Origin of the sequence: Streptomyces sp. NPDC046900 (assembly GCF_040644975.1) — a bacterium.
Taxonomy (GTDB): Bacteria; Actinomycetota; Actinomycetes; order Streptomycetales; family Streptomycetaceae; genus Streptomyces.
This window is the reverse complement of record NZ_JBEYXD010000044.1, coordinates 1-56,796: the sequence shown is the minus strand read 5'-3', so window position 1 is coordinate 56,796 and position 56,796 is coordinate 1. Positions and strand designations below refer to the sequence as shown.

Annotated in this window: 50 protein-coding genes and 1 pseudogene; 27 read left to right on the top strand and 24 right to left on the bottom strand. The window is 70.1% G+C overall.

Annotated elements, in window-relative coordinates:
- Positions 1 to 86: 86 nt before the first annotated feature.
- Positions 87 to 2,297, top strand: coding sequence for a SpoIIE family protein phosphatase (locus ABZ904_RS32080; protein ID WP_361827177.1), 2,211 nt, complete (start codon positions 87 to 89; stop codon positions 2,295 to 2,297).
- A gap of 314 nt (positions 2,298 to 2,611) precedes the next feature.
- The gene (locus tag ABZ904_RS32075; RefSeq protein ID WP_361827174.1) at positions 2,612 to 3,793 is read left to right on the top strand and encodes a PP2C family protein-serine/threonine phosphatase; all 1,182 of its coding nucleotides are present in this window, start codon (positions 2,612 to 2,614) and stop codon (positions 3,791 to 3,793) included.
- Positions 3,794 to 4,090: 297 nt separating this feature from the next.
- Here the strand turns inward: ABZ904_RS32075 and ABZ904_RS32070 are convergent, their stop codons facing one another.
- Positions 4,091 to 4,591 (bottom strand): DNA starvation/stationary phase protection protein, encoded by a 501-nt coding sequence (locus ABZ904_RS32070; RefSeq protein ID WP_361827171.1) that lies wholly within the window; start codon positions 4,589 to 4,591, stop codon positions 4,091 to 4,093.
- Between the two features lie 172 nt (positions 4,592 to 4,763).
- Between ABZ904_RS32070 and ABZ904_RS32065 the strand changes: the two genes are divergently transcribed.
- On the top strand, positions 4,764 to 4,988 hold the full coding sequence (locus tag ABZ904_RS32065; RefSeq protein WP_359399166.1) for a cold shock domain-containing protein: 225 nt from the start codon (positions 4,764 to 4,766) through the stop codon (positions 4,986 to 4,988).
- Between the two features lie 97 nt (positions 4,989 to 5,085).
- Here ABZ904_RS32065 and ABZ904_RS32060 read toward each other — a convergent pair whose 3' ends face one another.
- Together ABZ904_RS32060 and ABZ904_RS32055 are read right to left on the bottom strand one after the other, a co-directional pair.
- Positions 5,086 to 5,400, bottom strand: a complete 315-nt coding sequence (locus ABZ904_RS32060; protein ID WP_361827167.1) for a hypothetical protein — start codon at positions 5,398 to 5,400, stop codon at positions 5,086 to 5,088.
- Between the two features lie 162 nt (positions 5,401 to 5,562).
- A complete protein-coding gene (locus tag ABZ904_RS32055) occupies positions 5,563 to 5,853 on the bottom strand; it encodes a hypothetical protein (RefSeq protein ID WP_359399170.1) in 291 nt (96 codons plus the stop codon).
- Positions 5,854 to 6,295: 442 nt separating this feature from the next.
- Between ABZ904_RS32055 and ABZ904_RS32050 the strand changes: the two genes are divergently transcribed.
- On the top strand, positions 6,296 to 6,961 hold the full coding sequence (locus ABZ904_RS32050) for a class I SAM-dependent methyltransferase (RefSeq protein ID WP_361827164.1): 666 nt from the start codon (positions 6,296 to 6,298) through the stop codon (positions 6,959 to 6,961).
- A 212-nt stretch (positions 6,962 to 7,173) separates the two neighbouring features.
- Here the strand turns inward: ABZ904_RS32050 and ABZ904_RS32045 are convergent, their stop codons facing one another.
- Positions 7,174 to 7,518 (bottom strand): helix-turn-helix domain-containing protein, encoded by a 345-nt coding sequence (locus ABZ904_RS32045; RefSeq protein WP_359399174.1) that lies wholly within the window; start codon positions 7,516 to 7,518, stop codon positions 7,174 to 7,176.
- A gap of 211 nt (positions 7,519 to 7,729) precedes the next feature.
- On the opposite strand from ABZ904_RS32045, the gene ABZ904_RS32040 reads away from it, so the two are divergent.
- Both ABZ904_RS32040 and ABZ904_RS32035 read left to right on the top strand, forming a co-directional pair.
- Positions 7,730 to 8,041, top strand: a complete 312-nt coding sequence (locus ABZ904_RS32040; protein WP_360999683.1) for an STAS domain-containing protein — start codon at positions 7,730 to 7,732, stop codon at positions 8,039 to 8,041.
- A 113-nt stretch (positions 8,042 to 8,154) separates the two neighbouring features.
- A complete protein-coding gene (locus ABZ904_RS32035; protein WP_361827159.1) occupies positions 8,155 to 9,114 on the top strand; it encodes a D-2-hydroxyacid dehydrogenase family protein in 960 nt (319 codons plus the stop codon).
- A gap of 139 nt (positions 9,115 to 9,253) precedes the next feature.
- Here the strand turns inward: ABZ904_RS32035 and ABZ904_RS32030 are convergent, their stop codons facing one another.
- From ABZ904_RS32030 to ABZ904_RS32005, 6 genes are all read right to left on the bottom strand, one after another.
- Entirely contained in the window at positions 9,254 to 9,751 is a 498-nt protein-coding gene (locus ABZ904_RS32030) for a DUF5949 family protein (RefSeq protein WP_361827156.1), read from the bottom strand.
- A 127-nt stretch (positions 9,752 to 9,878) separates the two neighbouring features.
- Positions 9,879 to 10,190, bottom strand: coding sequence for a hypothetical protein (locus ABZ904_RS32025; RefSeq protein WP_359399182.1), 312 nt, complete (start codon positions 10,188 to 10,190; stop codon positions 9,879 to 9,881).
- A gap of 256 nt (positions 10,191 to 10,446) precedes the next feature.
- On the bottom strand, positions 10,447 to 11,115 hold the full coding sequence (locus tag ABZ904_RS32020) for a hypothetical protein (RefSeq protein WP_361827152.1): 669 nt from the start codon (positions 11,113 to 11,115) through the stop codon (positions 10,447 to 10,449).
- Between the two features lie 246 nt (positions 11,116 to 11,361).
- Entirely contained in the window at positions 11,362 to 11,601 is a 240-nt protein-coding gene (gene chpG, locus ABZ904_RS32015; protein ID WP_359399186.1) for a chaplin ChpG, read from the bottom strand.
- Between the two features lie 314 nt (positions 11,602 to 11,915).
- Positions 11,916 to 12,890, bottom strand: a complete 975-nt coding sequence (locus tag ABZ904_RS32010; protein ID WP_361827148.1) for a helix-turn-helix domain-containing protein — start codon at positions 12,888 to 12,890, stop codon at positions 11,916 to 11,918.
- A 114-nt stretch (positions 12,891 to 13,004) separates the two neighbouring features.
- Positions 13,005 to 13,922: a sugar phosphate isomerase/epimerase gene (locus ABZ904_RS32005; RefSeq protein WP_359399190.1), complete on the bottom strand. Its 918-nt coding sequence runs from the start codon at positions 13,920 to 13,922 to the stop codon at positions 13,005 to 13,007.
- Positions 13,923 to 14,044: 122 nt separating this feature from the next.
- Between ABZ904_RS32005 and iolC the strand changes: the two genes are divergently transcribed.
- From iolC to ABZ904_RS31975, 6 genes are all read left to right on the top strand, one after another.
- A complete protein-coding gene (gene iolC, locus ABZ904_RS32000; RefSeq protein WP_359399192.1) occupies positions 14,045 to 15,061 on the top strand; it encodes a 5-dehydro-2-deoxygluconokinase in 1,017 nt (338 codons plus the stop codon).
- Complete coding sequence (locus tag ABZ904_RS31995) at positions 15,058 to 16,137, top strand: deoxyribose-phosphate aldolase (protein WP_359399194.1); 1,080 nt, start codon at positions 15,058 to 15,060, stop codon at positions 16,135 to 16,137. The genes iolC and ABZ904_RS31995 overlap by 4 nt, the downstream gene beginning before the upstream one ends.
- A gap of 7 nt (positions 16,138 to 16,144) precedes the next feature.
- Positions 16,145 to 16,957, top strand: a complete 813-nt coding sequence (iolB, locus tag ABZ904_RS31990) for a 5-deoxy-glucuronate isomerase (protein WP_359399196.1) — start codon at positions 16,145 to 16,147, stop codon at positions 16,955 to 16,957.
- A complete protein-coding gene (gene iolD, locus ABZ904_RS31985) occupies positions 16,954 to 18,837 on the top strand; it encodes a 3D-(3,5/4)-trihydroxycyclohexane-1,2-dione acylhydrolase (decyclizing) (protein ID WP_361827143.1) in 1,884 nt (627 codons plus the stop codon). Before iolB ends, iolD begins: the two co-directional genes overlap by 4 nt.
- Before the next feature lie 14 nt (positions 18,838 to 18,851).
- Positions 18,852 to 20,354: a CoA-acylating methylmalonate-semialdehyde dehydrogenase gene (mmsA, locus tag ABZ904_RS31980; protein ID WP_359399200.1), complete on the top strand. Its 1,503-nt coding sequence runs from the start codon at positions 18,852 to 18,854 to the stop codon at positions 20,352 to 20,354.
- Between the two features lie 378 nt (positions 20,355 to 20,732).
- Positions 20,733 to 22,133: an APC family permease gene (locus ABZ904_RS31975; RefSeq protein WP_359399202.1), complete on the top strand. Its 1,401-nt coding sequence runs from the start codon at positions 20,733 to 20,735 to the stop codon at positions 22,131 to 22,133.
- Between the two features lie 38 nt (positions 22,134 to 22,171).
- Here ABZ904_RS31975 and ABZ904_RS31970 read toward each other — a convergent pair whose 3' ends face one another.
- The 3 genes from ABZ904_RS31970 to ABZ904_RS31960 all read right to left on the bottom strand — a co-directional run bounded on the left by ABZ904_RS31970 (position 22,172) and on the right by ABZ904_RS31960 (position 25,480).
- The gene (locus ABZ904_RS31970) at positions 22,172 to 23,044 is read right to left on the bottom strand and encodes a tocopherol cyclase family protein (protein WP_361827139.1); all 873 of its coding nucleotides are present in this window, start codon (positions 23,042 to 23,044) and stop codon (positions 22,172 to 22,174) included.
- A gap of 238 nt (positions 23,045 to 23,282) precedes the next feature.
- Positions 23,283 to 24,386, bottom strand: a complete 1,104-nt coding sequence (locus ABZ904_RS31965; protein WP_359399206.1) for a prenyltransferase — start codon at positions 24,384 to 24,386, stop codon at positions 23,283 to 23,285.
- The gene (locus ABZ904_RS31960) at positions 24,383 to 25,480 is read right to left on the bottom strand and encodes a methyltransferase (protein WP_359399208.1); all 1,098 of its coding nucleotides are present in this window, start codon (positions 25,478 to 25,480) and stop codon (positions 24,383 to 24,385) included. The genes ABZ904_RS31965 and ABZ904_RS31960 overlap by 4 nt, the downstream gene beginning before the upstream one ends.
- A 240-nt stretch (positions 25,481 to 25,720) precedes the next feature.
- Here ABZ904_RS31960 and hppD point away from each other — a divergent pair, with 240 nt between their 5' ends.
- The 7 genes from hppD (at position 25,721) to ABZ904_RS31925 (ending at position 36,774) form a co-directional block, all read left to right on the top strand.
- Positions 25,721 to 26,881, top strand: coding sequence for a 4-hydroxyphenylpyruvate dioxygenase (hppD, locus tag ABZ904_RS31955; RefSeq protein ID WP_360999654.1), 1,161 nt, complete (start codon positions 25,721 to 25,723; stop codon positions 26,879 to 26,881).
- 34 nt (positions 26,882 to 26,915) lie between these two features.
- Entirely contained in the window at positions 26,916 to 27,647 is a 732-nt protein-coding gene (locus tag ABZ904_RS31950) for a demethylmenaquinone methyltransferase (RefSeq protein ID WP_360999652.1), read from the top strand.
- Entirely contained in the window at positions 27,644 to 28,927 is a 1,284-nt protein-coding gene (locus ABZ904_RS31945; RefSeq protein ID WP_359399214.1) for a geranylgeranyl reductase family protein, read from the top strand. The genes ABZ904_RS31950 and ABZ904_RS31945 overlap by 4 nt, the downstream gene beginning before the upstream one ends.
- 347 nt (positions 28,928 to 29,274) lie before the next feature.
- Positions 29,275 to 32,220: an alpha/beta fold hydrolase gene (locus tag ABZ904_RS31940; protein WP_361827134.1), complete on the top strand. Its 2,946-nt coding sequence runs from the start codon at positions 29,275 to 29,277 to the stop codon at positions 32,218 to 32,220.
- The gene (locus tag ABZ904_RS31935) at positions 32,217 to 33,080 is read left to right on the top strand and encodes an ABC transporter permease (RefSeq protein ID WP_359399218.1); all 864 of its coding nucleotides are present in this window, start codon (positions 32,217 to 32,219) and stop codon (positions 33,078 to 33,080) included. Before ABZ904_RS31940 ends, ABZ904_RS31935 begins: the two co-directional genes overlap by 4 nt.
- A 144-nt stretch (positions 33,081 to 33,224) precedes the next feature.
- The gene (locus ABZ904_RS31930) at positions 33,225 to 34,724 is read left to right on the top strand and encodes a von Willebrand factor type A domain-containing protein (protein WP_361827130.1); all 1,500 of its coding nucleotides are present in this window, start codon (positions 33,225 to 33,227) and stop codon (positions 34,722 to 34,724) included.
- 130 nt (positions 34,725 to 34,854) lie between these two features.
- The gene (locus tag ABZ904_RS31925; protein ID WP_361827128.1) at positions 34,855 to 36,774 is read left to right on the top strand and encodes an AMP-dependent synthetase/ligase; all 1,920 of its coding nucleotides are present in this window, start codon (positions 34,855 to 34,857) and stop codon (positions 36,772 to 36,774) included.
- A gap of 88 nt (positions 36,775 to 36,862) precedes the next feature.
- Here ABZ904_RS31925 and ABZ904_RS31920 read toward each other — a convergent pair whose 3' ends face one another.
- The gene (locus ABZ904_RS31920; protein WP_360999637.1) at positions 36,863 to 37,270 is read right to left on the bottom strand and encodes a rodlin; all 408 of its coding nucleotides are present in this window, start codon (positions 37,268 to 37,270) and stop codon (positions 36,863 to 36,865) included.
- Between the two features lie 248 nt (positions 37,271 to 37,518).
- On the opposite strand from ABZ904_RS31920, the pseudogene ABZ904_RS31915 reads away from it, so the two are divergent.
- From ABZ904_RS31915 to ABZ904_RS31900, 4 genes and pseudogenes are all read left to right on the top strand, one after another.
- Positions 37,519 to 37,785: pseudogene (locus ABZ904_RS31915) on the top strand (rodlin); the annotation flags it as partial.
- A gap of 352 nt (positions 37,786 to 38,137) precedes the next feature.
- Complete coding sequence (locus tag ABZ904_RS31910; RefSeq protein ID WP_359399255.1) at positions 38,138 to 38,329, top strand: chaplin; 192 nt, start codon at positions 38,138 to 38,140, stop codon at positions 38,327 to 38,329.
- 126 nt (positions 38,330 to 38,455) lie between these two features.
- Positions 38,456 to 39,082 carry a chaplin family protein gene (locus tag ABZ904_RS31905; RefSeq protein ID WP_360999634.1) on the top strand — a complete coding sequence of 209 codons (627 nt, stop codon included), beginning with the start codon at positions 38,456 to 38,458 and terminating at the stop codon, positions 39,080 to 39,082.
- Between the two features lie 378 nt (positions 39,083 to 39,460).
- Positions 39,461 to 39,661 (top strand): MerR family transcriptional regulator, encoded by a 201-nt coding sequence (locus ABZ904_RS31900; protein ID WP_359399228.1) that lies wholly within the window; start codon positions 39,461 to 39,463, stop codon positions 39,659 to 39,661.
- 136 nt (positions 39,662 to 39,797) lie between these two features.
- Here the strand turns inward: ABZ904_RS31900 and ABZ904_RS31895 are convergent, their stop codons facing one another.
- Entirely contained in the window at positions 39,798 to 40,841 is a 1,044-nt protein-coding gene (locus ABZ904_RS31895) for a zinc-dependent alcohol dehydrogenase family protein (RefSeq protein WP_359399230.1), read from the bottom strand.
- A gap of 76 nt (positions 40,842 to 40,917) precedes the next feature.
- Complete coding sequence (locus ABZ904_RS31890; protein WP_361827201.1) at positions 40,918 to 43,140, bottom strand: MMPL family transporter; 2,223 nt, start codon at positions 43,138 to 43,140, stop codon at positions 40,918 to 40,920.
- Between the two features lie 232 nt (positions 43,141 to 43,372).
- On the opposite strand from ABZ904_RS31890, the gene ABZ904_RS31885 reads away from it, so the two are divergent.
- The 3 genes from ABZ904_RS31885 to ABZ904_RS31875 all read left to right on the top strand — a co-directional run bounded on the left by ABZ904_RS31885 (position 43,373) and on the right by ABZ904_RS31875 (position 47,042).
- Positions 43,373 to 44,062, top strand: coding sequence for a TetR family transcriptional regulator (locus tag ABZ904_RS31885; RefSeq protein WP_360999629.1), 690 nt, complete (start codon positions 43,373 to 43,375; stop codon positions 44,060 to 44,062).
- A gap of 334 nt (positions 44,063 to 44,396) precedes the next feature.
- Positions 44,397 to 44,636 carry a heavy-metal-associated domain-containing protein gene (locus ABZ904_RS31880; RefSeq protein ID WP_359399234.1) on the top strand — a complete coding sequence of 80 codons (240 nt, stop codon included), beginning with the start codon at positions 44,397 to 44,399 and terminating at the stop codon, positions 44,634 to 44,636.
- An 87-nt stretch (positions 44,637 to 44,723) separates the two neighbouring features.
- Entirely contained in the window at positions 44,724 to 47,042 is a 2,319-nt protein-coding gene (locus tag ABZ904_RS31875; RefSeq protein ID WP_361827122.1) for a heavy metal translocating P-type ATPase, read from the top strand.
- 589 nt (positions 47,043 to 47,631) lie between these two features.
- Here the strand turns inward: ABZ904_RS31875 and ABZ904_RS31870 are convergent.
- Positions 47,632 to 48,921, bottom strand: coding sequence for a citrate synthase (locus ABZ904_RS31870; protein ID WP_359399238.1), 1,290 nt, complete (start codon positions 48,919 to 48,921; stop codon positions 47,632 to 47,634).
- Between the two features lie 348 nt (positions 48,922 to 49,269).
- Entirely contained in the window at positions 49,270 to 51,546 is a 2,277-nt protein-coding gene (locus tag ABZ904_RS31865) for an ATP-dependent RecD-like DNA helicase (RefSeq protein ID WP_359399240.1), read from the bottom strand.
- Positions 51,547 to 51,639: 93 nt separating this feature from the next.
- On the opposite strand from ABZ904_RS31865, the gene ABZ904_RS31860 reads away from it, so the two are divergent.
- Positions 51,640 to 52,092, top strand: coding sequence for a hydrolase (locus tag ABZ904_RS31860; RefSeq protein ID WP_360999621.1), 453 nt, complete (start codon positions 51,640 to 51,642; stop codon positions 52,090 to 52,092).
- A 151-nt stretch (positions 52,093 to 52,243) separates the two neighbouring features.
- Here ABZ904_RS31860 and ABZ904_RS31855 read toward each other — a convergent pair whose 3' ends face one another.
- From ABZ904_RS31855 to ABZ904_RS31830, 6 genes are all read right to left on the bottom strand, one after another.
- Positions 52,244 to 53,257, bottom strand: a complete 1,014-nt coding sequence (locus tag ABZ904_RS31855; protein ID WP_359399244.1) for a hypothetical protein — start codon at positions 53,255 to 53,257, stop codon at positions 52,244 to 52,246.
- A complete protein-coding gene (locus tag ABZ904_RS31850) occupies positions 53,254 to 53,382 on the bottom strand; it encodes a hypothetical protein (protein ID WP_359399246.1) in 129 nt (42 codons plus the stop codon). The genes ABZ904_RS31855 and ABZ904_RS31850 overlap by 4 nt, the downstream gene beginning before the upstream one ends.
- Before the next feature lie 99 nt (positions 53,383 to 53,481).
- The gene (locus ABZ904_RS31845; RefSeq protein ID WP_359399248.1) at positions 53,482 to 54,267 is read right to left on the bottom strand and encodes a hypothetical protein; all 786 of its coding nucleotides are present in this window, start codon (positions 54,265 to 54,267) and stop codon (positions 53,482 to 53,484) included.
- Positions 54,268 to 54,381: 114 nt separating this feature from the next.
- Positions 54,382 to 54,972 carry a hypothetical protein gene (locus ABZ904_RS31840; RefSeq protein WP_360999616.1) on the bottom strand — a complete coding sequence of 197 codons (591 nt, stop codon included), beginning with the start codon at positions 54,970 to 54,972 and terminating at the stop codon, positions 54,382 to 54,384.
- Between the two features lie 307 nt (positions 54,973 to 55,279).
- Positions 55,280 to 55,648, bottom strand: coding sequence for a hypothetical protein (locus ABZ904_RS31835; protein ID WP_359399251.1), 369 nt, complete (start codon positions 55,646 to 55,648; stop codon positions 55,280 to 55,282).
- Positions 55,649 to 55,653: 5 nt separating this feature from the next.
- Positions 55,654 to 56,433: a YwqJ-related putative deaminase gene (locus tag ABZ904_RS31830; protein WP_359399253.1), complete on the bottom strand. Its 780-nt coding sequence runs from the start codon at positions 56,431 to 56,433 to the stop codon at positions 55,654 to 55,656.
- Positions 56,434 to 56,796: the final 363 nt, after the last annotated feature.

Below are 56,796 nucleotides of genomic sequence, written 5' to 3'. Positions count from 1 at the left end.
CTTCGGCCCTCCCGGCGATGGCTCTCCTGGCGAACATGCCAGGTCCCCCAGGGCGCTCCGGCTGCAGAAGGTGTTCCAGCGTCTTCTTGCCGAACCAGCTGACGCCGAACGACGGGACCAGTGGGATGGGGATTCCGGGCGAAGCATCCGCGGACAGCCGTGGTGCGGATCTGCGCGAGTGGCTGCTGCGGTTCGAAGAGGATCAGGCCATCCTGGACGCACTGTTCATCCAGTCGCCGATGGGCGTGGCCGTGTTCGACACCGAGCTGCGCGTGGTACGGGCGAATCACGCGCTCGAACGCATCCACGGGATTCCCAACGCCCGGCTCCTCGGCCACCGGCTCAGTGAGGTCCTGACCGACATGGACACGGCCGCGATGGAGAGCCGACTCGCCACGGTTCTGGAGACAGGCCTCCCCGTCGTCGGCTCTGTGTACCGCGGCCGCACACCCGCCGATCCCGGCAGAGACCACGTCTGGGAGACGTCCTCGTTCGCGCTGACCGGCCCGGACGGCCAAACCCTGGGCGTCACCGACACAGTCGTCGACATCACCGACCGCCACCGCACCCGCGAGCGCCTGGCCCTGCTCGACGAAGCCGCCGCCCGCATCGGAACGACACTCGATGTCACGCGCACGACCCAGGAACTTGCCGATGTCCTCGTCCCGCGCGTCGCCGACCTCGCGTCGATCGACCTCCTGGACGGCGTGGCGGCGGGCGAGGAGTCCCCGCCCTCAGGCCCAGGACTGGTCACGCTTCGTCTCACGGCGCGCAAGGCCTCCCGTCCGGAAATCACCGAAGGGCTCCGGCAGATCGGACAGGTCCAGGACTTCCCCGTCGGCTCGCCCCACATCCAGAGCCTCGCCGACAGGCAGCCCCTGCTGCTGTCGGCCATCGACCCCGAGGTCGACTGGATCCGCAACTCCCCCGACCCCAGAACCCGGAAACTGCTGATGCACGGGACGCATTCCCTCATGGTGGTGCCCCTGCGCGCCAGGGACACGATCCTGGGAGTGGCGCATCTGTACCGCACAGCGGCCCGCCCGGACTCCTTCGAACCCGACGACCTCGTTCTCGTACAGGAGTTGGTCGCTCGCGCCGCCGTCTGTGTGGACAACGCCCGCCGCTACACCGGCGAGCGCGACGCCGCCGTCACCCTCCAGCAGAGCATGCTCCCGCGCAGCGTGCCGGACCAGAGCGCGGTCCACGTCGCGCACCACTATCGGCCCGCCCGCGCACACGCCGGGGTGAGCGGCTGCTGGTTCGATGTGATACCGCTGTCCGGCGCCCGCGTGGCCCTGACCGTCGGGGACATACCCGGCACGGGCGTCGAGGCCACCGCCTGCATGGGTCAGATCTGCTCCGCCGTACGTACCCTCGCACAACTGGACCTCGCCCCCGACGAGGTGCTGGCCCGGCTCGACGACATGGTTCCGCGTCTGGTCGAACGCGAACACACCGCGGGATCCCCACCCATCATGGAGAAGCTGGTCGGTGCCACGTGCCTGTACGTGGTCTACGACCCGGTCTCCCGCCGGTGCGTCATGGCGAGCGCCGGCCACCCCGCGCCCGTCGTCGCCGATCCGGCCGACCAGGTCCGCTTCGCCGAACTGCCGTCCAACCAGCCGCTGGGCCAAGGTGACCCCGTCTTCGAACCCCACGAAGTAGAGCTTGCCGAGGGAAGCGCCCTGGTGCTGTACACCCAAAGCCTCGTCCACGCTTGTCATGCGGACCGCACGCTGAAGGAGCGGCTCGGCGCGATCATCACGCGGTCCCGCCGTTCACCGGACGAGATCTGTCGAGCAGTTGTCGACGCGGTGACCCCTCACCTGGCGCCCCAGGACGACTTGGCGCTGCTTCTCGCCCGCACCCGTACGCTCGACGCCGCGCAGGTCTTCACATGGGACGTGCCACCTGATCCCACCGCCGTCGCCGACGCCCGTTCGCTCGCCCTGCGCCGGGTCCACGAGTGGGGTCTGGACGACCTGGCCTTCAGCACCGAACTCATCATCAGCGAACTGGTCACCAACGCCATCCGCCACGGCACCCCACCGATCCGCCTCCGGCTCATCCGCGACCGCATGCTGATCATCGAGGTCAGCGACGCCAGCAGCACCTCACCGCACATCCGCCGGGCCGCCACCACCGACGAAGGCGGACGCGGGCTCTTCCTCGTCGCCCAGTGCTCCCACCGCTGGGGAACCCGTTACCACGCCACCGGCAAGACCATCTGGGCAGAACAATCCGTGACCGACAGCCCTCTCGCCGCGTCGCACCGTGGCCCGGAGAAATTCTGAGGGTCCGGACAGCGCGCCTGCCGCCACCGACGACAACGCTGCCACCCGAACAGTCGACAGCGGCAGGGGAGGCATGCGACCAGGCCGAGCACACTGCTCGACAACGTCGACGGACGACGGCGGGCAAGCGCGTACCGACGAATACGTCGGGCGAGAGGCACGGCCCCGCCCGGGAACCGCCGCTACAGGACGGACTCACCGCTCTCGACAAGGGGTTTCCGGCCCGCCCGAGGTCCGCTCGAGGGCGCTCCACGACGACCGGGAAGGGGCCCTTGGAGCCATTGGGTGACGGCCACCGCGTGGCGGGACGAGGCGTGGGCGAGGCGGGTGAGGTGAGAGGGCGGGCAGGCGGGCGGACAGTTAGCCTGACCGGCCAGGAGCCCCCTCGACGTCGGGAGCAGCACGTGGCAAGGCTGGGAGTGTGGAAGTGGGCGGGAGAGCACGGCCGCCTGCTGCCGGCCGTCCTGCTTCTCTTCGCCGTGTCGATGGACCTCGGCACGCCACCCACCGTCAGCGCTTCGGCCCTCTACACGGCTGCGATCCTGGCGGTCGCCCCCCTGCTGTCCCTGCGCGGCACCCTCCTCACCGGGGTGAGTGCGTTATTCCTCGACTGGGCCATGTTCGTCAATTTCGGCTATCGCCAGAGTGCGATCGCCTTCAGCGAGCTGAGCATGGTCGCGACAGTCACCGTGATCGCGGCCTTCCTCAATCGCCTCTTGTACCACCGGGAGATGCGGCTTCGGTCCGTACGCGACATTGCAGCCGCTGTTCAGCGTGCCGTCCTGCCGCACCCGCCGGAGAGAATCGGTCCGCTGCGCTTCGCCGCACGCTACGAGGCTGCTCAAACGGATGCGCAGATCGGCGGGGACCTGTACTCGGTGGTCGACACGCCGTTCGGCGTGCGCTGCGTGATCCGCGATGTACGCGGCAAGGGGATGGGAGCCCTCAGGGCGGTCGCGGTCGGCATCGGGACTTTCCGAGAGGCAGCCCAGCAGGAACCCAGCCTGATCGGCCTCGTGGAACGGCTGGAACGGGCCGTCGCTCTCGAGGCCCGGCAGTCGGGGAGTACGACCGAGCTCGAAGGGTTCATCACAGGCGTGTTGGCGGAATTCCCCCGGTGGGGAAAGGAAGTCCGGTTGGTCAACCGAGGACACCCGGCGCCTTTGCTGTTCCTGGGAGACACAGTGCAGTACGTCGAGCCCGGTCGGCCCAATCTGCCCCTCGGCCTGGCTGCCCTCGGCACCAATCCCGAGTGCGTCGACACGGTGACGTTCCCCGAAGGGGCCAGCCTGCTGCTCTACACCGACGGACTCACCGAAGCCCGGGACGAGACGGGCACCTTCTACGACCCTGTCGGCAGGTTCAAGGGGCATCGGCATCCCGGCCCGGAAGCCCTCCTTGACGCCCTGCTTGCCGACGTGTCCCGGCACACCGGTGGCCAGAGAACTGATGACTTGGCGCTGCTGGCCATCACCCGGACACCCGACAACACTTGACCGACGAGCGCTGGCGGCCAGCACTCCGACGTCTGGCGGCGTCGCCTCTCACCGACGGGGCTGCAACAGCCCGGGTGCTGACGGCCGTACCAACAGCGTCATCACGCGGGCCGGCGCCGCTCGCTGCCTCAACACCACCCCGCTCACCGGCCGTTCAGGCAGGCTCGAGGACCACCGATACCGCAGGGGAACCGAGGCGTGTGACGGCAGTTGTCCGGCTGTCATCGGATCGTGCGCCGACAAGCAGGTGTTCTGCGACTCCCCCGGCTCCCCTTCCAGCGGCAGCGCACTGAACGGTCAGACGATTCGGTTCTCCGCGCTGACCATCCAGGCGTACTTCTCCAGGGAGTCGATGATCGCGTGCAGCAGGTCGGCCGTGGAGGGATCCTCGCTGTCGACCTGGTCATGGTGGGTGCGCAACGTGTCGACGGTCGCGCGCACACGCGTGGTGACAAGATCGACGACCGCGCTCACGCTCAGCTCGCCCTCCGGGAACGGGGGGAGCGTGGTGGTCGTGGCCACGGTGTCGGAACGGCCGTCCGGCCAGGTTCCGAGAGCGCGCATGCGTTCGGCGATGGTGTCGGCCGACTCCCGGGCGTCGTCGACGATCTCGTCCAGTTGAAGATGCAGATCCCGGAAGTTGTGGCCGACCAGGTTCCAGTGGGCCTGTTTCCCCTGGAGATGCAGTTCGACGAGATCCACCACGATCTGCTGCAACGCTCGGGCGAGCTGTGGCGAGGCCGTGAATCCGGTGACGTCGGTCTCCGAGCGTCGGGAACCCCCAGGAGAAGCGGTCATGGCGTGTCTCCTTCAGAAAGCACCACACAGCAGCCCTCCTGGAACAGGAGGCCTGTTCATCTACGCGATCAACCCTACGTAGGCCTCCCCGTGCCGCCACCGCGCCTGATCCGGTCGGGCGGACATCCGAGGGGTACGTGCCGCCGCAGACAGAGCCCGTAGGGTTCCACCCATGGTGACTGCGACTGTCCGCGAGTGGAGCGACGAGGAAGGATGGGGCGTGCTCGACTCACCCGAGACGCCCGGCGGCTGCTTCGGCCACTTCTCCGCCATCCAGATGACCGGCTTCCGCACACTGTCGCCCGGACAGCAGGTGGACCTCACCTGGGAAGCCCCCGGCTTCGAACAGGACGGGTACGACTACCGCGCAGTGAACATCGTGCCTCGGCCTGCCTGACATCCGCATCCGGCTGTGAGGGTGTCGATGGAGCCGCCTGAGGTCTGCCCCTTCATCTGACCAATGCGTGCTGCCCGGTCGACCGACGGCATGCCGATCACTCGGAGGAGATCAGGCAGCAGACGAGGACGAACGCGGCGAACCAGCCGGTGAGCGCAGCGATTGTTCCGATGGTCCAGGGCCATTCGAGCTCCCACCGGGCGACCGCGCGCCACAGCATGTAGACCGAAACGAGGAGTGCCACGACCAGCCCCGGAACGCCGAGGACGAATGCGGCGAAGAGCCAGGTGTCGTGAGGGTTGAGTTCGCAGCCGAAGCCGATCCCCTCGCATCGGCCCCCGGCGACCGACGTGGGGAGCTGCGTCCACCACAGGGTCAGTCCGCCGACGAGCAGGCCGTACCAGGCAGCCATGAATGCCAGACTCCGCCAGACGAGGGTCCGCCTGGCTCCGTGTGGAATCGGGTTCACGATCGTGACGTACCCAGCCGTCCGGTGCGTACCCGTCGGCGTACTCACTCGCGCTGAGCAGGATCCTTGCTCGCGACCCGGGCGTACGCCGTGCGCTCCTCGGTGTCATTCGCCGGACGTGCGGCCGGCCCTCCTCTCCAGGCGCCTCGCGTCTCGGTGGCTTCTCACCGAACTGCGCATCCACACCGCGGCTACGAGGAACACCAGGCCGGACACCACCGCCAGCCCCCAGGACGCGTACGCGATGCCAAGGACGCACCCGGCCAGCCCGATCAGCGCGACGAGCCCGCTTCTCCAGGCCGTCCACAGGACGCCCCGCTGCGCATTGTCGAACACCCTGCCGCCCACGCCGAAGCTGGTGACAGGACCGTTCTCGCTGTCCTCTCGTTTCGGCATCCCGGCAGCGTGCCGCCTCAAGACGTGGGTGTGCGTTGACGCCCGTCCAAGGCCAGCCGTCGATCCGGCGGCGGCTTCGCTCCCGTCTGGCAACGCGCTGGTGAGCGCGGTGGCCGTCAACAGGCTGATGCGCGAGGGGCGGTGAGTTCTCAGGCCGGACTTCATGAGGACGCCTTTCGCGAGCGGAACGGACAGATCGCGGGCACCGCTCCCGGGGGCCTGGGGGGAACGCGCCGTGGCGGCACGGAAGTTGTAGCGGCGAAAGATTGCCGCTCGACAACTGACGGATGTTCTGCGCGTGCCACCTCTACGCGCATGGCCCACGTGTTGTCGGAGCTGCCCCACCCGGGGGTCCCTGCGGGATTCACGGGATTCGGCACTGACGTTCCCCACTTGGATCGCCGCCGGGGCCACTGTCGGTGCCCCCGTCTAGATTCTCCGCGTGACCGAGTCCTCCTACCTCGCTGCGGTCCGGGAGTCGTACGACACCGTGGCCGCCGCATACACCGCTCGTGTGAAGACCCCCGCCGAGCTGGACCCCTTGTCCCGCTCGATGCTGGCCGCGTTCGCCGAACTCGTACGGGCCGATGACCGCGGCCCGGTCGCGGATTTGGGGTGCGGCCCCGGCAAGGTGACGGCACACCTGGCCGGCCTGGGAGTTTCGGCATTCGGGATCGACGTGTCGCCGAAGATGATCGAACTGGCGCGAGAGGCCCATCCGGGCCTGCGGTTCTCTGTCGGTTCGATGACGGCGCTGGAGCTCGACGACGGAGTGCTCGGCGGGATCCTGGCCTACTACTCGACTCACCACACGCCGCCGGAGTTGCTGCCGGTCGTGTTCGCGGAGTTCCATCGCGCCCTGGCGCCCGGTGGGCATCTGCTGCTGGTCGGTCATGTGGGGGACGGCGAGCAGGTGCGTCCCACGCATGCCTATGGCGGCCACCCCGTCTCGTACCGGTCCTATCTGCTACCGGTGGACCGGATCGCCGAACTGCTGGACCAGGCCGGGCTCGCCGTCACCGCACACCTGGTGCAGCGGCTCGACGAAGGGAGGAAGAGGACGATCGCCAGCTTCCTGGTCCGCAGACCGGAGCTTCCCGGGGCTTGAGATCAAGGCCAGGGACGCGCTCAAGCCCTTCCCGGCCGCACCTGCCGAGATCCGGCCGGTCGAGCGAATCCCCCTCGGCGATCCCGCCAAGGGCGTGATCCAGTGGCGACCGGCCCCCTCGGGCCGTCACAGCGGAACCCGTCGATGCGGTGTCCGCGCGGGGGCCCTGCGGACCACGGCGGCCAGGGCCGCCCCGACGCCACCACCCGGCGTTACTGCTGTGCACCCATCTGCATGCTCGACGTCGTACCACGGTCGGCTTCGTCGTGGACCAGCAGGGAGAGCAGGGACGCCACGGTCAGACCGGCCTCGGCCGGATGCCGCAGCACCTTGCCCTGCTCGATGCGGTAGGTGTTCGTGCGTCCCTCGCGCATGTGCGACAGATAGCCGTCCTGCTCAAGATCGGAAATGATCCGCTGAACGGCGCGTTCGGTGAGCCTGCAGTGAGCAGCGATGTCTCGGATGCGGACGTTCGGGTCATCAGCGATGGCCGCCAGCACGCGTGCGTGGTTGGTGACGAACGTCCATCCGCTGTGAGGTTCCGGCACTCCAACCATGGGTGAATCTTAAGGTTCACCCTTGGCTGCAGTCGAATACGTGACATATATTTCGTGCAAGCAATGACGTGTTCGATCGCGGGAAGACCCCGCGACGGAGGATGACCGGGTGTCCTGGGGAGAGACCGTGATACCGGAGCACGCCTCGGGAATGCAGGCATCGCCACAAGGTGAGGGCCAAGCCGCCCCAACGCCGAAGCTGCCGTACGTCATGACCCTCACCACCCGTCCCGAGGGCGACAGGATGGTCGTGGTGCTGCGCGGCGCCATCGACTGGGAGGACGAAGAAGCGCTCAGGCGCGCCCTGCTCGACGCTCTCGGCCGGTCCGTCCGGGGAATCGACCTCGACGTCAAGGGGGTCTCCTTCTGGGACTGCTCCGGCCTCAATGTCCTGCTCGCCGTGCGCCGCGTGGCATTGCTGGACGGCAAGACAGTGGTCCTTCGGGCGACCAGTCCCGTGGTGGATCGCGTACTCGAGTTGACCGACACGCTGGCGCTGTTCACTGACGGCGCCGAGCAGTGATCACTTCGGCGGTGCCGGGGCCCACCAGGCTGACGCGCTCGCCGACCTCTCGGCCCGACCACGCCCCGCAGACGCTCGGGTAAAGTCTCCCCGTTGATCAGAAGGGGGCTCACATGCGACTTCGCTGTGCCGTGCTCGACGACTTCCAGCAGATCGCGACCTCCGTCGCGGACTGGTCGCCGCTGGAGGACCAGGTCGACGTCGTGTCCTTCGCCGTGCACTTCGCCGACGAGGACACCTTGGCCGAGGCACTCGCCGAGTTCGACATCGTCGTCACGCTGCGCGAGCGCGTCGCGTTCCCTGGCTCGCTGCTCGCCCGGCTGCCCCGTCTGAAGCTCCTTGTCGCCTCAGGGATGCGGAACAGTGTCATCGACTACGCCGCCGCCGAGGCGCACGGAGTGACCGTGTGCGGCACGGCGAGTTCCTCCACGCCGCCCGTCGAACTGACCTGGGCCCTGCTGCTCGGGCTCGCACGCGGCATCGTGGAGGAGACCAACGCCGTGCGCGGCGGCGGGCCTTGGCAGAGCACCGTGGGAGCCGATCTGCACGGGCGGCGGCTGGGAGTGCTCGGCCTCGGGAAGATCGGCAGCCGGGTGGCGCAGGTCGGGCTCGCCTTCGGCATGGACGTCGTCGCCTGGAGCCGGAACCTCACCAAGGAGCGCGCGGACGAGGTCGGCGCCGAACTCGCCTCCTCAATGGACGTCTTGCTCGCGAGCAGCGACTTCGTCTCGGTGCACCTCGCGCTCGGCGACCGCACCCGCGGGCTGATCGGCGCTCGCGAACTCGCGCTGCTGAAGCCGACCGCCTATCTGATCAACACCTCCCGCGCCGCCATCGTCGACCAGGACGCGCTGCTGACAGCGCTGCACGAGGGCCGGATCGCGGGCGCCGGCATCGATGTCTTCGACGTGGAACCGCTTCCGGCCGACCACCCGATGCGCACCGCGCCGCGCCTGCTCGCCACCCCGCACCTGGGTTATGTGTCGCGCGCCAACTATGCGACGTACTACGGCCAGGCCGTCGAGGACATCCAGGCGTACCTCGCCGGAGAGCCGCTACGCCGCCTGGGCTGATCCAGCCGGCCCGGTATCCCGGTCCCACCGGCCCCGCGGCGCGTCCGTCGTGGTCGGCCCGCACCGTGCCGTACGCGGTCGGCTGCGGGTTCCGCGCGCCGGGCGACGGCAAGCGCCGGGGCGCCGACCGCGCCCTGGCTCAGCCGCGCGGGTTGCGCGTCGGCAGCAACACGTGCGCTGCGGTGCTCAGCGTTTCCACCGCGCCCGCGAACGCGGCCAGTCGCTCCGGTGCGACGGGCCTGCCGGGTGCCGCCTCGGGCCAGGGGAGGGTGGCGAACATGAAGTAGGCGAAGCCGCGGGTACGGACCGCGGCGAACCACTCCGGAGGCACCGAGCAGTGGGCGTTGAGGTACGGCATGGTGAGGACGGCCTGACCCGCCTCTGCCAGCAGCGTCATGGGCAGGCCGGGGCGCTGTGCGCCGTCCACGACATCCCCGCCAAGGTTCAGCCCGTTGTTGCGCAACAAGGCCGCCACGGCGGCCGCTGAGCCTTCGGGGCCGTTCGCGCCGTCGCCGAGGGAGTAGGCCAGGAGGTAGGGCATGTCCCCGTCGGGGGCTTGCCCGCTCCAGGCCAGAACGACGAGCGTGCCGAGGTCGGCGGCACGGAAGGGGCGCGTGTCGCTGGGAGTTGTGGTCACCGCGGAACCGTATCGACGGGCCACGGCACCGCTGGACGCTTCCTCGCCCGACCGGGGGATTCAGGCGACCGCGACCACACGAACGAGGGATCCGCAGTGACGGTACGGTCGCGGGCAGCGGCCGAGGTCACCGGCCCGCGAGAGGAAGCCCGCCCAGCAGCCGGGCGGGAGTGCCCTGCTGGTTGAGCGTCTTCGTCGTGCTGTTCACGGTGCTGAGCACGGAGTCCTTGTTCTCGGTGTCGAGCCCGTCCGACTGGTGCGCGAGGGGGCGCACGTCCAGTGACTTCTGGCTGGTGATGGCCTTCAGGGCGCCGTTCAGGCTGGTGGGCGTGATGTCGGAGGTGTCCCCGGCGAATGCGGGAGCGGCGAACGCGGGGGCGGCGACACCGGTGGCGGCCAGGGAACCGGCGAGGACGGCGGCGACCTTGAGGGACTTCATGGTGTCCTTTCTTCGGCGACCCATGTCACCGGGGGAAGGGGTGCTTCCTGGCTAACGAGCCCCCTGACCCGCGGAAACCCCGCTCGCGGAAGATTTCTGCGGCCCCTGCGGAAGAAAGGCGCACGTCCCCCGGACGGTAGGACGCCGTACGCGTCCGAGGGACGTGCGGATGCTGCGAGTGTGCGGGTGCGGCGGACAGCCGTCGGGGTTCTTCACGAGCGGACCGGCGGCTGTCCGGCGCGTGGGGTACCCCGACTCACATCATGGGACGGGACGGCGAGGCCGTGGACGGCGCGGTGAGGCTGGGGCTCGGCATGGGCCGCAGGCTGGGCATCGGGGGAAGACTGGGCATGGGCGGCAGGCTGGACATCGCCGGCAGGCCGCCCTCGATCATGTCGGAGACGACGACCTTGACGAGTGCGCCCAGCACTCGCGCGGCAGCCGGCAGCACCCTGGTGGAGTCGCCCGAGGTGGCGGCCGCCATCAGCCTGTCGACCGTCGTCTGCAGGTCGGCGAGTGCGTCGCCGAGCACCGCCGACCGGGTGGGCGAGGTCATCGGCGCGGGCGACGCCGTCCGGGTGGGCGAGGTCATCGGCGCGGGCGACGCCGGACTGCCCATCTTGGCGATGGCGTCCTTGGCGGCCTTGCCGAGCCTGGCCGCATCGCTCGCGGAGAGCTGACCGTTGTCCGCCTTGAGCACGGCGGTGACCAGTTCGGTGACCGGTACCACGGCGCTGTTGATGCTGGACAGCTCCTGGGCCCGCGCCAGCAGCGCGTCGGCGCCGGGCAGGGGTGCCGTCGCCACCTGCGGCCGGCCCCGAGCGGAGTCGTGGCCGGCGGCCACGGCGGCCGGCCCGGTTATTCCGAGGAGGAGTGTGGCGCAGAGGGCGGAGGAGGCGAGGCGGCGGGCGGGCAGAGCACGCATGGGTGTTCCCTTTCGTTGTGAGCCTTGAGCCTTGAACTCACCGTGAAAGGTGACATCCGGGCCTGCAACCGATCGGATGCATTCCGTGCTGTCCGCAACCCCCCGGAACCCGCTTCTTGCCTGGTCAGAGGCTCTTGCATGAGTTGAAACCCGATCCGCCCGTTCGAGTAACGCCCGGACGGGCGCACAACGCCAACCGGCCGTCCCCCGGAGGGGGGACGGCCGGTAGAAGGGTCCGCTGAGGCGTCAGCCGTTGACGCAGCTGTTGCCGAACGCAGGGTTCAGCAGGCCGACCACGTCGACCGTGTTCCCGCACACGTTGACCGGAATGTGCACGGGGACCTGCAGGACGTTGCCCGACAGGACGCCCGGGGAGCTGTCGGCGGCGCCGCTTGCGCCGCTGTCGGCCGCGGCGATGCCGGCGGTGCCGGCCACGGCCGCAGCAGCAACGGAAGTCAGGGCCAGGCCCTTCGCGATACGCGACATGGAGAGGTACTCCTTGGGGATCGTCACAACAGCCGGGGCGGAATGCCCGACGTTGAGTCAACTGCGAGGTGGACGCCGTGGTTGCGCCTCCGATGGGGTGATGTCCCACATCACCGTGGTTTACGTCTCCGGCGCATGTGGCCCACGCTCCCCGGCCCCGGCCCGCGGCCGACGACCGGGACCGCGCCCATCGGGAACAGGTCGGCCCACCTGGAGCGGGCCCGCCCAGGCAAGAGGGCCGGACCCGCTGCGCCGGGCCCGGCCCGCCGGTCCGCGCGTCCCCCGAAGCGACGGCCGGCGCGCCCAGCCTGCCGTCAGATGATCCTTCCGGTCTTGGAAAAAAGCGCAATCCGGTTCGGCGGGAGCACAAGACTGGTCGCCTCACCGCTGATCCGGTCCGGCCCGGGCAACCCGGCCGGAACCGCCACGATCGCCCCGCGCGCCGCCGCGAACTCCCGCGGCGTGCAGCCGGTCAGCGCCCGGAACTCCCCGCTGAGATGCGCCTGGTCGTAGAACCCGCAGATCGCCGCGGTCTCGACGGCCGACCTGCCGGACGCGAGCAGACGCCTCGCGCGTTGCATCCGCAGCACACGTGCGGCGACTTTGGGGGCGAGCCCGATCTGCTCGCGGAACCGGTTCTCCAACTGCCGTACGCTCCAGCCGACCTCGCCCGCGAGCCGCGGCACGGGGATGGCGCCCCCGCTGCGCTGCAGCACCGACCAGGCGCGCACCACCCTGGCCGAACTCGGCGGCCCCGTCCGGAACCAGCGGGTGAGCACGTCGTCGAGCAGGTCGAAGCGTTCCGTCCAGCCGGGCAACGTGGCCAGCGCGGCGGCGAGTTCACCCACGCTCGCCCGTCGCGACGTACCCGGCCGGCCGCGGGCGAGCGCATGGGGCAACGCGTCCGGGTCCACCGCCCGGTTGGTCAGCTCATGCTGCGGCGTGCCGATCAGCGTGAACGCGGCCCACGGCGCGAGCAGAACCTCGATGCCGGCGATCCGTCCCCCGTGATCGCCGACGGCCGGGGTGGTGGTCGGCCCCGAGTAGACCGACACCAGGCTCGTCGTGGGCGCCCCGGCGCGGGAGATGCGTACGGGGCCCTCGAAGCCCAGCAGAAGCGTCGCCGCACCGATCGGGGCCTCCAGACGGCTGCGCGGACCGTTCAGCGCCAGCCGGAGCCCGCGGTAGGCGATCACGCCCGGGCGCAGCCGCGGATGGGGCGGCGACACCACGGTGTCCCAGTCACCGCCGGGCCCGTGTCCGCCCCGCGACGCCATCGCACGCTCCATCGGCCCTCCCCCAGCAGACACCGGGACCCACCATGGTGCACGCCATCGGAGGAGGCCGGAACCCCGCCTGCCGGCAGGTGCCCGTCGGTCCTCGTCCGCGGGTCTTCGTGGCGCCTACGCCCCGCAGGACCTCAGGAACGCCCGGGTCCGCTGTGCGATCGGCAGCGGCTTGTCCGCGTCGCACGGGTACATGTCCTGCTCCACGATCGCGAACAGGTCGACGTCGAGTTTCTGCGCGGCCGCGAGCACCGGTTCCAACGCGGGGACGCCGGAGGGCGGTTCGCACATCACACCCAGCGCCACCGCGGGTCCGAACGGGATCTCGTCCGCCCGGACCTGGGCCAGGATCTCCGGGTCGACCTGCTTGAGGTGGAGGTACCCGATGCGCTCCCCATAGGCCTCGATCAGCTTGACGCTGTCGCCGCCGCAGTACGCGTAGTGCCCGGTGTCCAGGCACAGCGACACGGCCGAGGAGTCCGTGGCGTCGAGGAACCGGGTGACGTTCTCCTCGCTGTCGATGTGTGTGTCGGCATGCGGATGGACGACGATCTCCAGTCCGTACCTCTCGCGCACCTCGCGTCCCAGCCGCTCCGTCTGCGTGGTCAGGTGCCGCCACTGCTCGGCGGTCAGCGTGCTCGGCTCCAGCACCTCGCCCGTCTTGTCGTCCCGCCAGAACGCCGGGATGACCACGAGGTGCGAGGCGCCCATGGCCTGGGTCAGCGCGGCGATCTCCGAGACGTGCGCCCAGGTGGAGTCCCACACCTGAGGCCCGTGGTGCAGCCCGGTGAAGACCGTGCCCGCGGAGACCTTGAGGCCGCGCCGCCCGGTCTCCTCGGCGAGCACCGCGGGATCGGTGGGCAGGTAGCCGTACGGGCCTAGTTCGATCCACTCGTACCCGGACTGGGCGACCTCGTCGAGAAAACGCCGCCAAGGCACCTGCCGGGAGTCGTCCGGGAACCAGACACCCCAGGAGTCGGGGGCCGATCCGATACGGATGCGGGAGAGTGGGCCTTGAGGTGACAACGACGTCATGGGCGTCAGCTTCCGATCCCTCCGAAGCCATGTCAAGCTGTCGTCCGAATGTCTGGACAAAACATTGACACGGCTCCCTCAGCGCGGCTAGACCTGGGGGCAGCCGATGCGAAGGGAACTCGATGGAGGAGTTCAAGGAGCCCGCGCCGCACTCCGCCGAAGGGCCCGACGGCCCGCCCGGCCCCGGCGAGCCGTACGACCTGATCACCATGGGCCGGATCGGCGTGGACCTCTATCCGCTGCAGACGGGCGTGCCGTTGCCGCAGGTGACGTCCTTCGGGAAGTTCCTCGGCGGTTCGGCGACGAACGTCGCGGTCGGCGCCGCACGCCTCGGACGACGTACGGCCGTGATCACACGCACGGGCGACGACCCCTTCGGCACCTACCTCCACGAGGCGCTGCGCGGCTTCGGCGTGGACGACCGCTGGGTCACGCCGGTCGCGGGACTGCCGACCCCGGTGACGTTCTGCGAGGTGTTCCCGCCGGACGACTTCCCGCTCTACTTCTACCGGCAGCCCAAGGCTCCGGACCTGGAGATCGACGCGCACGAACTGGACCTGGACGCGATCCGCGCCGCGCGCGTCTTCTGGATGACGGGCACGGGCCTGAGCGAGGAGCCCAGCCGCACCGCCACCCTGGCCGCGCTCGCCCATCGCGCCAAGGCCGGGATCACGGTCTTCGACCTCGACTGGCGGCCCATGTTCTGGCAGGACCCGGCGGCCGCGCGCCCGTTCTACACCGAGGCCCTTCGCCACACCACCGTCGCCGTGGGCAACCTCGACGAGGTGGAGATCGCCACCGGCGAGCGCGACCCGCACACCGCCGCCCGCGCCCTGCTGGACGCCGGCGTCGAACTCGCGGTCGTCAAGCAGGGCCCCAAGGGCGTCCTGGCCGTCGCCGGCACGGGCGAGTCGGCGGAGATCCCCCCGCTCCCGGTCAAGGTCTTCAACGGCCTGGGCGCCGGTGACGCCTTCGGCGGGTCCCTCTGCCACGGACTGCTCGCCGGCTGGCCGCTGGAGCAGATCATGCGGCACGCGAACGCCGCAGGCGCCATCGTCGCCTCCCGTCTCGAGTGCTCGTCCGCCATGCCCTCGGCCGAGGAGATCGAGGACGCGGTCACAGCGGGAGCGGTGCGATGACGGCCGGGCGCGGCGGCGACGCACGACCCGACGGAGCCGGCACCGCCTACCGGACGGGCCCCGCGGTCGTGCGCGCACGTGTGGAGAACCAGGAGGCCGCTGCCGCACGCGTGGAGGACGAGGAGAACGCGACCGCGAGCCTGGCACAGAGAAGGGCCCCCATCGCGCGCGTGGCACACGAGCAGACTCCCGCCGCGCGCGTGGACATCGCCGATCTCGTCCGCCTCCGTGCCCACCGTCCCGAGGCGATCGCCGAGGCGGCCGCTCGCCGGGCCCGCCGCCCCCTGATCGACGACGCCGGCCGGCTGATGATCGTCGCCGCCGACCACCCCGCCCGCGGCGCCCTCGGTGTCGGCGACCGCAGGATGGCGATGGCCAGCCGTGCCGACCTGCTGGAGCGGCTGTGCCTGGCACTGTCCCGTCCCGGTGTCGACGGGGTCCTCGGCACCGCCGACATCCTGGACGACCTGCTGCTGCTCGGCGCCCTGGACGGCAAGGTCGTCATGGGGTCGATGAACCGCGGCGGCCTTCAGGGCGCCTCCTTCGAACTGGACGACCGGTTCACCGGCCACCGCCCGCAGGACATCGAGCGGCTCGGCTTCGACGCAGGAAAACTGCTGCTCCGCATCGACTACGACGACCCGGGATCGCTCGACACCCTGGAGTCCGCCGCGCGTGTCATCAACGAGATGGCCGAGCGCCGGCTGCCCGTCTTCGTCGAGCCGTTCATCAGCCGCCGCATCGCCGGGGGCGCGCTCCGCAACGACCTGAGCGCGGACGCCGTGACCAGGTCCATCGCCATCGCCAGTGGTCTGGGCGGGAGTTCGGCGTACACCTGGCTGAAGGTCCCCGTCACGGAGAACCCGGACGACATGGCCCGGGTCATGGAGACCTCCACGTTGCCCGCCGTGCTGCTCGGCGGTGACGTCGGAGAGGACCAGGAGGGCGCGTACGAGAAGTGGCGCGGGGCCCTCCAACTGCCCACCGTCAAGGGCCTGGTGGTGGGCCGTTCGCTGCTGTACCCGGCGGACGGCGACGTCATCGCGGCCGTGGACACCGCCGTAGGACTTCTGTGAGGGCCACATGAGCAACGAGCTGTACGTCCCGAGGGGCGCCACCGCGAACGCGCAGTACGCCCTCGACATCGACCCCAAGCGGGCCGGCTGGAGTCACAGCAGCCTTCGGATCGTGGAACTCGCGCCTGGCGGTTCGCACATGTTCACCACCGGTGACAGCGAATGGATCGTGCTTCCCCTCGAGGGTGCCTGTAACGTGCACATTGAGGACAAAAGGTTCGAACTCCTGGGCAGGGACGACGTATTCGCGGGAGCTTCCGACTTCGCGTACGTGCCCCGGGACGCCCGGGTCCAGATCGCCTCCGGCGCGGGAGGCCGCTTCGCCCTGGCAGGAGCGAAGTGCGAGCGCCGACTCCCCGCCCGCTACGGCCCCGCGCCGGAGGTCCCCGTCGAAGAGCGCGGCAGTGGCACCTGCGCCCGCCGGGTGCGCAACTTCGCCTCGGCCGACGCCTTCGAGTGCGACAAGCTCATCGCCGTCGAGGTGATCACGCCCGGCGGCAACTGGTCCTCGTACCCGCCCCACAAGCACGACGAGACGCGGCCGGGCGAGGAGACGGAGCTGGAGGAGATCTACTACTTCGAGATCGAGGGCCCGAACGGTTTCGGGTACCAGCGCGTATTCCCCTCCCGTGAGGGCGGATCCGACGTCCTCGCCGAGGTCCGCAGCGGCGACGCCGTGCTCGTACCCGACGGCTGGCACGGCCCCTCCATCGCCCAGCCCGGACACACCATGTACTACCTGAACGTCATGGCCGGGCCGGGTGGGGAGCGCCAGTGGCGGATCTGCTTCCACCCGGACCATACGGAGGGATACCGATGACCTCGACGACGAGGCTCACGGTCGCGCAGGCGCTCGTACGCTTCCTGGCCGCCCAGTACACCGAGCGCGACGGCGTGCGCCGTCGGCTGATCGGCGCGACATGGGGCATCTTCGGCCACGGCAACGTCGCGGGCATCGGGCAGGCGCTGCTCGAGTACGGCGATGCCATGCCCTACCACCAGGGCCGTAACGAGCAGTCGATGGTGCACGCGGCGGTGGGCTACGCCCGCCAGTCGAACCGGCTGTCCGCACATGCCGTCACGACGTCCATCGGGCCCGGTGCCACCAACCTGGTCACCGGCGCCGCCCTCGCCACGATCAACCACCTCCCGGTCCTGCTGCTCCCCGGCGACGTCTTCGCCACCCGTCCGGCCGACCCGGTGCTCCAGCAACTCGAGGTCCCGCACGCCGGGGACGTGTCCGTCAACGACTGTCTGCGTCCGGTCTCGAAGTACTTCGACCGGATCACCCGCCCCGAGGCACTGATACCGGCCGCACTCGGGGCCATGCGCGTCCTCGCCGACCCGATCGACACCGGCGCGGTCACGCTCGCGCTGCCGCAGGACGTGCAGGCCGAGGGTTACGACTGGCCCGAGGAGTTCTTCGCCGAGCGGACGTGGACGGTGCGCCGTCCGGCCGCCGACCCCGTCGAACTCGCCGAGGCCGTCCAGGCGATCCGCTCCGCCCGGCGGCCGCTCGTGGTGGCCGGCGGCGGCGTCCACCACAGCCGTGCCGAGGACGCCCTCGCCGAGTTCGCCTCGGCGACCCTCATCCCGGTGGCGTCCACGCAGGCCGGCAAGGGCTCGCTGCGCTGGGACCACCCGCAGGACGTGGGCGGCGTCGGGCACACCGGGACGGCGACCGCCGACGAACTGGCCCGCACCGCCGACCTGGTGATCGGCATCGGCACCCGCTTCACCGACTTCACCACGGCCTCCGGAACCCTGTTCAGCGGCGACGGCGTCCGCTTCCTCAACCTCAACATCGCCCCGTTCGACGGCCACAAGCTCTCCGGCCGGCCACTGGTCGCGGACGCGCGCAGCGGTCTCGAGGAACTGACCGAGGCGCTGGAACTGCACGACCACCGCGTGGACGCGGCGTACGTCGCCGAGTACTCGGAGGACAAGCAGCGCTGGGAGCACCGGGTCGAGGCCTGCTTCGAGGCCGACGAACCCGACGTCCGGCCGACTCAGCCGCAGATCATCGGCGCGCTCGACGCCGTCGTCGACGAGTCGGACATCATCGTCAACGCGGCCGGCTCGCTCCCTGGCGACCTGCACAAGCTGTGGCGGTCCCGCTCCCGTGACCAGTACCACCTCGAGTACGGCTACTCGTGCATGGGCTACGAGATCCCGGCGGCCATCGGCGTGAAGATGGCCGCCGCGGACCGGCCCGTGTGGGCGCTGGTCGGCGACGGCACGTATCTGATGATGCCGACGGAGCTCGTCACGGCCGTGCAGGAAGGCGTAGCGATCAAGGTCCTGCTCGTGCAGAACCACGGCTACGCCTCCATCGGCGGCCTGTCGGAGTCGGTGGGCGGCGAGCGCTTCGGCACCGCCTACCGCTTCCGGGCGCAGGACGGCACCTACACGGGGGCGCCGCTGCCGGTGGACCTCGCCGCCAACGCGGCGAGCCTCGGCATGCGCGTGTTGCGTGCGAAGACCGTGCAAGGCCTGCGTGCCGCCCTGGCCGAGGCGCGCGACGCGGACACTCCCACATGTGTCTACGTGGAGAGCGAAACCTCAGACACTGTGTCGGGCGCGCCCCCGGCACAGGCCTGGTGGGATGTACCTGTGGCCGAGACCGCGACAAGGCCGTCGGCGGTCAAGGCGCGCGAGGAGTACGACCGGCACGTCTCGACCCGACGCCGCCATCTGTGAAGGAGTTCCTGGGCATGACGAAGATCGTCAATCACTGGATCGGCGGCAAGACCGTCGAAGGCGCGTCGGGTACGTACGGTCCGGTGACGGACCCGGCGACCGGCGCCGTCACCACGAAGGTCGCCTTCGCGTCCGTCGACGAGGTGGACGCGGCCGTAGCGGCGGCCAAGGACGCCTACCGGACGTGGGGCCAGTCCTCGCTGGCGCAGCGCACGTCCATCCTCTTCAAGTTCCGGGCGCTGCTGGACGCGCACCGCGACGAGATCGCCGAGCTGATCACCGCCGAGCACGGCAAGGTGCACAGCGACGCGCTCGGCGAGGTCGCCCGCGGCCTGGAGATCGTCGACCTGGCGTGCGGTATCAGCGTGCAGCTGAAGGGTGAGCTGTCCACGCAGGTCGCCAGCCGCGTGGACGTGGCCTCGATCCGGCAGCCGCTGGGCGTCGTCGCGGGTATCACGCCGTTCAACTTCCCGGCGATGGTCCCGATGTGGATGTTCCCGATCGCCATCGCGTGCGGCAACACGTTCGTGCTGAAGCCCTCCGAGAAGGACCCGTCGGCGTCCGTCCGCCTCGCCGAGCTGCTGGCGGAGGCCGGACTGCCGGACGGCGTCTTCAACGTCGTCCACGGGGACAAGGTGGCCGTCGACCGGCTGCTGGAGCACCCGGACGTCAAGGCGGTGTCCTTCGTGGGCTCGACCCCGATCGCCCGCTACATCCACACCACGGCCTCCACGAACGGCAAGCGCGTCCAGGCCCTGGGCGGCGCCAAGAACCACATGCTGGTCCTGCCGGACGCCGACCTGGACGCGGCGGCCGACGCGGCGGTCTCGGCGGCGTACGGCTCGGCGGGAGAGCGCTGCATGGCGATCTCCGCCGTGGTGGCCGTCGGCGCCATCGGCGACGAGCTGGTGGAGAAGATCCGCGAGCGCGCCGAGAAGATCAAGATCGGCCCGGGCAACGACCCGACCTCCGAGATGGGCCCGCTGATCACGAAGGTGCACCGCGACAAGGTGGCGTCGTACGTGGCGGGCGCGGCGGCGGAGGGCGCCGAGGTCGTCCTGGACGGCACCGGCTACACCGTCGACGGCTACGAGGACGGCCACTGGATCGGCATCTCGCTGCTGGACAAGGTGCCGACCACGGCGAAGGCCTACCAGGACGAGATCTTCGGCCCGGTGCTGTGCGTGCTGCGCGCCGACACCTACGAGGAGGGCGTCGAGCTCATCAACGCCTCGCCGTTCGGCAACGGCACCGCCATCTTCACCCGGGACGGCGGCGCGGCCCGCCGCTACCAGCTCGAGGTCGAGGCGGGCATGGTCGGCGTCAACGTGCCGATTCCGGTCCCGGTGGGCTACCACTCCTTCGGCGGCTGGAAGGACTCGCTCTTCGGAGACCACCACATCTACGGCAACGACGGCACGCACTTCTACACCCGCGGCAAGGTGGTCACCTCCCGCTGGCCCGACCCGTCGGAGGCCCCCGCGGGCGTCGACCTCGGGTTCCCGCGCAACCACTGAAGCACCGTCGTAAGCCCCGTCAGGCCGTCCGGATACCGGACGGCCTGACATTTTTTTAACGCGTTCGCTGCGGTTCCCGTGCGGGTGTCATCAAACGGGTGATGAAGGCTGGGACCGTGAATCACCTTTGAAAGCAAGGTCCAAGGACGCAAGTTCTTGGGTAATGAGAAAGATGGACGCCGTGCCCTGAGAAAGCGACGTGACGTGGGTCGCTTTACAAGTACGGAATCCGAAGGTAAACGGCCATTGACGCAGCGGTTTTCGTCGGGGTTCCATGCAGCCCACCGGGAGAGGACGAGCAGCAGGACGACCCAGCCTCCGGAGGCGATAGCGCTCCCGCCCGAACCACCGCCGCACGAGTCGATCGGAACCCGCCGCATGACCGATACGCTCCGCCCTGTCGAGACCTCCGTAGCCCCGGCACCGGAGAGCAGTCCCAAGACGCTCAAGCGCTCCATCGGCGTCGTCGGCGGCACCCTGCTCACGCTGTCCTGCGTGACGCCCGCCTCCACGCTCTTCGTGGTCGTACCCGACCTGTTCGGCTCGCTGGGCACCGCGACCGCCGTGACGATCGCGATCGGCTCCCTCCTCTGTATCGCCGTGGCGTTCTGCTACTCGGAGCTGGGCACCCTCATCCCCAGCGCGGGCGGCGAGTACGCGATGGTCTCGACGCTGGCCGGACGGCTGGCGGGCTGGCTGGTCTTCGTGCTGTCCCTGCTGGTCGTCGTGATCGTTCCGCCGGTGATCGCGATCGGCACGGCGGACTACCTCGCACCGGTCGTCCACCTGGACCCGTCGATGACGGGCGCGGGAGTCATGCTGCTCGCCACCCTGGCCGGTCTGCTGGACCTCCGTGCCAACGCCTGGATCACCGGTATCTTCCTGGTCCTGGAAGTGGTGGCCGCGGGCGTCGTCGCGGTCCTGGGCTTCACCCACAGCCAGCGAGGCCTGGGCAGCCTGGTCTCGATGCAGGTGGCCGGCTCACAGGGCCACACGGACACCGTGACGGCCATGCTGGTGGTCTCCGGGCTCGCCATCGCCCTCTTCGTCACCCAGGGCTTCTCGACCGCCGTCTACCTCTCCGAGGAGTTGGAGAACCCGCGCCGCAACGTCGCCCGCACGGTCCTCGCCACCCTCGCCATCTCCACCGTGGTCATCCTGGTGCCGGTCGTGGCCATCACCATGGGCGCCTCCGACCTGAAGGTGCTGACGAGCGGCGACATCAGCAGCATGGTGACCGCCTGGTCCAACTCGGCCGTCGGCACCTTCGTGAGCCTGTGCGTGGCGCTCGCCATCATCAACGCGGGCATCGTCATGGTCATCCAGAACTCCCGCGTGCTGTTCGCCTCGGCCCGCGACAAGGCCTGGCCCGGGCCGGTCAACAACGCCCTGTCCAAGCTCGGCCGGTTCGGTTCCCCGTGGGTCGCCACCCTGGTCGTCGGTGTCCCGGGCGCGCTCCTCTGCTTCGTCAACCTGGACACCCTCTACGGCGTCACCGGCGTCTCGGTGACCGGCATGTACCTGCTGGTGGCCGTCGCCGCCCTGCTCGCCCGGCGCGGCTCGCACCGGCACACGCCCGCGTGGCGGATGCCGCTGTGGCCCGCGATGCCGCTCCTGCTGATCGCGGTCCTCGCGTACGTCCTCAGCCAGCAGGAGGTCGACTACCTGCTGTGGACGGGCGGCATCACGGCGGTCGCCACGCTGTACTGGGCCCTGTACCTGCGCCCGCGCCGCGACACCCGCTGGCTGGTGTCGATCCCGGAGGACGCACAGGTCTGAACCCCCTGGAGAGTCCCGCCGGCGGCTCTCGCAGCGGGTCAGAGGGCCGGAGCCACGCCCGTCTCCAGAGCGGCGAGTACCGAGGAACCCGAGTACACCGGACGGCCGCCGCGCAGGACACGGAGGTGGACGGTGCCCACCGGATGGTGGGTGGAGTGGCCGAGACGGTGCGGGGTGAGGGAGGGCAGGGGCAGCCGCAGAACGGGGCTGCCTGCCGCCTCACCGGTGAGCTCAGCACGGATGCGCGGTCCGGTGGCGGTGAGCCGCCACCGGCCGGCCCGGTGTCCGCCCCGCACGATCGCCGCCGGAGGGAACAGGTGGACGCGCCGGCCGCCCATGCTGATCACCATGCCGCTGACCGGCACGGTGACCGGGCCCCGCCCGAGCAGGCCGCCGGCGAACGCGACACCGATTCCGCCGCCGTCGAAACCCTGGGCCTGCCCCCACCACCACTGGGGAGGGAAGCCACGCCCCCAGGACTTCTCCGCGTACACCTCGCACGCCGAGAGGTCCCAGCAGTGCTCACCCAGCCGTACCGTCCCCTCGACCCGCGCGTCGAAGAGGTGAGGGTGCCAGTAGTGGTTGAGCCCCGGCAGCAGGGAGAAGACGCCCGCGGCCGGAAGGAGGGTCCGCCGTGCCGGCGCGGGCACGACGGTCGCCTCCAGGCACACGTCCGCGAAACGGACGCACAGCGTGTCGCGGGCGAAGTCGAGCGCGGGCGGAACGCGCACCGCGTGGCAGCCGGAGGCGGCCCGGGCCCCGTCCTGAGTGGTCGACCGGACGAGGGAGAGCGGGCTCGCCGCGACCGTCACGCTTCCCCACGTACGGCTCCGGTGATGGTTGACCGCGCACGCGACCACGAGGACCCGGCGCCGCCCGGTGTCCGTGAACCGCCACAGATACCCCTCCATCCGGGCACCGTGGGACCGAAGTGCGTCTCCCCAGGGCGGGGTCGCGCCCGTACGGCGCCACCATGTGGCGGGCACCCTCAGGTCTCCCGCCGGGCGGTGTGCCCCGACGTCGCGGTGCATCGCTCCCGCCGGCAGCGGCGCACGGGCACGGCACCGGGGGCTTGGACACCGAGAGCTTGGAGTGCCGCCGCCGTCCCGCAGATCTGTGTGGCGGCCTCTGGCGCGTGTACCGGACCGCTCATGGCTGAGGTGCCCGGTCCTCGACGGGGCGCGGAGCGGGCGTGGCGCGTCCGGGCCCGGGCCGCCGCCGGTGCGCGGCCACAGCCGTCCCGACCAGCCACCCCACGAACAACGCGGAGGTGCCCACCGCGATGACGACCCACAGCGCGGGTGCCGGTGTGCCGCGCACGGCGAGGTCGACGAGCAGCGCCGTCGTGGTGGCGCAGGTGGTGAGCGGAAGCTGCATGGAGGCCCAGAAGGTGACGCGGTCCGCGCCGTACGGCTCCGCCAGCGCTCCGCGCCGCAGTCCCCGGAAGGCATGGATGCCGGCCGGAGCGCACACGAACAGGGCGGCCGCCACGATCAGCGGCAGCCGACCGGTGGCGGTCAGCGCCAGCACGCCGGTGTAGAGGCCCGCCTGCCCGGCCCCGTATGTCTTGACCACGCGCACCGGGCCGAGGGCGGCGGCGAGGGTGTGCTTGCCGACAAGTCGGTCGCCTTCGATGTCGGCCAGGTTCATGATCAGGCAGCGCAGCACCTGAAGAAGGCAGACGACGGCCGTGCACCACAGCAGGAGCGGGCTGAACCGGCCGGCCTGCAGCAGGGCGGCCAGCAGCGGGCCCATGCCGTAGAGCACGGCCGCGCAGGTCACTTCGCCGAACGCGTGGTAGTTCAGCCGCAAGGGAGGAGCCGTGTAGAACCAGGCCAGTGCCATCAGCGTGACGGCCAGGAATCTCGCGGATCCGCTGGGCATCGCGGCCGTCAGCGCGGTGCCGGTGAACAGGGCGACGAAGGCGGCGGAGAGGCTGACACCGGGCTGGAGGAGCCCGTCGACCAAGGTCCGGCTGCCGCCGGTCCAGGACGTGGGGGACGGGTTGGCCCGGTCCGCGTCGAGGTCGAAGTACTCGTTGCAGAAGTGCGTCATCAGGTGGGTCGACCAGGCGAACCCGAGAGTGAGCAGATACGCCGAGAAGGAGAACTCGCCCGTCGCGTGGACGGCCAGGGTGACCCCGAAGCCGGTCACCATCATGCTCTGGAACAGGAACTTGACCCGGGCCAGTCTGAGGAAGGCGGCCACCGGGCCGGTCCCGGCCGGTGCGGCGGCCGCCCGGGTGGGGCTCATAGGGCCTCTTTGGTCGCCACGATGATGCCGTGCGGAGTCCAGCCGGGCACCGTCATCCGCTCGACGGCGCCGAACCCCGCCTCGCGCAGGCACTGTTCGTGCACGCGCCAGGGATAGATCATCCCGCCCTCGGCGGGCAGGGACGCGAAGTAGACGCTGTCGAGGGCGGCGATCAGCGGTCCGTCCCCCTCGTCGTGGGACATCGAGTTGAAGACGACGGCACGGCCGCCGGGCCGCAGGGCATCGTGGGCCTTCCGCAGGAGGGCCGTGTTCTCCTCGGGGGTCCAGATGACCAGTTGGTGCGCGAAGAGCACACAGTCCATGTCCGCCGGGAACGGGTCGGCGAACATGTCGCACGGGTGTACCGAGACCCGGGAGGCCAGGCCCGCCTCGGCGATCCGTGCCTCGGTCACCTTGGCGGACGCGGGGATCTCCAGCACGGTGACGTCGAGGCCGGGATTGTGCCGGGCCAGGGCGATCGCGTTGACGGCGTCGCCACCGCCGCAGTCGAGCAGACGCCTCGCACCGGTGAGGTCGAGCTTGCGCACGAGGTGTTCGTTGGCCAGTTCGGACCAGGAGCGCATGTAGCGGTAGAAGACGTCTTCGAGGCGCGGGTGGCCGGCGAAGCGGTGGTACAGGTCGGGATCGTCACCCGGAATGCGCCGTAGGCCCACGTTGGTGTTCTGCCGCAGTGAGTCGACGAAGTCCGCCTGTCCTTCGTAGACGATGTGCTGTTCGAAGCCGACCGTGTCCTTGATCTTGGGCCAGGTCCCGTCCTTCTCGAGTGCGACGATGAGGTCGGCTGCCCGGTAGCGCGACCCTTCCTTGACCGTCAGACCGAGGGAGGTGCATCCCAGCAGCAGAATGGCCCCGGCCCGCTCCTTGAGCTCCAGGCGGTCGCGGATCTCCGCCTCCGTCAGCGGGCCTTGCGCGAGGAGCAGTTCGATCAGGCCGAGTTCGCAGGCCGCGTTCAGGTACTGGAAGGCCGCGTGCCCGAACAGGATGAACGACAGGCGGTCCATGGTCAGCCCGTGAGCCGGCTGTCCGGGAGCGGCCTGCGCCCCGGAGGGCTGCGCCGTGGTGGATGACGTCATGAGGAGCCTTCTGGCGGCGTAGGAGGACGGGCGCGCATGCGCGGTGGCCGTGCGTCATGCGGCACTGTGGCGACGACGCATGCTCGCACGCGAGATCAGCCTGGCGAAGGACCCCTGGTCCCTGCGGGTGAATGGGTCACTCACCCGGTCCAGGGGCCGGTGTTTCCCGGCATCGGGCATGCCAGGATGCTGCGTCGGCGGGAATCCTTCCGTTTGTCCTCACGACAAAGGACTCCGGGCATGGAGCTGCACACGACCACACTTTCCCCTCGTTCCCTGGAGCGGGACGCGGGTTCTGACGGAAAAAGGCCTCCGGAACTCCTGGGGATCGATCACATTCGGCTGTGCGTGGGAAACGCGCGGCAGGCAGCGTATTTCTATGTCACGGCTTTCGGCATGGAGCTGACCGCCCATCGCGCCGGTGAGAAGTCCCGCCACGGCACGGTGGAATATCTGCTCTCCTCGGGTGAGGTGCGGCTCCTTGTCACCGGCGGAGTCGAGCCGGACAGCACCGCCGCCCGATGGGCCGCCGATCACGCGGACGGTGTCAGTGACATCGCCCTTGAAGTGGCCGACCTCGACGCGGCCGTGGCCCACGCGGTCGCCGCCGGGGCCACCCTGGTCCAGGAACCCACCACCCACGCCGACGAGTCGGGGCAGATCCGTACCGCCGCCCTCGCCACCTACGGGGAACTGCGCCACACCCTGGTGGAACGCGGCCGGTACCAGGGATTGTTCATGCCCGGCTTCGACCGGCCTTCCGTGGCTCCCGCACCCCGCGGCCCCCGGCTCTTCCATCGCGTCGACCACACCGTGGGATGTGTGGAATACGGCCGCATGGACGAATGGGTCGACTTCTACCGGCGTGTACTGGGCTTCACCACCATGGCGGAGTTCATCGGCGACGACATCGCCACCGAGTACTCCGCCCTCATGAGCAAGGTCGTCGCCGACGGGACAGGAAAGGTGAAACTCCCGCTGAACGAACCGGCTCCCGGGAAGAAGCGGTCCCAGATCGACGAATACCTTCAGTACCACCGCGGGCCCGGCGTCCAGCACATCGCCCTGGAAACGGACGACATCCTCGCCGCGACCGATGCGCTCCGGACGGCGGGCGTCGATTTCCTGACGACCCCCGACGCCTACTACGACGACCCGGGACTCCGCGCCCGTCTCGGGACGGTCCGCGTCGACATCGCCGCACTGCGCGAACGCGGAATTCTGGTCGACCGGGACGACGACGGCTATCTGCTGCAGATCTTCACCCGGCCACTCGTCGACCGCCCCACCTTCTTCATCGAATTGATCGAACGTCACGGCAGCCAGGGCTTCGGAAAAGGGAACTTCAAGGCCTTGTTCGAGGCCGTGGAACGTGAACAGGAACGCCGGGGAAACCTGTAGTCACCTCCGCCTGGACAGATCTGAGGAGCGGTCGGTGAACCGTGCGACTCTCGCCAAGAATCCGGATGACGTCACGCGCATGTTCGACGAAGCGGCACACCGCTACGACCGGACCAACACGCTGCTGTCCGGCGGCCGCGACAGGGTGTGGCGCGCCCGTACCCGGGCGGCGCTGGGCCTCCGCGCGGGCGACCGATGCCTTGACGTCGCCTGCGGGACGGGGGTGTCCACCGAGGAACTGGCCAGGTCAGGAGCCACGGTCATCGGCATCGACCGCTCACCGGGGATGGTCTCCCAGGGCGGTGGCAGGGCCGTGGACATCCGTGTCGGGGACGCTCTGTCGCTGCCCTTCGAGGCACACGCCTTCGACGCCGTGACCATCATGTTCGGCCTGCGCAACGTGGTCGACCCGGTGGCCGCGCTGCGTGAGATGGCACGGGTCACCCGGCCCGGCGGACGGCTTGTCGTCTGCGAGTTCAGCCACCCCGTCTGGCCACCGTTCCGCACCGTCTACCTGCGCTACCTGATGGGCGGCCTGCCGCGGATCGCCCGCAGTGTCTCCAGCAATCCGGCCGCCTACACCTACCTGTCGGACAGCATCCTCGCCTGGCCCGACCAGCCCCGGCTCGCCACGATGATCAAGGAGGCCGGCTGGGGACACGTCGCCTGGCGCAACCTCACCGGAGGCATCGTCGCGCTGCACCGCGCGACCGTTCCGCAGGCGCCCGGCGCGTCGGGGTCCGGACCGGGGGAGCCACGAACGTGAGGGGTCCGGAACGGATCGACTCACAGGTCCTCGTCGTGGGGGCCGGTCCGGCGGGATCGACGGCCGCGTACCACCTGGCGCGGCAGGGTGTGCACGTGGTCATGGTCGAAAAGGCGGTCTTTCCACGGGAGAAGGTCTGCGGGGACGGGCTGACCCCGCGCGCCGTCCGGCACCTCGTGCGCATGGGCATCGACACGTCCGCTCCGGGCTGGAGCCGCAACCGGGGGCTGCGCTTCGTCTCCCGCGGAGTGGTCCTCGAGGTCGACTGGCCCGAAAGCGGCTCCTTCCCCGGCTACGGTCTCACCCGCACCCGGCACGACTTCGACCGGATCCTCGCCGAGCGGGCGGTCGCGGCGGGTGCCGTGCTGCACACGGGGACCAAGGCCGTCGAACCCGTCCAGGACGCGAGCGGGCGGATCACCGGCGTCGTCGCCGTGGGCCCCGAGCGCAGGCCCCTCACGTTCAGCGCGCCGGTGGTGATCGCGGCGGACGGCGTCGCCGGACGACTGGGCCTGGCCATGGGCGTCACCCGACTGGCGAGCCGTCCCGTGGGCACCGCTGTGCGCCGCTACTACCGCAGTCCCGTCAAACACGAGGACCCGTATCTGGAGTCCTGGCTGGACCTGCGCCGCCCGGACGGACGGATCCTCCCCGGCTACAGCTGGATCTTCCCCATGGGCGACGGCCGGGTGAACGTGGGTCTCGGCGTCCTCAACGACTCGCGCACCGGGGCCACCGACGTCCGCAAGATGCTCGCCCCGTGGCTCGACCGGACCCCGCAGGAGTGGGGACTGCACGACGAGAGAAGCGCCGACGGCCCGCTGCGCGGCGCCGCACTGCCCATGGGATTCAACCGCCTGCCGCACTACCACCGCGGTCTCCTGCTGATCGGTGACGCGGGAGGCATGGTCAACCCGTGCAACGGCGAAGGCATCGCGTACGCGATGGAGTCGGCGGAACTCGCCGCCGACCTCGTGGCCCAGGCCGTCAGCCGGCCCTCGGGGGTTTCCCGTGAACAGGTTCTCAGCGGCTACCGCCAGGAGATCTCCACCCGCCTCGGCCGCTACTACCGCCTGGGACGGGGCTTCTCCTCGCTGATGGCCCGTCCGATGTTCACCAGCCTGGTCACCCAGAACGCGGTGAAGTCGCCGCGCGTCATGGGTGCCATGGTGCGGCTGCTGTCGAACCTCTCCGACAGACCAGGGGCGGACGCCGTGGACCACCTGGTCAACTCCATGGTCCGCGTCATCCCCCGGGACCGGCGCCTCACCTTGCGGTAACCGCGGCTGACGGAACCGGCAGGGGTGGCTGCGCCCTCGTCGCGGGCCGGGGAAAGACGGTGGCCGGCCGCGGTCGTCGCTCAAGAACCGCTCGGCCCGTTCGGTACCCACGAGCCGAGCGAAGGGTCCCCCGCGGCGGTCAGGAACCACTCGGCCTGTTCCGCGCGGGCCGGTCGACGAGCTCCCGGTCACGGCGACTTCCGCGGCGGTCGTGGCACGGCCGTTTTCCTCCGGCCTTCACGTACCACGCCTGCGGTAGGCGGCAGCGGAGCCGTACGCCTCCGGGAGGGCAGCGGTTCAGCCCGGCGGCTGCTTCGGTTGTCGGTGCCGGGCCTTACCGTTGACGCATGGATCTTCGACTGCGGGCAGTCCGGGGGCTGCGCCGAAGGACCGTGGCCGCCGTGGCCGCGGTCCTCCTCGTGCTGGCCGGTGCCGGCACGTGGACGGCCGTCGCCTCGGACGACGCGCCCGCCGTACACCGCGCCGACAGACTCATGGACATGGGCGGCGGAGTCCGGATCGACACCTCGTACTTCACCTCGGGATCCGGTGGCCGCCGCCCGGCCGTCCTGCTGGCGCACGGCTTCGGCGGCAGCAAGAAGGACGTCGAGGGCCAGGCCGAGCAGCTCGCGCGCGACGGGTACGCCGTGCTGACCTGGTCGGCACGCGGATTCGGCAGGTCCACCGGGAAGATCGGGCTCAACGACCCCAAGGGCGAGGTGGCCGACGTCTCGAAGCTGATCGACTGGCTGGCGAAGCGGCCCGACGTCCAGCTCGACAAGCCCGGCGACCCGCGCGTGGGCATGGCGGGCGGGTCGTACGGCGGTGCCATCTCGCTGCTGGCCGCGGGGTACGACCACCGGGTGGACGCGATCGCCCCGGCCATCACCTACTGGAACCTGGCGGACGCCCTGTTCCCGAACGGGGTGTTCAAGAAGCTGTGGGCCGGCGTCTTCATGAACTCCGGCGGCGGCTGCGGCAGATTCACCACCGAGCTGTGCCGGATGTACGACCGGGTGGCCGAGTCCGGGATGCCCGACGCGCAGGCGCGGGCTCTGCTGGAGGAGCGGTCCCCGTTCGCGGTCGGCAAGGACATCAAGGTGCCCACGCTCCTGGTGCAGGGCCAGTCGGACTCCCTGTTCCCGCTCGGCCAGGCCGACGCGGCGGCCAGGGCGATCAGGGCCAACGGCGCCCCCGTGGACGTCGACTGGATCGCGGGCGGGCACGACGGCGGCGACCTGGAGACGAGTCGCGTACAGGCGCGCGTCACGGCGTGGTTCGACCGCTATCTGAAGGACGAGACGGGTGTCGACACCGGCCCTGCCTTCCGCATCACCCGCACCGGCGGCTTCAACTCCACGGACGGCACGATCCTGCTCCGGGGCGCGAGCGGGGACCTGTACCCGGGGCTGGAGAGCGGGCGGAGGACGGTCTCGCTCAGCGGCCGGCAGCAGAGTTTCGCGAACCCGGCGAGTGCCAACCCGCCCGCTGTCTCCGCGCTCCCCGGTCTCGGCGGCCAGGGCGGCCTGTCCCAGCTGTCGTCGCTGGGCATCGGGGCGTCGCTGGACTTCCCCGGGCAGTACGCGCACTTCGACTCACAACCCGTACGCGGCGACCTGTGGATCACCGGCTCGCCGACGGTGACCGTCCATGTGACGTCGACGAGTGACGACGCCGTCCTGTTCGGCAAGGTGTACGACGTCGGGCCGGGCAGCATCCAGCCGGTCCTGCCCTCACAACTGGTCGCCCCCGTCAGGGTGACCGGTGCCAAGGCCGGCAAGGACGTCACGCTGACCCTGCCCGCGATCGACCACGAGGTGCAGAAGGGGCACCGGCTGCGGCTGGTCCTCGCCTCGACCGACCTCGGCTATGCCTCCCCGGCGGCGCCCGCCACGTACACGGTCGCCCTGAAGGGCGCTCTGGAGGTGCCGACGACACCGGGTGTGACGGCCGCGGCGGCCCCGCTTCCCTCCTGGGTGTGGTGGTTCCCGCCGGCCGGCGCGCTGATCGCCCTCGCACTGCTCCTGACGGGCCGCAGGCGCCGAACGGCCACCGCGCCCGATCCCGCTCTGGCCTCCGTGCCGCTGCAGATCACGGACCTGAGCAAGCGATACGCCGGCGCGGCGGACCGGTACGCGGTGCGGGACCTCTCGTTCCGCGTGGAGAAGGGCCAGGTGCTGGGCCTGCTCGGGCCGAACGGCGCCGGCAAGACCACGACGCTTCGCATGCTGATGGGTCTGATCAAGCCGGACGCCGGCGAGATCCGGGTTTTCGGCCATGCGATCCGTCCCGGTGCCCCGGTGCTGTCCCGGGTCGGCGCCTTCGTGGAGGGCGCCGGATTCCTGCCGCATCTGTCCGGCCGGGAGAACCTGGAGCTGTACTGGCAGGCGACGGGTCGCCCGCCCGAGGACGCGCATCTGGACGAGGCGCTGGAGATCGCCGGTTTGGGGGACGCGCTGGCGCGCGCGGTGCGCACCTACTCGCAGGGCATGCGTCAGCGCCTCGCGATCGCCCAGGCGATGCTCGGCCTGCCGGACCTGCTGATCCTGGACGAGCCGACCAACGGCCTGGACCCGCCGCAGATCCGCGAGATGCGCACGGTCATGATCCGGTACGCGGCGGCGGGCCGCACGGTGATCGTCTCGAGCCACCTGCTGGCGGAGGTCGAGCAGTCCTGCACCCATCTGGTGGTCATGGACCGTGGGCGCCTCATCCAGGCGGGCCCGGTGGACGAGATCGTGGGCTCCGGCGACACGCTCCTGGTCGGCCTGGCCGCCGATGTCCCCGACCCGCTGGTGGAGAAGGTGGCCGCGCTGCCCGGAGTGGCCTCGGCGGTACGGACGGAAGGCGGACTGCTGGTACGCCTGGCATCCCCCGCCGAGCCGGCCGCCGCACCGGGACGCCACACGGAGCCGACCGCCCCTGCGGAGCCGATGACACCGGTCGGTGTGTCCGGGGCGGCGGTTGCCACCGACGTGCCCGCCGGGCCGATGGTGACCGGGGACGTTTCTGCCGGGCCGGACTCGCCCGCCGGAGTCTCCGTGGTGGCACTCGCGCCCGCTGTGAGCCCTCAGGAGCCGATCGCCTCCGGGACGGTCTCCGACGAGCCGGCCGTGTCCGAGGGCTCCGGCGAGCCGGTCGTGTCCGCCGTGCCTGCCGGGGGCACCGGCGGGTCGGCGGCAGCCGCTCGGCTTCTCGTCGAACTCGTCCGGCTCGACGTGCCGGTGGCCTCGCTGGGTCCCCACCGGCGTCTCGAGGACGCCTTCCTCACTCTGATCGGAGGTTCCGCATGAGTGCGCTCGCCGAGCGGGCGGAGACGGCCGACGGTTACCGGGCGCGGCGGACGCTGCCCCTGCGGGTCGAGCTCGTCCGGCAGTTGAAGCGGCGCCGGACGCTCGTCATGGGCGCGATCCTGGCCCTGCTCCCCTTCGTGCTGGTGATCGCCTTCGCCATCGGCGGTCAACCCGGCGCCCGCAACGGCCAGGTCACGCTGATGGACACGGCGACCGCGTCGGGCGCCAACTTCGTGGCGGTGAACCTCTTCGTGTCCGCCGGGTTCCTGCTGGTCATCCCGGTTGCCCTGTTCTGCGGTGACACGGTCGCCTCCGAGGCGAGCTGGTCCTCGCTGCGCTATCTGCTCGCGGCGCCCGTCCCTCGGTCCCGGCTGCTGTGGTCCAAGCTCGTGGTCGGTCTCGGCCTGAGCCTCGCGGCCATGGTGCTGCTGCCGGTCGTCGCGCTCGCGGTGGGCACGGCGGCCTACGGCTGGGGACCGCTGGACATACCGACCGGCGGCTCCCTCGCCGCGGGCACGGCGGCCGGACGGCTCGCGGTCGTGGTGGCGTACATCTTCGTGTCCCAACTGGTCACCGCCGGGCTCGCGTTCTGGCTGTCGACCAAGACGGACGCGCCACTGGGCGCGGTCGGCGGCGCGGTCGGTCTCACCATCGTGGGGAACGTGCTGGACGCGGTCACCGCTCTCGGCCACTGGCGCGACTTCCTGCCCGCGCACTGGCAGTACGCCTGGGTCGACGCCGTTCAGCCCCGGCCGGAGTGGGCCGGCCTGATCCAGGGCACCGTGGTTTCCATAACGTACGCGCTCGTGCTGTTCGCGCTGGCCTTCCGGGGTTTCGCGCGCAAGGACATCGTGTCCTAGGTCAACGGAGGATCTCCCACCGGTCTCGGCGGCCGCCCGCCGTGGCCGGTTCGAGATCCATCCGCAACGCCCCGTACCGCACATCCGGGCCCCTTCCGCCGTCACAGTCACAGACGTCGACGTCAGCGGAGACAAGGGGGCCCCATGGGGAACTACCGGACACGACGACCGCGCGGCACACTGCTCGCGCTCATGATCGCGGGCGGCCTGCTGATCACCGGCTGCTCGGGCGGCGCCTCGGACCACTCGGGCAAGTCGTACGGCTCGGCCCCGTTCCCCGCACCCGCGTACAGCGCGGGGCGGAGTGACGGCCGGGAGAGTGCGAACCACCTCTCCACGTTCGCACTGGACGTGGACACCGCCTCGTACGGCTACACGCGCCGCACCCTCGCCGAGGGACGTCTGCCGGATCCGGCGACCGTGCGCCCGGAGGAATTCGTCAACAGCTTCCGCCAGGACTACGAACGGCCGCGCGGCAACGGCTTCACCGTCACCGTCGACGGCGCGCGCACCGGCAAGGACGGCTGGTCGCTGGTCCGGGTCGGCCTCGCCACCCGCACCGCGCCGGAGGGCGAACGCCCGCCCGCGGCGCTGACGTTCGTCGTCGACGTCTCCGGTTCCATGGGCGAGCCCGGCCGCCTCGACCTGGTCAGGGACTCCCTCGGCATGCTGACCGACCGGCTGCGGGACGACGACTCGATCGCGCTCGTCACCTTCAGCGACGAGGCCAGGACGGTCCTGCCGATGACCCGCGTCGGCGGCCACCGCGCCCGCGTCCACGACGCGATCGACGAACTGCGGCCCACGGACTCCACCAACCTCGGCGCGGGTGTCCGCACCGGGTACGCCACCGCGGTCGAGGGTCTGCGCCCGGGCGCCACCAACCGGGTCGTGCTGCTCTCGGACGGGCTGGCCAACACCGGCGACACCGATGCCGACACCATCCTGGAGCGCATCGCGAACGCCCGCCGCGAGCACGGCATCACCCTCTTCGGGGTCGGTGTGGGCAGCGAGTACGGCGACGCGCTCATGGAACGCCTCGCCGACCGGGGCGACGGGCACACGACGTACGTCTCCTCCGACGAGGACGCCCGCAGCGTCTTCAGCGAGCAGCTGCCGCAGAACGTCGAGCTGACGGCCCGGGACGCGAAGGCCCAGGTCGCCTTCGACCCGCAGACCGTGGCGGAGTTCCGCCTTGTCGGCTACGACGACCGGCGCGTCGCCGACGAGGACTTCCGCGACGACCGCGTGGACGGCGGCGAGGTCGGCCCCGGCCACACGGTCACCGCGCTCTACGCGGTCCGCACCCGCCCCGGCGCCACCGGGCACCTCGCCACGGCGAGCGTCCGCTGGCTGGATCCCGGCACCCGCGCCCCGCACGAGGAGTCGGGGCAGTTGGAGACGGGCTCCCTCGACGACGATGTGTGGCGGTCCTCGTACGGACTCCAGGTCGCGGCGACGGCGGCGTACTTCGCCGACGACCTGCGCCAGGACGCCGCGCGTCAGGCCCCGCTCCCCGGCAGTCCGGGCCTCACCGCACTCGCGGAACACGCGGAGGGGCTGGCGGCGCGTCGGCAGGACACGGACGTACGGAGCCTCGCGAAGGCGATCCGGGAGGCGTCCGCACTGCGGGGCGCGGACTGACCCGTCCCCCGCACCGCGCGCCCTCGAACCGCACGATCTTTGTCCGCACCGTTGAAAATCCTTAACTCGCGAGTAAGTTGACCTCCAAGTAAGTACGCACGTCCGCACGCGAGCCGCGACCGGAGCCGTCATGAGCGTACGCAGGGATCTGAAACGGGCACGGAGGCGCAGCGACCTGGTGGACCGCACCGGGGTCGAGCTGATCAGGGACGATGCGGGGACGGTCCGCGAGGTGCGCAGCGCGCCGATGACGCCGCGCCCCTCGGCCGGCAGTACCGCCGACCTGCCCTTCACCAACGCGGCGGAGGCTCCCGGGGCGGTGGTGCTGCGCCGTCAGGAGGGCGCCACCTGGCGGCCGGTGACCGCGGCCGCCTTCGCCGCCGAGGTGGCCGCAATCGCCAAGGGGCTGATGGCGGCGGGTCTCGAACCCGGCGACCGGGTCGCGGTCATGTCCCGCACCCGCTACGAGTGGACCGTTCTCGACTTCGCGATCTGGGCGGCCGGCGGACAGTCCGTTCCCGTCTACGCCACGTCCTCCGCCGAGCAGGTCGACTGGATCGTGCGGGACTCGGGAGCCCGCTTCGCCGTCGTGGAGAGCGCGGAGAACGCGCACACGGTCGCGACGGCGACGGCCTCGCATCCGCAGCCGCCGCAGGTGTGGCGTCTGGACGAGGACGCCCTCGGCAGGCTCGCAGTCCTCGGCCGCGGCATCCCCGACGAGGAGGTGACCAAACGCCGCGCCGCGCTCGCCCCCGACACGGTGGCCACGGTCTGCTACACCTCCGGCACCACCGGCCGCCCCAAGGGCTGCGTCCTCACCCACGCCAACCTGCACGCCGAGGCCGCCAACACCGTCGAACTGCTCCACCCCGTCTTCAAGGAGGTCACCGGCCAGGTCGCCTCGACCCTCCTGTTCCTGCCGCTGGCCCACATCCTAAACCGCACCCTGCAGATCGCCTGTCTGATGGCCCGTATCGAGCTGGGCCACTTCCCGAGCATCAGGCCCGATGAACTGCGGCCCGCGTTGCGGGAGTTCCGTCCCACGTTCCTGGTGGCCGTCCCTTATCTCTTCGAGAAGATCCACGACACGGGTCGTGCCACCGCCGAACGGATCGGCCGCGGCGCCTCCTTCGACCGCGCCGACCGTGTCGCGGTCAGCTTCGGCGCCGCGCACCTGAGGAAGTTCCTGGGCGGCGGAAAAGGCCCGGGCCCGGGGTCGTACGCGGCGCGGGCACTGTACGACCTGCTCGTCTACCGGCGGATCCGCAAGGAGCTGGGCGGCCGGATGCAGTACGCCATCAGCGGCGGCTCCCCGCTCGACCGGGATCTCAGCCTGTTCTTCTACGCCGCCGGGATCATGGTCTACGAGGGCTACGGGCTCACCGAGACGAGTGCCGCCGCCACCATCGTCCCGCCCCTCGGGCCCCGCCCCGGCACGGTGGGCCTGCCCGTCCCGGGCACGGCCGTCCGCATCGCCGACGACGGCGAGGTCCTGATCAAGGGCGGCGTGGTCTTCGGCGGGTACTGGAACAACCCCGCGGCGACGGACGCCGTGCTCAGCGGCGACTGGTTCGCCACGGGCGACCTGGGGGCGCTCGACCAGGACGGCTATCTCACCATCACCGGCCGGAAGAAGGACATCCTCATCACCAAGGGCGGCAAGAACGTCTCCCCCGCCGTCCTGGAGGACCGGCTGCGCAGCCGCTCGCCCGTCGGCCAGTGCATCGTGGTGGGCGACAACCGCTCTTATGTCGCCGCCCTGATCACGCTGGACCCCGAAGCGGTCGCCCACTGGCTCGCCGTGCGCAGACTGCCCGCGGACACCCCGAGGTCCGAGGTGGTCCGCGATCCGCAGATGCGGGCGAAGGTGCAAAAGGCCGTCGACCACGCGAACCAGGCGGTCTCCCGGGCGGAGTCCATCCGCAGATTCGCCTTGGTCGAGGGCGAGTTCACGGAGGAGAACGGACTGCTCACCCCCTCCCTGAAGATCAAGCGGCAGGCCGTGACAAAGGCGTACGCGCGGGAGATCGAGGAACTGTACGGCGACTGAGGCCGTACGAGAGCCGTCGCACCGGCCCGAGCACGCCAAAGGGGCGGCCCGCCGAGCCGCTTGGCGGGCCACTCCTGGTGTACCGGGCTCAGCTGTTGCCGGTGCCGTTGCCGGACAGGACCGGGATGTCGTCCAGGATGTGCGACAGCGGCTCGTCACCCTTGGCCTGAGTGGAGTTCTCGGTGCACTGCTGGTTCTGCGGCGACGACAGGACCGGGACGTCCTGGACGGCGACCGGCACGACGCCGACGAGAGAACCGGCGTTGACCTTGGCGGGCAGGCCGACACAGGGCTTGTTCAGGGAGCCCTGAACGAGGGCCATCTGGGGGCTCATGCTGCCGTACGTGGCCGAGTTGCCGTACTGCTGCGTGGAGCTGTTGCCGTTGGTGGACGTCGTGCCACCGTCGTCGCTGATCGCCAGCGCCTGCTGTGCGGCCGCCGCCGAGGCGCCGACAACGGATGCGGCGACTACCGCGGCAGCCATGAACTTCTTCATCACTTGCTGGTCCCTTCTGGAGAAACCCCGTCCACCGGAGCGCTCTGGACAACTACCAGGCGATCTCTTGGTTGCTCCCATTCACTCCGATGGTCCATACGGAGGAGTGGAACAGAGCCGTGTCCCACCTGCGGAATGACCGAATCAGCCGCCGTGGACCGGCCCGTCCGGGTGAATTTCCGAAACCACTCCGAGAGGGCCGGGTCGGTGGCAGAGCAGGACCATGGATCTTGGCCGGGAAAGGTACGGGAAATGTTCCGCAAGGGAATGGCCGGCGTCCGCAGCAGCCGCTCGTCCGGGGCTCGCTCGACAGGCTCTGCGTAGGCCCGCCGGCGAAGGCGAACGCCGGATCGCTCATGGGTCTCGTGCCGGTCGCGGCCCAGGACGTGCCGGTCCTGTCAGCCGCGCAGAACCAGCACTGCGCCGGGAACTCGACCTGGGCCAAGGGTGACGAATCGTTTTCGCACCTCGCGAACGACATCCCGGTCCTGGCGGGCAACGACACCGGCAACAGCCGAGGTTCGGGCTGCACGCCACTGCCCGCACCGAGCAGACCAGCGTCGAGTTGGGGCGTGCCCTGGAGCAACTCCCCATCCTGCTCGGTGCATTGCCTCGACTCTTGCGCGATCGGATCGATCCCCGATGCGCTTTGCGTATGAATTCACTGACGGCGTTCGGGTGAATCAGTTGGCGCATGCAGTTCGGGAGTTGCTTCAGCCGCCTATTCCTCGTTTCACAGTGTGCAGGTCGTGCGGCGAGCTGTTCAAGTTGTGCTCGCTCGGCTCCGGCCGTCACAGGGGCACGACCGCACAGAAGGGAAACCACGTGAAGCACAAGAAGAGCGCTGCCGTTGTCGCCGGCGCCATCATGGCCCTGGGAATGGCTGCTCCGGCGATGGCCGACTCGGGCGCCGAAGGTTCCGCCGTCAACTCTCCGGGTGTTCTGTCCGGGAACGTCATCCAGATTCCCGTGCACGTGCCCATCAACGCGTGCGGCAACACGGTCAACGTCATCGCGCTGCTGAACCCGGCGTTCGGCAACGCGTGCTCCAACAGCTGACGTCATAGCCGCCGCGGCTGATGTCCTCACTCACCAGCCGCCCGGCCGTGTCAGGGCCGGCCTTGGACTGCACTTCACGGCTCCAGGGCCGGCTTTCCCACTACTACCAGCAGGAAGACAACTAGATTGCGACAGACCCTGAGCAGGGGAATGGTCGCGGCGGCCGCCGCGACGGGCATCCTCTCCCTGTGCGGCAGCCCGGTGTTCGCGGACTCGCAGGCCGACAGCACCGCGGCCGGATCACCGGGCGTCGCGTCCGGCAACACCGTCCAGGTCCCCGTGCACATCCCGGTCAACGTCTGCGGCAACACGGTGAATGTGGCCGCGGCGCTGAACCCCGCCTTCGGCAACTCCTGTGCCAACGGCGGCCCCGCGGCGCAGGCGGCCCCTGTGCAGCAGCCCCCCTCCGTCCCGGCGCAGACCCCCCGTGACAGCGGTTCCGGCTGCGCCCCGTGCTCGAGCGGCCCCGGCACGACCCAGCCTGGTGTCGGCGTCTCGCACACACCGGCGCAGGGGACCAGCCAGACCGGCCAAGAACACCCCGCGCAGCCCAGCGTTCCCCAGCAGCAGCCGAACACGCCGGAGATCGGCGTGCCGGCGATCAACTCGCCCAGCACGCAGACGCATGTGGCGCCCGCCGCCCTGGCCGAGACCGGCAGCGAGGGTCTGCTCGCGGCCTCGGCGGTCAGCGTCGCGATGCTGGCCGGCGGGCTCATCCTGTACCGACGGGGCAGGACCACGTCCCACCGCTAGCGGGCCGGTGCCGGGCACCTCGCGCGCCCGGCACCCGCGCCGCACAATTCCTCCTCACGGCACGGCCCAGGGGCGGTAACCCATTCACACGGGTGCCGCCCCTGGGCCGTATCCGTGTGCGGAGCTCGGAGGTGGGTCCGGGGCGGCGAAGACGCCTTTGACGGCCTCGAATTCATCATCCGTGTCACAAAGAACTCCTCCGTGTCACACATGTCCCGGATACGCGGCCCTTCCGTCACACCCGGTTCACAAGCCCTGTCCGCTTCGCGAGGTGCCTCGTTGAGGGAGCACAGGCTTTGTGATCGCCAGCGCAGCGCCCGGCTCCCCCGACGACCTCCCCCAGGTCGCCGCCGCGGCGCGCGCGGGGAGGTGCTGCTGATGACCGAACGTCGTCTCTGGTCCTACAAGGAGATCGCCGCGCACATCCGGGTGCAGCCGGACACCGTGAGGTCCTACCGCAAACACGGACTGCTTCCGCCACCCGACCATGTGGAGGGCGGAAAGCCCTACTGGTACGCCGACACGGTGCGGCACTGGGTGGCCTCCCGCCCCGGCAATCGCGGCCGCGGAGAGACCTGACTCTTCCGGTTCGGCGGACGGCCCGCCCCACGCGGGGCGGGTCACTCGCCCGTCGTCGCCTTCGCGGCCGTGCCGGGTGCGTAGCTCCGGGGGCCGGAAGGGACCGCGACGACCCGGCCCGTCCGTCGATGACGTCTCAGATCCACGGTTCGATCACCGTCACTCCGTTGCCCGGGGCAGTACCCATCGCTGCCAGGGCCTCGGGGGACGCGCTCAACGGAATCGTCGAGGTGACCAGGAGGTCGGGGCGCAGGGCGCCGGAGCGGACCAACTCCAGCATGGGCGGGTAGGTGTGGGCCGCCATGCCGTGGCTGCCGAGGATCTCCAGCTCCAGGGCGATGGCCCGGGACATGGGCACCGGGGTCGTACCCGAGGTGGACGGCAGCAGGCCGACCTGGACATGACGGCCGCGGCGGCGCAGGCCGTTCACCGATGCGGCACACGTCGCCGGGGAGCCGAGTGCGTCGAGGGAGACGTGGGCACCGCCGCTCGTCAGGGCGCGGACGGCCTTCGCCGTGTCCTCGGTGGCCGTGGCGTCAAGGCACTCGGCCGCCCCGAACTTCCGTGCCAGGTCGAGGGCCTGAGGCGATACATCGACGGCGACGACCCTCGCACCACACGCCGCCGCGACCATCACCGCCGAGAGGCCGACACCGCCGCAGCCGTGCACCGCGACCCACTCCCCCGCCGCAGCCCGGCCCTGCTGGACGACCGCGCGGAAGGCCGTGGCGAACCGGCAGCCCAGCGACGCGGCCGTCCGGAACGACATGTCCTCGGGGACCGCGACGAGATTCACGTCCGCGTGCTCCAGCGCCACGTACTGTGCGAAGGAACCCCAGTGCGTGAACCCCGGCTGGGTCTGCCGCTCGCACACCTGCTGGTCGCCCGCCGCGCAGGACGGACAGGTCCCGCAGGCGCAGACGAAAGGCACCGTGACCCGGTCGCCGGGCCGCCACCCGGTCACTGCGGCGCCCACCTCCTCGACCACACCCGCCAGTTCGTGGCCTGGCACATGGGGAAGGGTGATGTCCGGGTCGTGTCCCATCCAGCCGTGCCAGTCGCTGCGGCACAGGCCCGTCGCCTCGACGCGCACCACGACACCGTGCTCGGAAGGCTCCGGGTCCGCCACCTCGCGCACCTCGGCCGGCTCTCCGTACCGCTCGAACACCACCGCACGCATACGACCGCACCCTCCGCCCGCGTCTGCGATCTCCGGGTCCGGGCCCGAACCCGGAGATCATCCCTTCGACGGAACGCTAGCCGCGCGCCCCGGCCTTGTCGCGGTCCCGGTCGGCCTCCGGTTCCTGGACGATGACCGCCACCGGTTCCTCCTCGCGCAGCCCGAACCGCTGGTGGAAGCGCCGCAGCGGTGCGGGAGCCCACCAGGTGGCCCGGCCGGTCAGTCGCATCACCGCCGGGACCAGCAGGCTGCGCACGACCATCGCGTCCATCAGGACCGCCAGCGCGATGCCCAGACCGAGCATCTTGGTGTTGGTCACCCGTGAGGTACCGATCGCGACCATCACCACCGCCAGGATGACCGCCGCCGCGGTGATCAGCCCGCCGGTGCGCTGCAACCCGAAGCGCACCGCCTCACGGTGGTCGCCCGTGTGGTCGTACTCCTCCTTGATACGGGACAGCAGGAAGACGCCGTAGTCCATGGAGAGACCGAAGGCCACGCAGAACATCAGGACCGGCAGCGTCGTCTCGATCGAGCCCGGACTGGTGAAGCCGAGCAGGCCCGACAGATGCCCGTCCTGGAAGACCCAGACCACCGCACCGAACATCGCCGTGAGACTCAGTGCGTTGAGCAGGACCGCCTGCACCGGAATCAGCACGCTGCCGGTGAGCAGGAAGACCAGGAGCAGGGTGACAGCGGCGATGACGGCCGCCGCCCAGGGCAGCCACTCGGTGATCGCGTGCTTGGAGTCCACCAGGATCGCGGCCGTGCCCGTCACCGAGGTGTCGAACGGGGCTCGGACGCCGCGCAGTTCGCCGACCAGCCGCTGCGCTCCGGAGTCCACCGCCTCGCCCCTCGGCTGAACCGTGAAGTACGCCTTCTCGCCGCTGACCAGCGGTCCGTCCACCCGCTGCACCTCGGGCAGAGCTGCGACGCGGTCCTTGTAGGCGGCGTACTGCGCCGGGGTGGCCCGTCCCTCGGCGAGCACCTCCAGGGCGCCGCCCGGGCTGCCCGGGAACCCGTCGCGAATGTGCTGCTGCACCACATGGGACTCGGCGCCCGAAGGCAGCTGGCGGTCGTCCGCCGTGCCGAACTTCACGCCCAGGAAGGGCAGTCCGAGGATCACCAGGCCGACCGTGGTGGCCACGGCGAAGACCGGGGCACGCCGCATGACGAGCGTGGCCATCCTGCCCCAGCCGGTGCCCTGCCGGGTCTCCCGCGGGGCCCCGCGCCTGAACAGCCGCCTCAGGTCGAGGGCGTTCACCCGGTGGCCCAGCAGCACCAGGGCCGCCGGGAGCAGGACCAGGGCTGCCGCCGCGGCCAGGAGCACCACCGCGATCCCGGCGTAGGCGAAGGAACGCAGGAAGTACTGGGGGAAGACCAGCATCGCGGCCAGGGAGACGGCCACCGTCAGGGCGGAGAAGAGGACCGTACGCCCCGCGGTGCGCAGCGTCACGGCGACGGCGCTCAACGGGTCGCCGTCCGTGGACAGTTCCTCGCGGAACCTGCGCACGATGAACAGCGCGTAGTCGATGGCGAGGCCGAGGCCCAGGGCCGTGGTGAGGTTCAGCGCGAAGACGGACACGTCGGTGAGCTCGGTGAGCCCGCGCAGCACGGCGTTGGTGCCGAGGATGGCGACGATGCCGATGCCCAGCGGGAGCAGGGCCGCGACCGCGCTGCCGAAGACCATCACCAGCAGCACCAGGGTGACCGGCAGGGCGATCAGCTCCGCCCGGGCCAGGTCCTCCTGGATCGTCGTCTGCATCTCGGAGCGCACGGCGACCGGGCCGCCGACCTTCACCGTCACCGGGCCGTGTGCTCCCCGGTAGGAGGGCGCGATGCGGTCCAGGGTGTCGCTCGCCGTCTTCTCCTCGCCCGTGATGTGCGCCGCTATCAGCGCCTCGTGGCCGTCCGCGGCGCGCAGCGCGGGCGCGCCCGACTTCCAGTAGGAGCCGACTCCTGTGACACCGCGCTCCGAGGCGAGCCGCGCGGTCAGACGCTCGGCCTCGGCGGCGACCGCCGGATCGTCCACGGACCTGTGCCCGGAGTCGACGAGGAGCAGCAGATTGGGCTGTGAAGCGGGGAACTCACGCTCCAGCGCCGTGGTCGCGTACGTGGACTGGGCGGCCGGGTCCTGCCAGCCGCCGCTGCCCAGCCGGTCGGCGACCCCGCTGCCGGCCATCACGGCCAGCGCGGTGAGCAGCAACGCGACGAGCAGCGACAGCCGGGGCCGCGCGGTCACGAAGCGGGTCCAGCCGCCGGGCCGCGCACCTCCCGGTCCTGTACCCCCGGGGTCCATGCCCGGTTCGGATCCGCCCCCTTCGTCGCGCCTGTCCCGGCGAACTGTGTTGTTGACTTCGGCCATGATGCGGTGTCCCCTTCACCGTGACCCCGCATCCTGTACGTCCGTGCAGGGGGCATGGGTCGTCCATTGCACATAGACTGGCAAACACGAGTCTTCGCTCGCGTTCCAAGAATGCGAGCGCCCGCTCGTTTTTGTCAATCGCGTTCCGAGAAGCTGGGGATAACGCGTGCCCAAGAGTCAGCAGACGGAGGGGCCGGTCACCGGGCCGGCCACGGAACCGGCCGAGCAGCAGCCGCAGGAGACCAGGCCGCGCCGCCGTCAGGCGCGCGGCGAGCGCCGCATCGCCCAGCTCCTGCAGGCCGCCGCCACGGTCTTCTGCCGCACCGGCTACACCGCCGCGAGCACGAACGCGATCGCCCGGGAAGCCGGCGTCTCCCCGGGCACGCTGTACCAGTTCTTCCCGAACAAGGAAGCGATCGCGATCAGCCTCGGCGACGAGTTGCTGCGGCAGTGGCAGGAGTCGCAGGACCGGGCCCTCGCCCAGGAGAACCTCGGGCTGCCCCTGGCCGAGATGCTGGACGCGACCCTCGACCCGCTGATCGCCTTCAACGTCGAGAACCCCGCCTTCGCCGTCCTCCTGCACGGCCCCGACACCCCCGGACCGATCGCCCAGGAGCACAACACCCTGCACGAGGCCTCGCTCACCCGCATCGAGCAGATGGTCGCGGGCTATCTGCCGACCACACCGTCCGACGAGCGCTCCCGGACCGCGAACATGGCGCTCGCCCTCTTCAAGGCAGGCCTCGACCTGATCATGTCCCACGAGGGCGTGGAGCGGGAGGCGTACATCGCCGAGCTGAAGAGCGTGATGTACCGGTATCTGGAGCCGCTTCTGGGCGAGAAGCCCAGCCCCTGAGGCCGTCGCGCGGCCGCCGGGGCTCGGCACGGCAGCCGCGCCCGCGCGGCAGCCCCACCCCGCGGTCCCGACCCCCCCACCCAGCCCCGGCCCCACACCGCGGCCCCGGCGCACCCCACCCCACCCCGCCCGCCGACCCCGCACGGCAGACGGGCCCGCGCGGCAGCCCAGGTCCGCAGCCCGGCCCCGGCACGCCGCCGCCCGACCCCGCGCGCCGGATCCCGGACCCGAGGAGCCCGCACCCGCGACGCGCCCCGAACCTCTTTGATGAATACCCCCTAGGGGTATAGTGTGGTTACACGTAAGCCTCACGCGCCTCCTCGAGGAGTAAGTAATGACCGCGCAGACCGACGCCCCTGGTTCCGTGACGACCGTCTACAAGGTGAGCGGAATGAGCTGCGGGCACTGCGAAGGCGCCGTCTCCGGCGAGATCTCCGGGATCACCGGAGTCAGCTCGGTCACCGCCGTCGCATCCACCGGCGAGGTGACCGTGGTCTCCGCCGCGCCCCTCGAGGACGAGGCCGTGCGGGCCGCGGTCGACGAGGCCGGTTTCGAACTCGTCGGCAGGGCCTGAAGCACCAGCATCTGCTCTCCGCACCGGGCCGTGCCGACCAGCTGATACTGGCTCCGCACGGCCTGGTCCGTTGTCTGGAGTCCGGACATGACCAGCACCACAGCACCCGCCCCGATAGAGGTCGCCGCACCCGCCGAGGTCGAGCTCACCATCGGCGGCATGACCTGTGCCTCCTGCGCGGCCCGGGTCGAGAAGAAGCTCAACCGCATGGACGGCGTCACCGCCACGGTGAACTTCGCCACAGAGAAGGCGAAGGTCGCGTACGCCCCGGGGATCGAGGTCGCCGACCTGATCGCCACGGTGGTGAAGACCGGCTACACCGCGGAAGAACCCCCGCCGCCCCGGCCCGAAGCGGCCGACGTGCCCGAGGGGACCGACGGCGGCGGCCGGGACCCCGAGTCGGCCGCCCTCCGTCAGCGCCTCACCGTCTCGGCGCTGCTCGCCCTGCCCGTCGTGCTGCTCTCGATGGTGCCGGCCCTGCAGTTCGACAACTGGCAGTGGCTCTCACTGACGCTGGCCGCTCCCGTCGTCGTATGGGGCGGACTGCCGTTCCACAAGGCCGCGTTCACCAACGCCCGGCACGGCGCCGCGACCATGGACACCCTGGTCTCGGTCGGCACGCTCGCCGCGTTCGGCTGGTCCCTGTGGGCGCTGTTCTGGGGAGATGCCGGGATGCCCGGCATGCGTCACGGCTTCGACCTCACCGTCTCGCGCACCGACGGCTCCTCGACCATCTATCTCGAAGTGGCGGCCGGAGTCGTCGCGCTCATCCTGCTCGGCCGCTATCTGGAGGACCGCTCCAAGCGGCGCGCGGGCGCGGCGCTGAAGTCGCTGCTGGAACTCGGCGCGAAGGACGTGGCGGTCCTGCGCTACGAGGAGGGCGGGCGCGACGCGCTCCAGGGTGACGGCGATGGCACGCAACGGGCCGTCGCTCGTGAGCTGCGCATTCCGGTGGCGCGGCTGGCCGTCGGCGACCGGTTCGTCGTACGGCCCGGCGAGAAGATCGCCACGGACGGGACGGTCGTCGAGGGGGTCTCCGCGGTCGACGTCTCCATGCTGACCGGGGAGTCGGTGCCGGTCGACGTGGCGGCCGGCGACGCCGTGACCGGCGCGACCGTGAACGTGGGGGGCCGGCTGGTGGTCGAGGCGACCCGGGTCGGCGCCGACACCCAGCTGGCGCGGATGGCGCGGCTCGTCGAGGACGCACAGAACGGCAAGGCCGACGTGCAGCGGCTCGCCGACCGCGTCTCCGGGATCTTCGTCCCCGTCGTGCTGCTGATCGCCCTGGGCACGTTCGGGGTGTGGCTCGGTGTCACCGGCGACATGGTGGCCGCGTTCACCGCGGCCGTCGCGGTGCTGATCATCGCCTGCCCCTGTGCGCTGGGCCTGGCCACCCCGACCGCGCTGATGGTGGGCACGGGCCGCGGCGCCCAGCTGGGCATCCTCATCAAGGGCCCGGAGGTTCTGGAGTCCACGCGCCGGATCGACACGGTGCTCCTGGACAAGACCGGCACGGTCACCACCGGGCGCATGACCCTCCAGGGGGTGTACTCCGCCGAGGACGCCGACGAGAAGGAGGTTCTGCGGCTCGCGGGCGCCCTGGAGCACGCCTCCGAGCACCCCATCGCCCAGGCGATCGCGGCGGGCGCCCAGGAGCGCGTCGGCGGCCTTCCTGAGGTGGAGGGCTTCGAGAACGTCCCCGGGCTGGGCGTCCGCGGGCGCGTGGAAGGGCACGAGGTCACCGTGGGCCGCTTCCCGGGCGCCCTCCCTGCCTCCCTGGGCCGGGCGAAGGCCGGGGCCGAGACGGAGGGGCGTACGGCCGTCGTGGTGGCCCGGGACGGCGTGGCCCTGGGCGTGCTCACCGTCGCCGACGCGGTCAAGGAGAGCAGTGCCGAAGCCGTACGGGAACTGCGCGCGCTCGGGCTGAAGCCGGTCCTGCTGACCGGTGACAACCGGACGGTGGCGGAGGCCGTGGCGCGCGCCGTCGGCATCGACGCGGGCGAGGTGATCGCCGAGGTGCTGCCCCAGGACAAGGTCGAGGTCGTCCGGCGCCTCAAGGCCGAGGGGCGGACGGTCGCCATGGTCGGTGACGGCGTCAACGACGCCGCCGCGCTCGCCACCGCCGATCTGGGCCTCGCCATGGGTACCGGCACGGACGCGGCGATCGAGGCCGGCGATCTCACGCTGGTGCGCGGTGATCTGCGGGTGGCGGCGGACGCGATCCGGCTGTCGCGGCGGACGCTTGCCACGATCAAGGGAAACCTCGTGTGGGCGTTCGGATACAACGTGGCCGCTCTGCCGCTGGCCGCCGCCGGGCTCCTCAACCCCATGATTGCCGGTGCGGCCATGGCGTTCTCCTCGGTGTTCGTCGTCACGAACAGCCTTCGGCTCCGGACGTTCTCCTGACGCGAGAGCCGCAGCCCCTCTAGAGTCCGAGGCGTGCCTCACATAAGCTCTTCACAAGGCTCGCGCATCATCCTTACGCTGGGGCCTCGATCGCCTTTTCGGGGCTCTTGCGCACCTTCAGGACATATGCAAGAGATGCAGATCACAATGATGTGAACGTAACCAGCGGAAGGGTTCGTGAGTCTAAGTTGGCGATGTCAGAAGCGTCTTGGGGGGCGTGACTGACATCTGGGGATGTCTTGGGGGACGTTCCCAGGAACTGCGTTGCCGGGGCACGTACACCGGGGAGCTTTGAGCGGCCCTCCCGTCGGTACGCGTCCCGGCAGACCGCATCGCAGTGGTACGCCGAGTTGTGCTCGTTTTGCTCGCAGCGATTCAGGCGCTGTCCCGCAGACGCCCGGCCGGATCCCGTGGGGGGAATCCGCACCGGGACATGGGAAGGCGCCCTGTGTGCCGGCCCGTGGGGGGACCGTCTGCAGGGCGCCTTCCGCTTATCGCATGACGCACAACACGCACCAGGCGTACGTCGCTCTACGACGACGTACGCCTTACGTACACAGAGACAAACGCCTCACGTACGCGGAAATACTCAGCGCTCCTCGACCGGAACGAAGTCGCGCTCTACCACGCCCGTGTAGATCTGGCGCGGACGGCCGATGCGCGAGCCCGGCTCCTTGATCATCTCGTGCCACTGGGCGATCCAGCCCGGCAGCCGGCCGAGGGCGAACAGGACCGTGAACATCTCGGTCGGGAAGCCCATCGCGCGGTAGATCAGGCCGGTGTAGAAGTCCACGTTCGGGTAGAGCTTGCGCTCGACGAAGTAGTCGTCGGACAGCGCGTGCTCCTCCAGCTTGAGGGCGATGTCGAGGAGCTCGTCCTCCTTGCCGAGGGCGGAGAGCACATCGTGCGCGGCGGCCTTGATGATCTTGGCGCGCGGGTCGAAGTTCTTGTAGACCCGGTGGCCGAAGCCCATCAGGCGGACGCCGTCCTCCTTGTTCTTCACCTTGCGGATGAAGGTGTCGACGTCGTTGCCGGAGTCACGGATGCCCTCGAGCATCTCCAGGACGGACTGGTTGGCGCCGCCGTGCAGCGGGCCCCACAGCGCGTTGATGCCGGCGGAGATCGAGGCGAACATGTTGGCCTGCGAGGAGCCGACCAGCCGGACCGTGGAGGTCGAGCAGTTCTGCTCGTGGTCCGCGTGCAGGATGAGCAGCTTGTCCAGCGCGGAGACGACGACCGGGTCGAGGTCGTACTCCTGCGCGGGGACGGAGAAGGTCATGCGCAGGAAGTTCTCGACGTAGCCGAGGTCGTTGCGCGGGTAGACGAAGGGGTGCCCGATCGACTTCTTGTAGGCGTACGCGGCGATCGTCGGCAGCTTGGCGAGCAGGCGGATCGTCGAGAGGTTGCGCTGCTTCTCGTCGAAGGGGTTGTGGCTGTCCTGGTAGAACGTGGACAGCGCGGAGACCACCGAGGAGAGCATCGCCATCGGGTGCGCGTCGCGCGGGAAGCCCGTGTAGAAGTTCTTGACATCCTCGTGCAGCAGGGTGTGCTGCGTGATCTCGTTCTTGAAGGCGGAGAGCTCGTCGACGGACGGCAGCTCACCGTTGATCAGCAGGTAGGCGACCTCCACGAAGGTGGAGCGCTCGGCCAGCTGTTCGATCGGGTAGCCGCGGTACCGGAGAATGCCCTTCTCGCCGTCGAGGTAGGTGATGGCGGATTTATATGCTGCGGTGTTGCCGTAACCGCTGTCCAGGGTGACCAGACCGGTCTGGGCGCGGAGCTTCCCGATGTCGAAGCCCTTGTCGCCGACGGTGCTGTCGACCACCGGGTAGGTGTACTCGCCGCCGTCGTACCGCAGTACTACAGAGTTGTCGCTCACGTCTTCCCTCACCGACGTAGTGCCTCATCTTCGAGGTGCCCTGACTGTCTCTACCATCCCCCATTTGGCGCAGGAGAGTGCACTCGGGGTCGACCCTTGGGCTCATCGGCGGCACTGAGTGCCGTCAACTGGCTCATCCTGCCCGCCTCCGCGCGGTTCCGGAAGTGCTCTGTGACCTTTGCGACTCGTTTGATCGATCATTTTTTTGGATTGCCGTCGGGAGGCCTGCAACTCAGCCCCGGAAGGCCTCGGGGACGGTCTGGAGTCTGCCCTTGCGTGGCTCCGGAGACGGGTCCGGACCCCGCCCTTCCGGGACCCCGGGGCGATCTGGAACCGGGATGCCCGGGCTCAGTCCTCGAGGCGTCTCGGGGACAGCCGGTAATCCAGGGCCGTACCGCGCCGGCCCGCCGACACCGTACGCACCGCCTGTCCGATCGCCTTGCGTGAACCGACGAGCACGACCAGCTTCTTGGCGCGGGTCACCGCCGTGTACAGCAGGTTCCGCTGGAGCATCATCCACGCCCCGGTGGTCACCGGAATGACCACGGCCGGATACTCGCTGCCCTGGGAGCGGTGGATGGTCACCGCGTAGGCGTGCGCCAGCTCGTCCAGCTCGTCGAACTCGTACGGGACCTCCTCGTCCTCGTCCGTCAGCACCATGAGGCGCTGATCGACCGGGTCGAGCGAGGTGACCACGCCCACGGTGCCGTTGAAGACACCGTTTTCCCCTTTTTCGTAATTGTTGCGAATCTGGGTGACCTTGTCGCCGACACGGAAGACCCGGCCGCCGAACCGCTTCTCCGGCAGGTCGGGTCGGGCGGGGGTGATCGCCTGCTGGAGCAGCCCGTTCAGGGTGCCGGCCCCGGCGGGTCCCCGGTGCATCGGCGCGAGCACCTGCACATCCCGGCGCGGGTCGAGCCCGAACCGGGACGGGATCCGCCGCGCCGCCACGTCCACCGTGAGCCGGCCGGCCTCCTCGGTGTCGTCCTCCACGAAGAGGAAGAAGTCCTTCAGGCCGTCGGTGAGCGGGTGCTGCCCGGAGTTGATGCGGTGCGCGTTGGTGACCACGCCCGACTGCTGGGCCTGGCGGAAGACGCGGGTGAGGCGGACGGCCGGGATGGGGCTCCCGTCGGCGAGCAGATCCCTGAGGACCTCTCCCGCGCCGACGCTCGGGAGCTGGTCCACGTCGCCGACGAAGAGGAGATGAGCACCCGGTGCCACGGCCTTGACCAGCTTGTTGGCGAGCAGCAGGTCGAGCATCGAGGCCTCGTCGACGACGACCAGATCGGCGTCGAGGGGACGGTCCCTGTCGTATGCCGCATCACCGCCGGGCTTCAGTTCGAGCAGCCGGTGGACGGTGGAGGCCTCGGCACCCGTGAGCTCGGAGAGCCGCTTGGCGGCACGCCCTGTCGGCGCGGCGAGCACGACCTTGGCCCGCTTGGCCCGGGCGAGCTCGACGATGGACCGTACGGTGAAGGACTTGCCGCAGCCGGGCCCTCCGGTCAGGACGGCGACCTTCTCGGTCAGCGCCAGCCGTACCGCCTCCTCCTGCTCGGGCGCCAGCTCGGCTCCCGTGCGGCCCTTGAGCCAGCCCAGCGCCTTGTCCCACGCCACGTCCCGGAAGGTGGGCATCCGGTCGTCCTCCGTCCGCAGGAGACGCAGCAGCTGGGCGGAGAGGGAGAGCTCGGCGCGGTGGAAGGGGACGAGGTAGACGGCGGTGACGGGATCCCCTCCGTCCGGTCCCGGTAGCCGTTCCCGTACGACACCGGGGTCCGAGTCGTCCTCGGGGGGCGCCGCCAGCTCGGCCAGGCACTCGATGACGAGCCCGGTGTCGACCTGGAGCAGCTTGACCGCGTCCGCGATCAGCCGCTCCTCGGGGAGGTAGCAGTGCCCCTGGTCGGTGGACTGCGACAGGGCGTACTGGAGGCCGGCCTTCACGCGCTCCGGGCTGTCGTGCGGGATGCCGACGGACTGGGCGATCCGGTCGGCGGTGAGGAATCCGATGCCCCAGACGTCGGCGGCGAGGCGGTAGGGCTGGTTCTTGACGACGGAGATGGAGGCGTCGCCGTACTTCTTGTAGATGCGCACGGCGATGGACGTGGACACCTGGACGGTCTGGAGGAACAGCATGACCTCCTTGATCGCCTTCTGCTCCTCCCAGGCGTCGGCGATCTTCTTGGTCCGCTTCGGGCCGAGGCCCGGCACCTCGATGAGCCGCTTGGGCTCCTCCTCGATGATCTGCAGGGTGTCGAGCCCGAAGTGCTGGGTGATGCGGTCGGCGAAGACGGGGCCGATGCCCTTGACGAGACCCGAGCCGAGGTAGCGGCGGATGCCCTGGACGGTGGCCGGCAGGAGCGTCGTGTAGTTCTCCACGGTGAACTGCTTGCCGTACTGGGGGTGGGAGCCCCAGCGCCCCTCCATCCTCAGCGACTCCCCTACCTGGGCACCGAGGAGCGCGCCCACGACGGTGAGCAGATCAGCGGCGCCGCGGCCGGTGTCGACGCGGGCGACCGTGTACCCGTTCTCCTCGTTGGCGTACGTGATGCGCTCGAGCACACCCTCCAGCACGGCCAGACGCCGCTCACCGGCACCCGCCTGCTCCGCCCGACTCGCCTCCTGGGTCATGATCCGACGCTACCGAAGAGGACTGACAGTCGGTGCCCCCGGCGCCCTTCCCGCGCGGCCGCGGCGGATCCGAGGGCCTTGCATGATGGGGCCATGGATCCGGTGCTCCGCGACCTGCCGTCCGCCTTCTGGAGCGTTCCCTACGTGGGCTCCCGCTTCCCGGGGTCGCCGGCGGTGGCGGCGCGCCCCGGCCTTGCGGCGGGTGCGAACTGCCAGCTGTTCGCCTACGAGGTGCTCCGGCACTTCGGCCTGACCCCACCCGCCCTGCGCTCGAGCGACCTGTGGACGGACACGCGGGCCACGGTCCGGGTGTCCGCCGCCCGGCCGCTCGATCTGATGCTGTTCAACGCCACCGCCGCCCCGTACGGCGCCCATGTCGGGGTGCGGGTGGGCGAGGGACGGGTGCTGCACCTGTGCGCGGAGGTGGGCCGGCCGGCGGTCTGGGAGCCGGCGGAGTTCGCGGCGCGGGAGCGGTACCGGGTGCTGGTCGGCATCAAGCGGGTGAACTCGAGGCGGGCGGACGGGGCGTTCGGCGACGGGGGTTGACGGCGCTCTCCTTGGGCAAGGTCACTTCACCTCGGAGTGTGCCGTCCTCCCCCATTCCCGACTCCGGACGTCCGGTCGCCCATCAGCGCAGCTGTTCCACGCGGACGCCGACGTCGCCGAGAAGTACCGTCCTGCGTCAACCACTCCGTGGTCACCCGCCGGCCGCGAGTTCGCGCAGGGTGGTGAGGTCGGCGGTGCGCGGTTCGGCCATGGGGTCCACGTGGCCGGCACCGGCCTCATCCGGCAGACCGGACGCCTCGGTCAGCGCCGCCGACGGGGTCAGACCGCGATCATGGGCGGCGCGCAGGCGATCCAGCCACAGCAGGCCGGCCTTGTACCCGTCCTCGTCGGCGTCGTCCCTCGGCTCGAAGCCTGCCGCCCGCTCGGTGTCGGACGCCCACAGATAGCCGAGGAGTCCATGGTCCCCGTGTACGGGAACGTAACGGACCTCGCCGTCCGCCGAGCGCTTGTAGCCGGGCTCGGCAAACCCCGGAGCGTGCTGGAAAACCCGGTTCCGGTAGGGAATCTCAAAGCTGCCCCAGACGTCCGAGGCGGCACCGTCGGCGCCGAAGAAGTTCCCGACACCGGACTCGGTCGGCCGGCCGAAGTACGTGGGATCATCCGGGTCGGTCTCCGAGTCGAGTGCCACCGCGAGATCATTCAGCACGGCAGCCAGGCGCGGCGCGTTGGCCTCGGAGATGCCGGGCTGAGGGCGTCCCTTCAAGTCGTAGGGCATCCAGGCGTCCGAGAACGTGACGAGATCGACGGAGACGAAGTCGGCGAACGCGGAAGCCCCCAGTCGGAACAGTCCCTCCTGAAGGACTTCACCCTCCCCGGTCAGCAGTACACCGGCGCAGTCGACGGAGGCGTCGCCGGAACCGACCTCGCCGGGGCGCAGGCCCGACCTGACCCTCGCCGCCAGTTGTTCCACCGCCTCGGCGACCTCATACGCGCCGGGCACCGTGAGCTCCTCGCCGAACAGTCGACTGTTCGACGTACCCGCCTCCGCGACGGACACGCGCACCGCCGGCTCGCCGGCGGCAAGCCCGTGCACGGCCATTACCTTGTACGCGATCAAAAGATCACGAAGACAGCGGACCAGGGCGTCCGCCGCCTCGTCGCTACGGCCCCAGGTCCAACGGGCGACAGGCGTACTCGCGATCACGGCGTTCCCTCCGGGGTGAATTTGCCACCACGCGGAACGAAGACGACTCCGTCCGGTGTGCGAATGACGAACTGCACGTTCTTGCCCTCGTATCCCTTCTGCAGCCGTCCGATCTGACTCTCCACCTTGCTCCGCGACCTCTGGCGGGCCCGCTCCATCACTCGCGGGTAAATCGAGCGCTGGGCTCCAAGTCCACGTGACGGACCGGGCCGGCACAGCGCCGGTCAGTGCTTACCCGTGAGTCTCTCGGTCGCCGACTCGATGAACGCGGCAGCCTCCCGTTCGGGGATCTCCACGTGATCGACATCGTTGTGCCCCAGTTCGTACAGGCGCAGGTACTCGGTGGGTTCCCAGTGAAGGTTCCGGGTGAAAGCCTCGTCATGCGCCTCTGCCTCGCGTCCGACGAGTCGCCGTCGCACGATCCCGCGCGGATTGCTCCGTGGATACCCGTCGCTGATCTTCGCGTAATACGTGATCCGGCCCTCGGCCCCCTCATCGAGGGCGTCGAGCGTGCTGGGGGCCAGCGACAGGAACGGCTCGACGCCGAGGTTGGACTCGAAGTTTCCGTACGGGATCATCACGCCGTACAGGTCGATGAACTCCTCGATCGAGTAGCCCCCACCGCGTTCGTACATGAGCAGCAATGGCTCGTACCGCTCCGGAAGTGCCGGCAGCCTGTCCCCGTGCGCAGCCGCGGCCGCGGCCCAGCGTACGGCGCCACGGCAGGTTCTCGCCGTGGACGGCGTGGAGACCTTGTGCTCCAGGAACTCCTCCAACTCGCCCGCCGGCTCCCGGTCGAGCCGGAAAGCCGGGTCGGCGAACTCCGTGACGTCGAAGAAAAGCCATTCCTCCTCGACGCCGTACTCCTTCGCCCACAGCGCGGCGCGGCGCAGGTACTCCCGCATCAGCAGGGCGCGTGAACGGGTACGGGCGCTCGCCACGTCCCAGTCGCCGTACCAGCCGACCGCGCGCAGGCGATCCAGGACCGTACGCGAAAGCTCGGTACTCACTACGGATCCGTCCCCTTCAGGCGCAGTTGGTGGTGGAGCAGCCCTTCCGCTGCAGCTCGCGCCGAAGGCATCGACTCGCAGAACGACGCCTCCGGCGCCCACCCAGGAATACCGTCACAGCATGTCCGTGAGGTCGGGCCCCCGGCCGTCAATCAGATCCGGCCTCTCGATGACGTAGCCTTCGGCGTGCCCGAAGTAGGTCGGATCACCCGGCTCGGCTGTCGCTCCGAGCAAGGATTCGAGTCCCTGCACCGTCGCACTCAGTCGAGGCGCGTTCCGCTTCTGGACATCCGGGTGAGGGCTCCCCCTGAAGTCGCAGTAGCCCCAGATGTCATGAAAGACTGCAAGCTCAGCAGCGAGGTGGCGCTCATCCGGGTAGACGGTCAACTCCACCAGATCAGCTTCGTGATGCTCCCTGCCCTCGGCATCGAGCCACGTGCCCATGCCGGAGACGACGAGTGCGCCGACTTCGGCATCGGGGAATCCCATGGGGCGGAACAGCTGGATCTTCTGTGCGAGTTCGGCTTCATCGAGACTGCCCTTCAGGGCGAGGCTCGTGCCTGCCCCGATGCTGCCACGCCCGGGGAGGAGCCACTTCCACTCCAGTTTGCTCGGCTCCAGCAGCCCGTGCTCGCGCAGCACCACCGTCATCCGTGCGGCGGTCATCAGTGCCGAGTCGAGTCCCGGTGGCGCGAAGCCGTCCAACTCCCATTCCCACGAGGCGCACGGCTCGGGTGCACGCATCAAAGTGGACATCGGTTTCCTAACGGGCAGACCTGGCGCTCGGCCGGGATGGTGATGGAACATTCCCGGAAGCGACGCTCATAGGTCGCGCCGGTCCTCCTTGCGCCAAACCCTCGCGGGCTGTCCTCTTTCGTCCCACTCCTGGTGCGACAGCAGGGTCAACCCGTCTTCCGTGAGCACCCTCTCCGAAGCGAGCTTGCCGTTCTGGTGCCACTCCCGGGAAAGTCTCGGGGTCGAGCTTCACCGCGACAGCACCGCCCTACACCATTCAGCCCTGCGAAGCGGTGTTCTCCCACGCTCGGGTCGGGCGCCCCTCCTCGTCCCATTCGTAATGGGACAGCGGGGTCCCGCCGTCCGCACTGTGAAGCTTCTTCTCGGCGAGGACTCCGTTCTCGTGCCAGCTCTTGTACTCACCCGACAGGGAACCCGTCCTCATCGTCCCCTCCGCGCGCAGGACCCCGCTCTTGTACCACTCACGGAACGGACCGTCCCGGTACCCGTCTGTGTACGTCACCAGACTCACACGGTGTCCGGCGAGGTACTCCTCGACTTCCCCTGTGAAGAGTTCACCGCGATACAGGAGTCGCTGGGCATAGTCGAGGTCCACATCGGGATCGTCTAGGTCGATGCGCTGCATGTACATCACCATGGAATGTAGTTCGTGTTGATGTCGGGCGGGTGTCCCAGGAACCGGCCGAAGCCGCTCGGGACATCATGCAAGAGGTGGGAACAGTTGACGCAGAAGGGCGCTCGCTTCGGAACGACCTTTACTCCCAGAGCGTTGGGCTCCTTCATGAACGGGAAGTAGACGGAGGCATGCATCTGAGCCATCCCCCGCGCATCGGTGGGCAGCCCCAGCTTGCTGCGCTCGTGCAGTAGCTGATTCACCGCCTTGACCTCGGCGTGCTCGAGCAACTCAGCGGGATGCGGTTTGTTTCCTGAGATCTCGTGATAGCGCTCGGCAAGCGTCGGGTGCAGGTCTTCGAGGGGGATCAGCGCTTGACCCGGCCGTCCATTGATCCCTTCGAAGACAAGCCCCGTGTGCCTGTCCAGAACCACACCGACAGCCTGACCGGTTTCTGTCTTCGGGAAATCACCCGTGTTCTTGGCCTCAATATATACATGGGTCCGCTCTCGGGACAGAGCCTGCATGAAGCTCTCGACCGGGTGTCCGTCGACCTTGGTGATCAGTCCATTTTGAGTTTCCACTCGGCTTTCGTCGAGCTTGCCCAGGAGCTTGTCCCCCGGGCCGGCGTCGGGCATCGGGGTATGGCCGCCAAAGGCGTCCGAAGCGCGGTAGTCGTCCGGGATCCCGTCCAGGAAGTCCGGAACTTGGTCGTGGAAGTGCGGAATCTCGTGGGGCGGTAGACCGTCGGCACCGGGAATCCCTGGAACAGCACTGTGGTGCACGATCTCTCCCACATTGTGCCCCGCCTCCCCACTGTGGTGTACGCCGTCTCCTGTTCCGTGGTGGGCGACTCCCTCGGTCGCACTGTGTGCGCCGTTGTCGCCATGGGTGTGCGGTGTGGAGCCGTCCTGGTGCGAAGCGGAAGAGTGCGGATGGGTCCCGTCACCGCCGGGGTGAGTGCTCGGCGGTTCATGGCCGGCCGAGGGACCCGACCCATGCTCGTGGGCGCTTCCGCCGGGGAGGTGGTCTCCGGCGTTCCCGCCGGGAAGGTGGTCCCCGGTGTGCACGGTCGGGACGTTCTCGCCGCCCGCGTGCACGGTGGGCATGTCGTCGCCGGCATGGACGGCGGCGTCGTCGCCGGCGCGGCCCACGTCGCC

Excerpts from the sequence above, each read along its gene's own strand:
- ABZ904_RS32040 (WP_360999683.1), top strand. The coding sequence starts at position 7,730 with ATGACCCTCACCACCCGTCCCGAGGGCGACAGGATGGTCGTGGTGCTG.
- ABZ904_RS31860 (WP_360999621.1), top strand. The coding sequence starts at position 51,640 with ATGGATCCGGTGCTCCGCGACCTGCCGTCCGCCTTCTGGAGCGTTCCC.
- ABZ904_RS31875 (WP_361827122.1), top strand. The coding sequence starts at position 44,724 with ATGACCAGCACCACAGCACCCGCCCCGATAGAGGTCGCCGCACCCGCC.
- ABZ904_RS32070 (WP_361827171.1), bottom strand. The coding sequence starts at position 4,591 with ATGACCGCTTCTCCTGGGGGTTCCCGACGCTCGGAGACCGACGTCACC.
- ABZ904_RS32010 (WP_361827148.1), bottom strand. The coding sequence starts at position 12,890 with ATGGAGCGTGCGATGGCGTCGCGGGGCGGACACGGGCCCGGCGGTGAC.
- ABZ904_RS31865 (WP_359399240.1), bottom strand. The coding sequence starts at position 51,546 with ATGACCCAGGAGGCGAGTCGGGCGGAGCAGGCGGGTGCCGGTGAGCGG.
- ABZ904_RS31995 (WP_359399194.1), top strand. The coding sequence starts at position 15,058 with ATGACGGCCGGGCGCGGCGGCGACGCACGACCCGACGGAGCCGGCACC.
- ABZ904_RS31975 (WP_359399202.1), top strand. The coding sequence starts at position 20,733 with ATGACCGATACGCTCCGCCCTGTCGAGACCTCCGTAGCCCCGGCACCG.
- iolC (WP_359399192.1), top strand. The coding sequence starts at position 14,045 with ATGGAGGAGTTCAAGGAGCCCGCGCCGCACTCCGCCGAAGGGCCCGAC.
- ABZ904_RS32060 (WP_361827167.1), bottom strand. The coding sequence starts at position 5,400 with ATGGCTGCCTGGTACGGCCTGCTCGTCGGCGGACTGACCCTGTGGTGG.
- ABZ904_RS32045 (WP_359399174.1), bottom strand. The coding sequence starts at position 7,518 with ATGGTTGGAGTGCCGGAACCTCACAGCGGATGGACGTTCGTCACCAAC.
- ABZ904_RS31965 (WP_359399206.1), bottom strand. The coding sequence starts at position 24,386 with ATGAGCCCCACCCGGGCGGCCGCCGCACCGGCCGGGACCGGCCCGGTG.
- ABZ904_RS31900 (WP_359399228.1), top strand. The coding sequence starts at position 39,461 with ATGACCGAACGTCGTCTCTGGTCCTACAAGGAGATCGCCGCGCACATC.
- ABZ904_RS31930 (WP_361827130.1), top strand. The coding sequence starts at position 33,225 with ATGGGGAACTACCGGACACGACGACCGCGCGGCACACTGCTCGCGCTC.
- ABZ904_RS32005 (WP_359399190.1), bottom strand. The coding sequence starts at position 13,922 with ATGACGTCGTTGTCACCTCAAGGCCCACTCTCCCGCATCCGTATCGGA.
- ABZ904_RS31880 (WP_359399234.1), top strand. The coding sequence starts at position 44,397 with ATGACCGCGCAGACCGACGCCCCTGGTTCCGTGACGACCGTCTACAAG.
- ABZ904_RS32055 (WP_359399170.1), bottom strand. The coding sequence starts at position 5,853 with ATGCCGAAACGAGAGGACAGCGAGAACGGTCCTGTCACCAGCTTCGGC.
- iolB (WP_359399196.1), top strand. The coding sequence starts at position 16,145 with ATGAGCAACGAGCTGTACGTCCCGAGGGGCGCCACCGCGAACGCGCAG.
- ABZ904_RS32065 (WP_359399166.1), top strand. The coding sequence starts at position 4,764 with ATGGTGACTGCGACTGTCCGCGAGTGGAGCGACGAGGAAGGATGGGGC.
- ABZ904_RS31895 (WP_359399230.1), bottom strand. The coding sequence starts at position 40,841 with ATGCGTGCGGTGGTGTTCGAGCGGTACGGAGAGCCGGCCGAGGTGCGC.
- ABZ904_RS32020 (WP_361827152.1), bottom strand. The coding sequence starts at position 11,115 with ATGCGTGCTCTGCCCGCCCGCCGCCTCGCCTCCTCCGCCCTCTGCGCC.
- ABZ904_RS32035 (WP_361827159.1), top strand. The coding sequence starts at position 8,155 with ATGCGACTTCGCTGTGCCGTGCTCGACGACTTCCAGCAGATCGCGACC.
- ABZ904_RS31890 (WP_361827201.1), bottom strand. The coding sequence starts at position 43,140 with ATGGACCCCGGGGGTACAGGACCGGGAGGTGCGCGGCCCGGCGGCTGG.
- hppD (WP_360999654.1), top strand. The coding sequence starts at position 25,721 with ATGGAGCTGCACACGACCACACTTTCCCCTCGTTCCCTGGAGCGGGAC.
- ABZ904_RS31970 (WP_361827139.1), bottom strand. The coding sequence starts at position 23,044 with ATGGAGGGGTATCTGTGGCGGTTCACGGACACCGGGCGGCGCCGGGTC.
- ABZ904_RS32025 (WP_359399182.1), bottom strand. The coding sequence starts at position 10,190 with ATGAAGTCCCTCAAGGTCGCCGCCGTCCTCGCCGGTTCCCTGGCCGCC.
- chpG (WP_359399186.1), bottom strand. The coding sequence starts at position 11,601 with ATGTCGCGTATCGCGAAGGGCCTGGCCCTGACTTCCGTTGCTGCTGCG.
- mmsA (WP_359399200.1), top strand. The coding sequence starts at position 18,852 with ATGACGAAGATCGTCAATCACTGGATCGGCGGCAAGACCGTCGAAGGC.
- ABZ904_RS31940 (WP_361827134.1), top strand. The coding sequence starts at position 29,275 with ATGGATCTTCGACTGCGGGCAGTCCGGGGGCTGCGCCGAAGGACCGTG.
- ABZ904_RS31910 (WP_359399255.1), top strand. The coding sequence starts at position 38,138 with ATGGCCCTGGGAATGGCTGCTCCGGCGATGGCCGACTCGGGCGCCGAA.
- ABZ904_RS31935 (WP_359399218.1), top strand. The coding sequence starts at position 32,217 with ATGAGTGCGCTCGCCGAGCGGGCGGAGACGGCCGACGGTTACCGGGCG.
- ABZ904_RS31925 (WP_361827128.1), top strand. The coding sequence starts at position 34,855 with ATGAGCGTACGCAGGGATCTGAAACGGGCACGGAGGCGCAGCGACCTG.
- ABZ904_RS31920 (WP_360999637.1), bottom strand. The coding sequence starts at position 37,270 with ATGAAGAAGTTCATGGCTGCCGCGGTAGTCGCCGCATCCGTTGTCGGC.
- ABZ904_RS31960 (WP_359399208.1), bottom strand. The coding sequence starts at position 25,480 with ATGACGTCATCCACCACGGCGCAGCCCTCCGGGGCGCAGGCCGCTCCC.
- iolD (WP_361827143.1), top strand. The coding sequence starts at position 16,954 with ATGACCTCGACGACGAGGCTCACGGTCGCGCAGGCGCTCGTACGCTTC.
- ABZ904_RS31835 (WP_359399251.1), bottom strand. The coding sequence starts at position 55,648 with ATGCAGCGCATCGACCTAGACGATCCCGATGTGGACCTCGACTATGCC.